The following is a 57,671-nucleotide window of genomic DNA, read 5'->3' as shown; positions in this document are numbered from 1 at the left end:
GGTGGCTTCGTAGAAGTTCTGCATGCGTTTTCGGGGATTCGTAACGGCGGAAAAACGGACGGCGCGCGTCGATCTTGCCTGAACGCGCGCGCCGCGTCGAATGGGGTTTTCAGTGCAACGGCCGCGGCGATCGGGCGGCGGCCGTTGCGCGTCAGGCGCCCGGCGTCGGGTTGGCCGGGGCGGCGACGTAGGCCGGATAGCCGGCATCGGCCTTTACCGTTGCCTCGGGCGTCGCGTTGCGCTCGATCCACGGCGCGATCTCCATGTCCTCGTAGCGGACGAGGCGGCATTTGCGCACCAGCGCGTAGCCGAGCCAGATCGCGAGGAAGAACGGCAGGCCGATGTAGGTCGCGGCGATGCCGGCCCAGTCGATCCTGTCGGCGAGGAACGCCTGGTAGTCCTGGCCGAGCGCGACGATGGCGCACAACACGAGTGCGAACAGCGGGCCGAGCGGAAACCACTTCGACCGGTATGGCAACTGGTCGAGCCGAAAGCCCTGCTTCAGGAAGCCCTTGCGGAACCGGTAATGGCTGACCGCGATGCCGAGCCACGTGATGAAACCGGCCATGCCCGATGTGTTCAGCAGCCACAGGTACACCGTCTTGTCGCCGTACAGCGACGTGAGGAAGCACAGCGCGCCGACGGCGGTCGTCGCGTACAGCGCATTGCGCGGCACGCCGCCGGCGGACAGCTTCGCGAACAGCTTCGGCGCGCGGCCTTCGACCGCGAGGTTGTAGAGCATCCGCGTCGACGCGTACATGCCGGAGTTGCCGGCCGACAGCACGGCCGTCAGGATCACCGCGTTCATCACGCCGGCCGCGAACGCGAGGCCCGCATGGCGGAACACGAGCGTGAACGGGCTCACACCGACGTCGGTCACGTCGCTCTTCAGCAGGCTCGGGTCCGTGTATGGAATCAGCACGCCGATCACGAAGATCGCGAACACGTAGAACAGCAGGATGCGCCAGAAGATCTGGCTGACCGCGCGTGGGATCGTCGTGCGCGGGTTCTCCGATTCGCCGGCCGCGACGCCGATCATTTCGGTGCCCTGGAACGAGAAGCCCGCGATCATCGCGACGCCGAGCATCGTTGCCCAACCGCCCGCGAAGGGCGCGTCGCCGATCGTGAAGTTGCCCCAGCCCGCGCTCGGGCCGCCTTGCATGATCCCGAAGATCATCAACAGGCCGATGCCGACGAACGCGACCACCGTCAGCACCTTGATCAGCGCGAACCAGTATTCGGCTTCGCCGAAACCGCGTACCGACAGCGCGTTGAGCGCGAAGATCAGCGTGAGGAAGATCGCGCTCCACCAGACGCCCGGCACGTGCGGAAACCAGTAGTGCATCACGAGCTGCGCGGCGACGAGTTCGACCGCAAGCGTCACCGCCCAGCTGTACCAGTAATTCCAGCCGAGCGCGAAACCGAAGCCCTCGTCGACGAATTTCGCGCCGTAAGTCGCGAACGACCCCGACACCGGCATGAACGCGGCCATTTCGCCGAGGCTCGTCATCAGGAAGTAGACCATCAGGCCGATCAGCATGTACGCGAGCATCGCGCCGCCGGGGCCGGCTTGCGAGATCGACGCGCCGGACGCGACGAACAGGCCCGTGCCGATCGAGCCGCCGATCGCGATCATCCGCAGATGGCGCGCCTGCAGCGCGCGGTGGAGGGACGGCTTCGCGGGCGGCGAGCCGGACGGACGGGGCGAGTCGGGGCGGGCATCTGAATGCATGGCGGGTGCTGGGCGCTGTCTCCGGGATTGTTTTTTGGTGACGAAGGGCGACGCGCCGGCGGCCGGCCGGCGGTCGGCGGCACTGCTTCGCGGGCTTGATCCGGATCCACCGGATCGACCGGATTTACCGGTGCCGCGGTGCGCGACGCGTGTCGTCTTCGTCTGTCGTCCGGCTGCCGCTGGGCGGCCGTCGGCGCGCCGGGTGCCGTGCACCTCGTCGACGCCGCCCCGATTGTGTGTGCCGGCCGCATGCGCGGCAAACGATATTTCCGCACAGGGTAATGCGGCTTTGTCATCAACTTGTGGCGCGGCGCAATCGGGTCGGGCGGCCCGGCCATCGGCCCTGGACACGTCACATGCCGGCGTCGAAACGGGCGGATCAGTCCTGCCGAGGTGTTGCGTTTTGGGAATGAAGTCGTGAGTTAATATCAATAGCGGCCCGACTTGTGGCCATCGACAATGTGTCTCATGGATCGTGCCTCGCGAGGCCGGGGCGTGCCGTCAGGCCGGGTTTCCGGCGGCGGCGCCGCGCGATGCGCCAGGCGGCGCACCGGGCCCGCCGAGCTGCGCATCCGCTTGCACAGGGCGCGCGAACGCGCTCCAATCGAATCACGCGGGCGGCGTCGCCGCCGCACCGATCAATCTGTCCCTGAAGAGGAAGTGATGCAATTCAACGACATTCTTGCTGCGCTCGACATCGATCTCGCCCAGTGGAAAGGCAATGCGCTGACCGCGCGTTCGCCGCTCGACGGCGCGACGCTCGCGACGCTGGCGGTCGACTCGCCCGCCGACGCCGAGCGCAAGATCGACGCCGCGCACGACGCATTCCTCAAGTGGCGCACGGTGCCGGCGCCGGTGCGCGGCGAGCTCGTGCGCGTGTTCGGCAACGTGCTGCGCGAGCACAAGGCCGAGCTCGGCCGCCTCGTTACGCTCGAAGCCGGCAAGATCACGTCGGAAGGGCTCGGCGAAGTGCAGGAAATGATCGACATCTGCGACTTCGCGGTCGGCCTGTCGCGTCAGCTTTACGGCCTGACCATCGCGTCCGAGCGCCCCGGTCACCGGATGATGGAGACGTGGCACCCGATCGGCGTGTGCGGCGTGATCTCTGCGTTCAACTTCCCGGTCGCGGTGTGGGCGTGGAATGCCGCGCTCGCGTTCGTGTGCGGCGATCCGGTCGTGTGGAAGCCGTCGGAAAAGACGCCGCTCACCGCGATCGCATGTCACCAGCTGCTCGCCAAGGCGCTGCGCGAATTCGACAAGACGCATCCGGGCGTCGCGCCGGAAGGCCTGAGCCAGCTCGTGCTCGGCATGCGCGACGTCGGCGAGGTGCTGACGTCGTCGAAGAAGGTGCCGGTCATCAGCGCGACCGGCAGCGTGCGGATGGGCACGGAAGTCGCGAAGGTGCTGAGCCAGCGTCTCGCGCGCGGCATCCTCGAACTTGGCGGCAACAACGGGATGATCGTCGCGCCGAGCGCCGACCTCGACCTCGTGGTGCGCGCAGTCACGTTCGCGGCGGTCGGCACGGCCGGCCAGCGTTGCACGACGCTGCGCCGCCTGATCGTGCATCGCAGCGTCGTCGACCAGTTGCTGCCGCGTATCGAGAAGGCCTATGCGTCGGTGAAGGTCGGCAACCCGCTCGAGGAAGGCACGCTGGTCGGCCCGCTGGTCGACCGTGCGTCGTTCGACGCGATGCAGAAGGCGCTGGCCGACGCACGCGAGCAGGGCGGCGAAGTGAAGGGCGGCGAGCGCATCGATGTCGGTCACGCGGATGCGTACTACGTGCGTCCGGCCATCGTACGGATGCCGAAGCAATCGGCGGTGGTCGAGCGCGAGACGTTCGCGCCGATTCTCTACGTGATGGTCTACGACAACTTCGAAGACGCGATCGACGTGCACAACGCGGTGCCGCAGGGCCTGTCGTCGGCGATCTTCACGAACGACATGCGCGAGGCCGAGCAGTTCATGTCGGCGGCGGGCAGCGATTGCGGGATCGTCAACGTGAACATCGGCACGAGCGGCGCTGAGATCGGCGGCGCGTTCGGCGGCGAGAAGGAAACGGGCGGCGGCCGCGAGTCGGGTTCGGATGCGTGGAAGGCGTACATGCGCCGTGCGACGAACACGATCAACTACAGCCGTCAGCTGCCGTTGGCGCAGGGCGTGAAGTTCGACGTGTGACGCAGCGGCCCGTCAGGGCGCGTTGACGTTCGAATGAAAAGGGCCGATTGCCGCGAAAGCGGCAACCGGCCCTTGTCGTTTTCGGCGATGCCCGATCCGCGCCCGCCCGATCACGTATTCATTCGTGCCGGGTGGATCCGTCGACTGCCGGCATGTTCTGCACGACCAGCATCTGCGGTGTCGACAGCGTGATCTGCGAAGCCCGCAACTGCTTCAGGATCTCGAACAGCAGGTCGCTCTTCGTCGCGCTCGCGATCCGCGGGCTCGCCACGTAGCCCGTGACGCTCAGCGTGATCCCGTCCGGCGCCAGCTGGCTGAACGTGACCGACGGCGCCGGCTTGTCGAGAATCGCCGGATGCTCGCGATATGCGTCGAGCAGCAGGTCGCGCACCTGCTCGGGGTCGGTGTTCAGCGGGAACGTCAGCATCAGCGTCGCGACGCCCTGCGTGCTGTTGCCCATCGTCACGTTGCGCACGTTCTGCGAGATCAGCTGCGAGTTCGGCACGATCACGGTCGAGCGGTCGCTGAGCTGGATCTCGGTCGCGCGCACGTTGATGCGGCGGATGTCGCCTTCGACGCCCGCGATGCTGACCATGTCGCCCACCTTCACCGGCCGCTCGGTCAGCAGGATCAGTCCCGACACGAAGTTCTTCACGATCTCCTGCAGGCCGAAACCGATACCGACCGACAGCGCGCTGACGATCCACGCGAGGTTGCTCCACCTGACGCCGAGCAGCCCCAGCGTCATCAGCACGAGCAGCACATAGCCGACGTTGGTGAACAACGTGATCAGCGACACGCGCATTCCCGCATCCATGCCGAGTGCCGGCATGAACTCGCTGTCGAGCCAGCGCCGCACCGAGCGCAGCAGGTAGAAGCCGATCGCGAACCCGATCACCGCGTTCATGATCCGGTCGGGCATGATGTTCAGGCTCTGCAGCCGCTGGCCGCCGATCATTGCGACCGCGCTGTCGAGCAGGTCGCTCGGCGTCGTGCCGAAACCGCCCGTCAGCAACGCGATCGCCGCGACCAGCATCAGCAGGCTCGTGCCGAGACCGGACACGACGGTGTGGGCCTGGTCGAGATGCCGGTCGTCGAGCGCGAACAGGTGCTTGATCTGCTTGCCGGTCGACAGGTTCGCGGAGAACAGGCTTTCGCTTGCGTCGCGCGTCAGCTGCGTCATGATGTAGACGCTGCACAGCACGATCTCGAACCACACGAGCTCGTACGTGATGAAGCGTGCGACCGTGATGTAGCCGATCAGCAGCGCGCCGAGCGACACGACGATCGCCAGCGTGACGCCCGCATGGATCAGCCCCGCGAGCGTCGAGCGATCCTCGGGCGCCTCGCCGGATGCCGCAAGCGCGCTGCGGACGCGATTCGCGCGAAGGATCGACGCGCCGACGGTCAGCGCGACGACGAGCGAGACGATGCCGCGGCCGAACAGCGTGACGGACAGGCTGGTATCGACGATCCGGTTGATCGATTCGAGCGTGCCCGACATCAGCAGCAGCGCGGCCAGCACACCGGGGAACGGCTTCATCGCGAGCGCGACGGGATCGGCGAGCGCGGGCAGCCGCCACGACGGATGCTTCGTGCAGAGCAGCGCACGGCCGAGGCCGGCGATCAGCGCGCAGGTCACGGCGAGCTTCGCGAACTGGTCCCACAGATCGGTCATCGACGGCGTGAGCTCGGCGTGGCGGGCGAGCGCGAGATAGAGGATCTGGACGGCGACCGCGGTCGCGAGCAGCGTCGAGAACGCCGTTGCCAGCGCCAGCGCACTGCGGCGCAGCCGCGTGGGCGGCAGGCGGTTCAGGCAGAACCACGCAAGCCCGCGTTCGACGATGCGGCGGCCGCCGAGCCAGACCGCGAGCGCGGCGATCACCAGCAGCGTGGTGAGCGCGCGCTGGCCGGGTGTCCAGGACGAACGCAGCATGTCGCGCAGTTCGTCGTTGAAATCGTCGAGCCGCTGGACGTCGTCCGGCGACAGATGGAACAACGGCAGCCAGAACTGCGCGCCGAAGATGCTGCCGGAACGGAACGCAAGCTGGTTCTTCAGCAAGCTGCGGTGCAGCTTCGAGAACTGGTCGTTCAGGTTCGCGAGGTTGGTCTTCTGGTCGGCGGCCTGCTTCAGCGCCGCGTCGATCTGCGCCTTGCGCGCGTTCAGCGCCGCCCGCTGCTGTGCGACGGCGGGCGTTTCGGGCGATGCGCCCGGGGCCGGCGGCGGGCCGAGCACGTCGAGCTGCGCCTGGACCTGCGTGCGCTGTGGCGCGAGCTGGCTCTGCAGCTTGTCGACGTCGGCGCTCAGTTCCTGGGTCGCGTCGCCGAGTTCGTCGAGCTCCTTGCTGTTGGTCGCGTTCGACGTCTGCTGCTTGATGCGGTCCTGCTGCACCTGCATCTGCTTGAGCTGCGCAACGGCGTCGCCGAGCGAAATCGTCGGCACGGGGACGCCGACGCCGCTCGCGCCCGGTGCGGACGCGGCCGTCGGAAATGCCGACGCGGTCGCGATCACCGCGAACTGCAGCAGTGCGAACAGCGCGATCCGGCGTGCGTACGTGGATAGTCGTTGTATGGACATGGAATGCTTACGTTTTGCCGACAATGGCGGGCGCCGCAAGGCGCCCGGAAGCCGGGAGTTGGCCCGGTAGCATGTTACCGGGGCATGGCGGCCGCGGCGCTGCCGATCGTGCATCTTGCCTGGCGCGTACCGTGATGCCCGCGCGGGCATGCGATGGCCCCGCGAGCCCTTGCCGGCGGGGCCGTGACGGGTTGCGTTCGCAGTCCGGCAGCGAAACGTCGCGACACCGGCGAACCTTACAGATCCGACAGACGGTTACGCAATTTACACAATACCCGGCGCGAAAGTGGGGTGTCCGAACCGGTTCGCCACGCCGCGCGGCCCGCGCGGCGTGCCGGTACAATGCAGCGAATCGCCCGACGGCAGCCCGCTGGCCGCCGGACAACAAAACACACGACACGATCAGGAGACACGACCAAGATGGTCTCAACGGACAGCTTTCCGCAGGCAGCCGCCTCGTCCTCTTCCATCGACGCCGGCTCGATTTCGGCCCGCCTCGATCGCCTGCCGCCGACCCGCAGCGTCTGGAAGCTCGTCGTGCTGCTGAGCCTCGGCTTCTTCTTCGAACTCTATGATCTGCTGTACAGCGGCTACGTCGCGCCGGGCCTCGTGAAAAGCGGGATCCTGTCCGCGACGACGCACGGCCTGTTCGGCACCACGGGCGTCGCGAGCTTCATCGCCGCGCTGTTCTCCGGCCTCTTCATCGGCACGATCGCATGCGGCTTCCTCGCGGACCGCTTCGGCCGCCGCGCGATCTTCACGTGGTCGCTGTTGTGGTACACGGCCGCCAACGTCGTGATGGCGTTCCAGGACACAGCAGGCGGATTGAATTTCTGGCGCTTCGTCGTCGGTCTCGGCCTCGGCGTCGAGATGGTGACGATCGGCACGTACATCTCCGAACTCGTGCCGAAGCAGATCCGCGGCCGCGCGTTCGCGTGCGAGCAGGCGGTCGGGTTCGTCGCGGTGCCGGTGGTCGCGTTCCTCGCGTATCTGCTCGTGCCGCACGCACCGCTCGGCCTCGACGGCTGGCGCTGGGTCGTGCTGATCGGCGCGCACGGCGCGCTGTTCGTGTGGTGGATTCGCCGCGAGTTGCCCGAGAGCCCGCGCTGGCTCGCGCAGCAGGGGCGCGTCGACGAAGCCGATCGCATCATGCGCGCGCTCGAGGCGAAGGTCGAAGCCGAATATGGCCGGCCGCTGCCGCCGCCCGCGCCGGCCGAGCCGGTGCCGCCTCGCGGCAGCTTCCGCGACATGTGGGTGCCGCCGTATCGCAGCCGCACGATCATGATGACGATCTTCAACGTGTTCCAGACGGTCGGTTTCTACGGCTTCGCGAACTGGGTGCCGACGCTGCTGATCAAGCAGGGCATCACGATCACGTCGAGTCTCATGTATTCCAGCGTGATCGCGCTCGCGGCGCCGCTCGGCCCGCTGATCGGCCTCGTGATCGCCGACCGCTTCGAGCGCAAGTCGGTGATCGTCGCGATGGCGGCGGCGATCGTCGTCTGCGGGCTGCTGTTCAGCCAGACGACGGCGGGCGCATTCCTGATCGTGCTCGGCATCGGCCTCACGCTCGCGAGCAACATCATGTCGTACAGCTTCCACGCATATCAGGCCGAGCTGTTCCCGACGTCGATCCGCGCGCGCGCGGTGGGCTTCGTCTACTCATGGAGCCGCTTCTCGGCGATCTTCTCGTCGTTCGTGATCGCGGCCGTGCTGAAGGGCTTCGGCACGTTCGGCGTGTTCGCGTTCATTGCCGGCGCGATGGTGATCGTGATGGCCGCGATCGGGTTCATGGGGCCGCGTACCAAAGGCATCGCGCTCGAAACCATTTCGAAGTAGACGCCGGCTGCGCACTCGCGTGTCGCGTGCGGCACGCGGGTGACAAGCACGCGGCAACGAGTTGAAACAAAGCGTGACGAAGCGCAACACCGCCGCGAAACCGGGGGTTCGGCCCTGCCGATTCGTGTCCGCGCGGGTAGAATGAAAGACCTGACGACTCATTAGCCGCCATTGGACCGAACGCGTTGTACTGCGAACGACTTCACCGCGAAGAGGCGTCGGCGCCGGGGCACATGCGTGCCGCAGGCGTGTCGATGGCTCGCGCGGGAGATGCGCCGTTCGCAACGTGCGACGGCCGGATCGGCCGATGGCTTCGATCGCATGATGCTCTCCGACCTGACGCGGCGGTTATCCAGGCCGCGTTGCCGTACCCTCGCGGTTGCCACGTATGTGTGGCTCGTGGCCGCAGTTCCGATCTCCGTTCTTGTCGCGCGGCCGGCCTTTGCCGCGTCCGACGTACCGTCGGCCACTGCTACGTCTTCCTCATCAACTGCTTCGGCCGCGCATCCGGCTTCGCCGGCACATGTGTCGTCGGAGGCAGCGCCGGCATCCGCGGCGTCCGCCGCGTCCGCGGCCTCTCCGGCATCGGCAGCATCCGCCACACCGGCAAGCGAAGCCGAAGCACCCGCACCGACGCCGCCGCGCCGGCACCCGCCGCTGTCGGCCGAGGAGGCGAGGAACGCAACCGCGCGCGCGATCGACATGCGCAAGCGCTTCACGCAGGAAGTCACGCGGCGCCTGAACGTGCCCGCGAGCGAGCAGCGCGCGTATGGCGATCGCCTTCAGAATGCGCTCGCCGATGCGGATCTCGGCGATCTGGCCGGTGAATACGTTGCGCTCGTCGACCGTGCGCCGAACGTTCAGGCGCTGTTCATCTACTTCCGCGCGACACCGTCCAATGCGTGGTTGATGATCGGTGCGTCGCCGGTCGGCACCGGCTGGCCCGGCAAATACGATCACTTCCTGACGCCGCTCGGCGTGTTCCACCACTCGCCCGACAACATGGATTTCCGCGCGGAAGGCACGACGAACGACAACGGCATTCGCGGCTACGGCAAGCGCGACATGCGCATCTATGACTTCGGCTGGGTGGACGGCGAGCGCGGCTGGGGCAAGGGCGGCAAGTCGCCGATGCGCTTCCAGATGCACGCGACCGACCCCGATCGCCTCGAACCGCTGCTCGGCATCCGGCATTCGAAAGGCTGCGTGCGGATTCCTGCGTCGCTGAATACGTTTCTCGACACGCACGGCATCCTCGACGACGACTATCAGGCGCGCGTCGAGGCGGGTAAGTCGTTGTGGGTGTTGCGCCGCGATCGCGACATCACGCCGATCGCCGGCCGCTACCTGGCCGTGATCGACAGCGCGCGCAAGACGCGTCCGGCATGGTCGCCGGCGCCGGGGCGCAACGCATGGTCGAAGCTGCCGAAGAACGGCGACACGGCGGACTGACGACAGCCGGCCCGACGAAGGCGATACGGCGGGTGCGCCCGTTCGATGCACTGGCCGCGACGTTCGCGGCGGCCTGAGCGCGTTGTCGGCCGTATCCGCCGGCCCGCGCATCGCTCGGGGCCTGACGCAGGTCGCCCGCGAAATCGTACGGCGTGCAGTCGCGGAACGCGAAACGACGTGCGCCGGCGACGCGCTCGAACGCGTCGATGATGCGCGGTGCGTGCCGGGATCGCTTCCTCAAGGATGACGAAGCGTCATTGTCGAGCAGTGCTCAGCGGAAGATTTTCAGCCAGTCGAACAGGCCGGGGTGCGGATGTCGCTTCGGCACGGGTGCCGGCGCACTGCGCGGCCGAAAATCGGGCGAGAACTGCGCACGCGGATCGATCGCGCGCGCACGCAATGCCGCATCGTAGAACGAGCCGACGATCGGCAGCGCGCTGTGTGCGCCCGCGCCCCAGTAGTCGCTGCGCAGCGTCACACTACCGTCGTCGAAGCCGACCCATGCACCGGCCACCAGTTGCGGATGCATCAGGATGAACCAGCCGTCCGTGTTGTCCTGCGTCGTGCCGGTCTTGCCCGCGACGTCGACGCGAATCCCGTAGCGCGAGCGGATGTCGGCGCCGGTCCCGTAATCGACGACGCCGCGCATCACGTCGACCAGCGTCTGTGCCGCGGCCACCGGCAGCGCGCGTTCGGGCGGCGCGCTGCCGAACGCGGCGAGCACCTTGCCGTCGCGGTCCTCGATGCGCGTGATCATCTGCGGCGCGACGTACACGCCGCGGTTCGCGATCGTCCCGTACGCGGACACCATTTCCTTCAGCGTGACAGGGCTCGTGCCGAGCGCGAGCGACGGCACCGCGTCGAGCGCGCTGTCGCGCACGCCCATCGCGCGCGCGAGCTGCGCAACCCTGGCCGCGCCTTCGCGCTGCATCACCTGCGCGGTGATGCGATTGCGCGATAGCGCAAGCGCGTCGCGCAACGTCATCGGCGCGTCCGTCGGCGGCTCGGCATCGGTCGGGTGCCACACCGCGTGCGCGCCGATCGGGATCGCGACGGGGCGATCGACGAACGTATCGCCCGGCCGCATGCCGTCCGCGAACGCGGCGCCATAGACGAACGGCTTGAACGTCGAGCCCGGCTGGCGCCGCGCCTGCACGACGTGATCGAACGGCTCGCTGCCGAAATCGGGGCTGCCGACCCACGCGCGAATCGCGCCGTTGCGCGGATCGATCGCGACGAAGCCAGCCTGCACCTGTGTCTTGCGCTCGCACAACGCGCGGATGAACGCGTGATTCGCGCCGAGCTGCTTCAGCGCCGCCGCATCGGCGAGCCCCGCGTCGCGTGCGGCGCGATAGTCGGGCGTCTGCCGGATGAAGCCGCGGAACAGGTCGTTGCGCAGCCCGCAGCCGGACAGGTTGTGCCACGCGCTATCGGCGATCGCCTGCAGGCGATCGGTCTGCTGCGTCAGCGCTTGCGTCGCCATGTCCTGCAGTTGCGCATCGAGCGTCGTGCGCACGACGAGGCCGTCGGCGTAGAGGTCGTAGTTGTTGCGGTCGGCCCATGCGATCAGCCACTTGCGCAGCTGAACCGCGAAGTGCGGGGCGGGGCCGGGCTGCGCGGTCTGCGGCTCGAAGTCGACGCGCAGCGGCCGGCGCTGCAACTGCGCGAGCTGCCGGGGCGAAAGCATGCCCATCGCCGCCATCCGGGCGAGCACGATGTTGCGGCGCTGTTCCGCGCGCTCGGGGTTCAGCACCGGGTTGTAGTAGCTGTTGCCCTTGAGCATCCCGACGAGCGTCGCGCTTTCGACGATGTCGAGCTGGTCCGCCGACTTGCCGAAATAGGTGCGCGCGGCCATCTCGACGCCGTACGCGTTGTACAGGAACGGAACTGTGTTCAGGTAAGTCTCGAGAATCTCGTCCTTGCTGTACACCGTCTCGATCTTGAACGCGGTGATCAGCTCCTTCACCTTGCGCGTGAGCGTCGGCGCGCGGCCGACTTCGTCCGGATACAGGTTACGCGCGAGCTGCTGCGTGATCGTCGAGCCGCCCTGGCGGCTGCCCGAGAACGTGTGCAGCCCGGCCGCGAGCGTGCGGCGCCAGTCGATGCCGTGATGCGCGTAGAAGCGGTGGTCTTCGGTCGCGATCAGCGCGTCGACCATGTGCGGCGAGATCTGCTTGAGCGGCACCCATTCGCGATTGACGGGCCGGAATTCGGCGATCAGCTGACCGTCGGCCGACAGCACGCGCGCGGGGCGGTCGATGCGCGCCTTGCGGATGTCGCCGATGCTCGGCGTAAACGGGACGAACGCGAGCAGGACCAGCAGGCCGAGCACCGGTATCGCGGCGAGCGTCAGCGCGACACCGCGGCGCGTCGGATGGCGCAGGCGATGCCAAGCGCCGGCGCCCAGCACACGGGCGCCGGTGCGGCAGCGAAGCCACAGGTCACGAAGAAACGGCACGAAGCGATTCACGACGGCAGGAGCGCGAGCGGAAAAGGCGCGATCCTAGCAAACCGCGCACCGTTGCCGGCGGCCAAACAGCCCGTTTTCTTGCAGGATTTACAGACGATTACGTTTGTTTCCCGCGGACAACCTTTGGTCGTGTGCGCCGCCTCGATTCTTCCGATGAAACGGTGCCGGCCGATTCGCCGACCACATCCGCGAGCCGCTGCGCGGCCGCTTCCATCCGCGCGCGATCGAACCCGCCGAAGCCGAGCACGAGGCCCGGACGCGCGGTGCCCGGCGCGAACATCGGCGACACCGCGCGCACTGCGACGCCCGCCTTCGCGGCACGCGCCACCACGTCGAGATCGTCGATCCCTTGCGCGAGCCACAGCACGACGTGCATCCCCTGATCGCCCGGCTGCACCCACGCGCGCTCGCGCGGCAGCCGCGCGCCGAGCGTGTCGATCAGCAACGCGCGCTGTTCCGCGTAGACGCCGCGCACCCGGCGAATGTGGCGGTCGAGATGCCCTTCCGCGATGAAGGCGGCGAGCACGTGCTGATCGGCGGTCGGCGCGTGCCGATCCATCAGCGCGCGCGCACCGCAGAACGCGGGCACGAGGTCGTCGGGCGCGATCACGTAGCCGAGCCGCAGCGACGGGAACAGGATCTTGCTGAACGTGCCGAGATAGATCACGTGTTCCGGATCCAGACCTTGCAGCGACGGAAACGGATAGCCTTCGTAGCGCAGCTCGCTGTCGTAATCGTCCTCGACCACCCACGCGCGATGCGCGCGCGCCCAGCCGAGCAGCGCGTTGCGTCGCGCCATGCTCATCGGCATCCCGAGCGGGTACTGATGCGACGGCGTGACGAACGCCGCGCGTGCGTTCGGCGCGAGACGGATGCCGGCGTCGACGTCGATGCCGTCTGCGTCCACCGGCACGCGGACCATCGCGTCGCTCCGGCCGGTGCTTTCGAGCAGCGCGGTGATGCCGCGATAAGCGGGATTCTCGACCCACGCGCGATCGTTCGAGCTGAGCAGGACCTGGCTCGCGAGGTGCAGCCCCTGTTGCGTGCCGCTCGTGATCACGACCTGATCGGCGCTGCAGCGCACCGAGCGCGAGCGGCGCACGTAATCGGCGATCGCTTCGCGCAGTGGCCGCGCGCCTTGCGGATCCGCGTAACCGGACGGCGCACCGGCGCCGCGGGCGCGCAGGCGGTTACCGAGCCGGCGCCAGATGTCGTCGGGCGCGGTGAGCCCGACCGGCACCGAGATCGCGAACGGCACGGCCGGCAACGGCCGGAATTCGCGGGCGATCCGCGCGAACGTCGCGGCCGGTTCGGGCAGCCCGGCATGTGCGGCACGCCGCCGGGCGACGGGCGGTTCACCGGCCGGCGGAGCGGGCTCGGCCAGCGCGTTCGCGACCCGCGTGCCGGCGCCGCCGCGCGACTCCAGGAAGCCTTCGGCGACGAGCTGCGCATACGCGTCGACGACGGTGCCCCGCGCGACCTGGAGCGACGTCGCGAGCAGCCGCGTGGACGGCAGCGTGTCGCCGGGCCGCATGTCGCCGCGCCGCACCGCGTCCCGCAACGCCTGCGCGAGCTGGCGGCTCAGGTCGCCGGCCGCGCGGTCGAGCACGCCGAGCGACGGGATTTCGACGATCCGGGCGGTTCTGGCCATGATTCTGGTCTGCTGAAATCGTTCTAAACCGGCTCTACAGCATAAACCAGTTAGCGATCACAATCTGCGCATGACGGGCCGGTTGCGCCGGTTCCGTCCGAACCCTTTTCGACCGTGGAGCCGCCATGTATGTCCCTGCCGATTTCGCCGAATCCCGCCCCGACGCGCTGCGCGAACTGATCGTCGATCATCCGTTCGGCAGCCTGGTCACGCACGGGAAGGGCGGGCTCGACGCGAACCACCTCCCGTTCGAATTGCTGCCGGGCGACGGCGGCCTCGGCGAGCTGCATGCGCACGTCGCGCGCGCGAATCCGGTCTGGCAGGAGGTCGCGAACGGGGACGAGGTGCTCGTGATCTTCCGCGCCGGCGACGCGTACATCTCGCCGAACTGGTACCCGAGCAAGCACGCGGCGCATCGACAGGTGCCGACGTGGAACTACGTGGTCGTGCATGCATACGGCCGCATCACGGTGCGCGACGACGAGAAGTTCGTGCGCGGCGTGGTCGCGCGGCTGACGCGCACGCACGAGGCGTCGCAGCCGGCGCCGTGGAAGATGACCGACGCGCCGAAGGACTATCTCGACACGATGCTGCAGTCGATCGTCGGGCTGCAGATCGAGATCACGCGGCTCGTCGGCAAGCGCAAGCTCGGGCAGAACAAGGCGGTCGACGATATCCGCGGCGCGGGCGACGCGCTGATCGCGGACGGGAATCTCGCGATCGGGGAGGCGATGCTGGCGGAGGCGGATGCGAAGCGGAAGTAAGTCGCGGTGAATCGCACGGGGGCGCATGCCGCGCCCCGGCCGGCGCACGCTACTGCGTACGCGTCGCACCCTTCGCCGATTCCCCCGCCTGCGCCAGCGCCCCCCGAATCGCCGCTTCCGTCTTGTCATACCCGCCCTCGCCGTACCGCGTATAGACGACCTTCCCGTTCGCGTCGATCAGGTACAGCGCGGGCCAGTACTGGTTCCCGTACGCACGCCACGTGTCGTAGCGGTTGTCCTGCGCGACCGGATACTGGATGCCGAAGCGCTTGACCGCGTCGGCGACGTTCTTCGCGTCGCGTTCGAACGGATACTCGGGCGTATGCACGCCGACCACGACGAGCCCCTGGTCGCGATACTTCCGGTACCAGTCGTTCACGTACGGAATCGTATGGATGCAGTTGATGCACGAGTACGTCCAGAAGTCGACCAGCACGACCTTGCCGCGCAATTGGTCGAGCTTGAGCGGCGCGCTGTTGTGCCAGCGCTCGATGCCGGTGAAGTCGGGCGCCGGCGTGCCGGCCAGCGAGGCGGTCATGCCCGCGTCGTCGCGGGTGCCGGCGAACGCGGCGAGTCCGGCCGTGGCGGCGAGGGCGATCACGAGGGCGGCGGTCTTGAATCTGGGCAGCATGGCGGTTCTCCGGTTCGGCCGGCCGCCGCGCGAGTGCGCGGGCCGGACAGGTTTCGACAGCCGTCATTGGGCCGCGCCGACGTATCTGCGGTGTGTCCGGCAAGCCGCGCGTGTGCAATGTTGTGTGTCGTCACGGCGGCGCGATACATTGGGATACAAACGCGCGTCCGCGGTGCGGTATAAAAGCGGACATCACCAGCCGGAACATCACGCCAACGACATCGACTCATGGACAAGATCGACCACGTACTGATCGTCGACGACGATCGCGCGATCCGCGAACTGATCGCGGACTATCTGGAGAAGAACGGCATGCGCGTGTCGCTCGCCGCGAACGGCCGCGAGATGCGCAACGCGCTCGACGACGGCGCGCCCGACCTGATCGTGCTCGATCTGATGATGCCCGGCGAGGACGGCCTCACGCTGTGTCGCGACCTGCGCGCGGGCAAGTTCCGGACGGTGCCGGTGCTGATGCTGACCGCGCGCGGCGAGGAAACCGACCGCATCATCGGCCTCGAGATGGGCGCCGACGACTATCTCGCGAAGCCGTTCGCGGTGCGCGAACTGCTCGCGCGGATCCGCTCCGTGCTGCGCCGCGCGCGCATGCTGCCGCCCGGCATGCAGGTGACGGAGACGGCCGCGATGCTCGCGTTCGGCGAATGGCGGCTCGATACGACGGGGCGTCACCTGCTCGACACCGAAGGCACGCTGGTCGCGTTGAGCGGCGCCGAGTACCGGCTGCTGCGGGTGTTCCTCGACAATCCGCAGCGCGTGCTGACGCGCGACCAGTTGCTCAACCTCACGCAGGGCCGGCAGTCCGATCCGTTCGACCGGTCGATCGACCTGCTCGTGAGCCGGCTGCGGCAGCGTCTGCGCGACGGCGCGCGCGAGCCGCGCTACATCAAGACGCTGCGCAACGAGGGCTACGTATTCTCGTCGGCGGTGACCGCGGTCGAAGGCGACGCATGAACACGCGCACCCTGTGGCACTGGCCGCGCTCGCTGTTCGCGCGGCTCGCGCTGATCCTGTGCGTGGGCCTCGCGCTCGCGCAGACGCTGTCGTTCTGGCTCACCGTGACCGAGCGCGACCAGGCGACCACCAACCTGATGATGGGCTACATCGAGCGCGAGGTCGCGAGCTCGGTCGCGCTGCTCGACCACCTGCCGCCCGATCAGCGCGCCGCGTGGCTGCCGCGTCTCGCGCGGCGCAGCTACGCGTTCATCCTCGGGCCGGGCGAGACGGGCACGCCGCCGGAGGCGCGGCTCTCGGCGCGCGTCGAGCGTTCGATCTCGGACGGCATCGGCGGCGATTACCCGCTGACCGCGAACGCGCTCCCCGGCGATCGCGAGCATCTGCAAGTGCATCTGCGCCTGACCGACGGCTCGCCGCTGACGATCGACATCCATCCGATGTCGACGGTGCCCCTGTCGGGCTGGCTGCCGGTCGTGCTCGCGCTGCAGCTCGCGGTGCTCGCCGCATGCTGCTGGCTCGCGGTGCGGCTCGCGACGCGGCCGCTGAAGCAGCTCGCGCAGGCGGCCGACGCGCTCGGCCCCGACCTGAAGGGCGAACGCTTGAACGAGGACGGCCCGTCCGAAGTCGCGCGCGCGGCCCGCGCGTTCAACGCGATGCAGGACCGCATCGCGCAGTACATGGCCGAGCGTATGCAGATCCTCGCGTCGATCTCGCACGATTTGCAGACGCCGATCACGCGGATGCGGCTGCGCGTCGACGTGATGGACGACGACGCGCAGGGCGCGAAGCTGCGCCAGGACCTGCTCGAGATGGAGCATCTGGTGAAGGAAGGCGTCGCGTATGCGCGCACGCTGCACGGCACGGAAGAGGCCGCGCGCCGCATCGATCTCGACGCACTGCTCGACAGCATCGTGTGCGACTACACGGATGCGGGGCAGGACGTCGCGCTGCACAGCGGCGGGCCGCTCGCGCTCGTCACGCGGCCGAAGGCGCTGCGCCGGATCGTCGGCAACCTCGTCGACAACGCGCTGAAGTTCGCGGGCACGGCCGAGATCGACGTGCAGGCGGCACCGGGCGGCGGCGCGGTCATTGCGGTGCTCGATCGCGGGCCCGGCATTCCGGACGATCAGCTCGACGCGGTGTTCGAACCGTTCCGGCGCGTGGAGACGTCGCGCAACCGCGAGACGGGCGGCACGGGGCTCGGCCTCGCGATCGCACGTCAGCTCGCGCTCGCGATGGGCGGCACGCTGACGTTGCGCAACCGGCCGGACGGCGGCGGGCTCGAAGCGCGGTTGACGCTGGCGAACGCTGCGTAATGGAACGCCGCGTGATGCGGCGTCAAGGGCATTGCGGGCTGCGAGTCGAAGCGGCCCGCGTCACACGCGCTGCAAATGCGCGTCGACAAGCGGTGCAAGCGTATCCGCATGCACCGCCGCGAGATCGTGGCGGCCGCCCGGCACCACATGCAGCTGCGCATCGGGCAGCCGTTCGAGCAGGCGCCGCCCGGCCGCGACCGGACTGATCGGATCGTCGTCACCCCACAGCAGGAGCGTCGGCTGCGCGATGCGGCCGAGGTCATGCGACAGGTCCGCGCGAAACGTCAGGAACCAGTCGGGCAACAGCGGGTTCGCTTCCGCGAAGCCGGCGCGCCAGTCGTGCGCGCCGAGCCCCTGCATGTCGAGGCCGCCGGACGTGACCGTCAGCACCAGATGCGTGACGAGCGGCGCACGTTCGAGCGCCGCGCGCATCGCGATCACGCCGCCCATCGATTGCGCGATCACGGCGGTCGGCCGGTCGATCGCGGTTAGCACATGGCGCACGAGGCCGTCGAAGTCGTCGATGGTCGGATCGCGCGGCGTGTCGCCGAAGCCCGGATAGGCGACGATCCGTCGCGCGGCCGGATGTGCGAGGCGGCTCGCGAGCGGTTGCCAGAACGCGGTGCTGCCCGACGCACCGGGCAGGAAAAGCAGTTGCGATGGAACGGGCATGACGGGCTGGTTTTCCGGGGAGCGAAGCGGGTTGAACGAGGCGTGACGCTGCGTCAGCACCGGCCGGTGCGCAGCGCGACGGTCCAGTCGTCGCGGCCGCGCGATGCCGCGGTGGCGGCGGCCGTATGCCAGTCGTATTCGACCGCATGGAACTCGGCGTGCCAGCCGGCCGGCGAGCGCGACACCATCGCATAGCGCGCATGTGGCGAACCGGTTTCGATCCGGTGCGGATGCGGAAGATCGTCCATGTAAGCCTGCAGCCCGACGCTGCCCGGGTTGACGATCACACGGCCGTCGTCGAGCTTCGCGATGCGCGGCACATGCGTGTGGCCGCACAGGATCAGCGACGCCGGCGCGTCGCCCGCGCGCTGCGCGATTTCATCGGGCGTCGCCGCGCGGCAGCCGTCGGGCGTTACCGTTTCGAGGAAATAGACGAGGTCGCTGGCGGGCGTGCCGTGCACCATCAGCACGTCGTCGCCGAGCGTCAGGCGCTCGGGCAGCGCGGCGATCCACGCGCGATGGTCGTCGCGCAGCGTGTCGTGCGCCCAGCGGTCGGACAGCCGCATCGCGTCGCGATCGCCGGTGAGCAGTTGCCGTTCGTGGTTGCCCTTGATGGTCGGCAGGTCGAGCGCGATCAGGCGGTCGGCCGTGTCGGCGGGATGGAGTGCGCCCGACACGATGTCGCCGAGGTTGACGATCACGTCGGCGCCGCGGCGGCGCACGTCGTCGAGCACCGCGTCGAGCGCGGCGAGGTTGCCGTGGATGTCGGACAGCGCGGCGATTTTCATGATGAGCAAGTCGAGGCGAGGAACGGCGATTGTCGCGAATTCGACGCGGATCGTCCAATTGCATCGATGGCGGGACACGCGCGACGCGCGGCGAGTGTCAGTCGGTCGCGATGCGCGCGTACATCGCGAAATCGCCCGGCACGCCGCGCACCATCCGGAACGCGCGCAACAACCCTTCGTAGCGGTAGCCACATTTCTGCAGGACGCGCGCGGAGCCGGCGTTGCTGGACAGCACGACGCCCTGGATGCGCATGAAGCCACCTTCGGCGAACGCCCACGCGGTGACGCTCGCGCACAGCGCGCTCGCGATGCCGCGCCCCCAGTGCGACGGCGCGAGGTCGTACGCGATCTCGGCCGAGCGGTTCGCGGTGGATACCGTATGCAGTCCGATCGTCCCTGTGAGCGCGCCCGACGCGTCGTCGACGATCGCGAGACGGCGGATCGAATCCGGATGAGTCGACTCGATGCCGTCGAACAGCGGCAGCAGATCGTCGCGCGCATGCAGGTTCCAGCTCGTGTGGCGGACGACGTCGTGTTTCGACAGGTACGCGTACCACGCGTCGAGATCCGCGCGGTCGAGCTGCCGGAGCGACAGGCCGGGGAAACCGGAGCGGGGCGGCGCGGCGATCCTCATCGCGCACCCGCCACGCACGATGCGGCGTGCATGCCGACGCGCCTACGCGGCATGACGCCGGTACAGCGCGAGCGAACCGGCCAGGGCGAGCAGCATCGCGCCGCACGTGCGTTCGAGCCAAAGCGCGCCCGAGCGCTTCAGCAGCCGCACCGCGCGAGCGCCGAGCAGCGCGTAGCCGAACATCACTGCCCCATCGAGCAGCGCGAACGTGACCGCGAGCGCGACGTATTGCGGCGCGAGCGGCGCGGACGGATCGAGGAACTGCGGCAGGAATGCGGAGAAGAACAGATAGCCCTTGGGATTGGTCACCGCAGTCAGGAAGCTCTTCGCGAAGATCGACGCGTTGCGTCCGTGCGCCGCGCCGCCATGCGCGACGGCGACGTCGAGCGAGCCCTTCGACGTGAGCAGCCGGATGCCGACATACGCGAGATAGGCGGCGCCCAGCCATTTCACCACCGAGAACCAGAATGCCGACGCCATCAGCAGCGCGCCGAGGCCGAGCGCGACCGCGACGATCAGCGCGAAGTCGGACAGCATCGCGCCGGCGAAACCGTAGGCCGCGCGGCGCACGCCGTAGCGCGAGCCGTTGGTCAGTGCGAGCAGCACGGTCGGGCCGGGCGTCGCGATTCCGACGAACGCGACGGCGGCGAAGATCAGCAAGGTCGTTTGATGCATGCCGAAGGCTCCCTGTGCAAGGCGGGTGCTCGATTATCGGGCGCACGTCGTCGCGCTGTACAGCGGCGTTCGATGCGCCAGCGATTATCTCGATTCTCGCAAGAAATTGTTTTCATCATTGCGCTGTCGACGGGAACCGGTTCCAACTACCATGGCGGCCGTGGCGGGCATGCTCGCCGCGACGTCGCGCGCGCGTATCGCACGCGTGCGTTCCCGTATGCGGCCGCGGCCGGCCTCGCATGCCGGCGGATCTCCCGACCGCATACGCTACTCGCATAGAACAACGGGTTCACCGCCCGGAGACGCTAATAATCATGAACAAGCAACTGATGGCAGCCCCGCTGCTGCTCTCGCTCGCGGGCATCGCATCCGCGCAAAGCTCCGTCACGCTGTACGGCATCGTCGACGCGGGCGTTACGTATCGCAGCAACGACCGGGTCGGCTCGCCGGGCGCCTATACCGGGCATTCGAACGTCGGCCTGACCACCGGCAACCTGTCCGGCAGCCGCTGGGGCATCAAGGGTTCCGAGGATCTCGGCGGCGGGATGCGCGCGCTGTTCGTGCTCGAGAACGGCTTCGACATCACCAACGGCACATCGGGCCAGGGCGGTCGCCAGTTCGGCCGGCAGGCCTTCGTCGGCGTCGGCAGCACCCGTTACGGCACGGTCACGCTCGGCCGCCAGTACACGTCGCTCGACGACTTCGTGAGCCCGGTCGGCCCGTCGTCGTTCATCGGCGGCTTCGGCGCGCACCCGGGCGACATCGACGATCTCGACCAGACCGCGCGCGTCGACAGTTCGATCAAGTACACGAGCGCGAACTACTCGGGCTTCACGTTCGGCGCGCTGTACGGCTTCGGCAGCCAGCCGGGCAGCATGAAGCAGCGCAACACGTGGAGCGTCGGCGCGGCATATGCGGCAGGGCCGCTGCGCGTGGGCGTCGGCTACGAGCGTTCGGACAACAGCAAGACGGGCGCGACCGACCCGACGGCCGGCAAGTGGCGAAGCACCGACGACGGCCTGTTCAACTCGTCGATCAACGAAGGCTATGCGAGCGCGCAGTCGCAGCAGATCATCGCGACCGGCGCGACGTACGACTTCGGCCCGGCCGTGGTCGGCGTGAACTACAGCAACGTGCAGTACCGCAGCGGTGCTCAGTCGCTGTTCAACGGCCACGCGACCTTCAACGTCGCGGGCGTGTTCACGCGCTGGAACGTGCAGCCGCAGACGCAACTGTTCGCGGGCTACAGCTACACGCGCGGCAGTGACGTCGACGGCATCGACAACCGCGCGCAGTATCACAACGTCACGCTCGGCGCGGTCTACGACCTGTCGAAGCGCACCAGCGTGTACCTGCTCGGCGCGTACCAGCATGCGTCCGGCACGACGCTCGACGCGCTCGGCCGGCCGGTGGCCGCGACCGCGTCGGTGTCGGACAAGGCGAACGGCCACTCGTCCGACTCGCGGTCGCAGGCGATCGTCAGCCTCGGCCTGCGCCAGAAGTTCTGACGTCACGCGCATGACCGGCGGCCCGCGTTCAATGCGGGGCCGCCGGTTGCGTGGCCCGTTGCTCATCGATGTCTGTTCCGCCGGCAGCGTGTGATCGCCATCGTCGATGCGCTGCCATCGCTGCGCGCATCGCTCGTCGCCGCACTCGCGGGACATCTTTCCCCTCATCCGCATCTTCATCGGCAACGGCACTCCGCCGCACATCGCCTTATTTCATATATTCACGACTTTTCCGGCAATACAGCGTGCGCCGGATAATATTTTTTCTCTTTCATTTTAATTTCGATTTGTAATCATTGAATCGCTTTGCCGGAAATGGGAATTCAATGCATGTAAATCAGAAAAAATGACGCGTCCGTATTGGGCGATTCGGAATTAAGTGCCGGAAAGCGCGAATCGCGAGAGCGCCGCCGGGGCGTAGATTTGCGATACGACACCCGGAGCGGCGAGTCTTCAGTCAGCCGGTGTCGCGCGGTCAAAGAACGTAATGAATCATTCGCGGCGCAATTGAACCGGTTTTTGAAAAAATCACCAATATTTCATACGCGGCGAATTAGAGTGTCGAAAAACGATCGTCCGGGAGCATCATTCATGTTATCGAAACAAATTCGCGCGGCATTGCTTGGATTGTGCATGGCAATGCTGGCGCCGGTCGGTCACGCACAAGCGCAATACACGACGGACTGGCTTGCGAACACGTTCGGCACGCTCGCCGCGCACGTCGGCAACGGTGCGCGCTCGCTGTGGGTCGCGCCCGAGGGCGTGATCTATACGGCGTCGCGCTGGGACGAGAACGCGGGCGGCGTCGCGATCTACCAGAATGGGCAGACGCTCGGCACGATCGGCATCCATGACGAATTCCAGGGTGGTGCGATCACCGGCAACGCGAACTCGCTGTTCGTCGCGCTCGGCTACAACCGCACGTTCGGCAGCGGCTCGGTCGGCCGCTACAACCGCAGCACGAACCAGCGCGATCTGCGCATTCCCGTCAGCACGTGGACGGGCATCCAGTACGCGGACGTGATCACGGGCCTCGCGACGACCGGCAACCTGCTGTACGTGAGCGACTTCTACGGCAACCGCGTGCGCGTCTATACGACGGACGGCGTGTGGCAGCGCGACATCGGCGTGTCGGGCCCCGGCGCGCTGGCGCTCGATGCGGCCGGCAACCTGTGGGTCGCGCGCAAGAGCGCGGGCGTCGTCGCGCAGTTCAGCCCGACGGGCACGGCGATGAGCACGATCCAGATGGCGGCCCGTGCGCGGCCGGCGTCGCTGTATTTCGATGCGCCGAGCGGGCAGTTGCTGGTGGGCGACGAAGGCCCCGACATGAACATCAAGATCTACGCGCTCGTGGGCCAGCCCGTGCAGCTCGGCACGTTCGGCGTGCAGGGCGGCTACCTCGACACGATCTCGGGCATCAAGGGGCAGGTCGGCGACAAGCGCTTCACGCGCGTCGCCGGCATCGGCAAGGATGCGGCCGGCAACCTGTACGTGCTGAACAACGCGTGGGGCGGCGGCTGGGATCTCGGGCGTAACGGCAGCACCGACCTTCATTCGTACGGCCCGACGGGCGCGCTGCAATGGAAACTGCAGGCGCTGAACTTCGAGGGCGCCGCCGCGCCCGATCCGGCGACCGACGGCGCATTCTTCTACAGCGGCAACAACGTATACACCGGCACCGCGGGCGGCACGTTCGTCGCGAACACGGTTGATCCGTTCAGCTATCCGAAGGACCCGCGCCTCGACATGAACGACTACCAGCGCGGCCAGCATTTCGGCCAGCTCGCGCTGGTGAACGGCACCCGGATGCTCGTCGCAACCGGGCAGAACCCAGGCAACTACAACATCTATCACTTCAACGGCGCGAACGGCTACATCGCGATTCCGGACGGCTCGATTCCCGGCAAGCCGTTCAACACGACGCTGCAGGTCACGGCCGGTTTCGCGCTCGACGACAACGGCGACGTGTGGGCCGGGCTCGATCGCACCAACAACATTTCGCACTATCCGATGACGGGTTTCGACGCGACCGGCAAACCGACGTGGGGCAAGCCGGTGCAGATCCCGATTCCGCGCACCGTGCTGCCGCTCACGCGAATCATCTACCAGGCCGACAGCGACACGATGATCCTCGCGCAAGGCATCGCGGGCACCTGGGACTGGACCGCGATGAACGGGCACATCGAGGTCTATCGCGGCTGGAAGGCCGGTAACACGAGCACGCCGAACGTCGCGATCAACCTGACGAGCGCGAATCCGAAATCGATGGCGGCGGCCGGCCACTACCTGTTCGTCGGCTACGTGCACACGGTGCCGAACGTCGACGTGTTCGACCTCAACACCGGCAGCCTCGTGACCACGCTGACGAACTCGAACACGTCGGCGATGGACGTCGGCAATGACGTCGACTCGATGTACGGCATTCGCGCTTACTTGCGCTCGACCGGCGAGTATGTGATCACGAAGGACAACTACAACGGGTCGAGCGTCGTCGTGTATCGCTGGCATCCGTGATCTTGCATGCCGCGCCGTTCGGGCTGGCCGGGTCTCATGGCGTGCCGAGCACGCGGCCGTTCACCCTCGCGCCCGTACATCGAGTCGGGCGTGTCGTGGAATTTCGCGTGGGTGTCCTGGACAGAGCCGGTGAAACGCGGGTCCTGCGGGCGCTCGTGACTGTCCATGAAGGTCGCGACGTCCCACGCTTCCTGATCGGTCAGCGTGCCGCCGAGCCCGAGCGGCATGTTGGCCTTCACGAAGCCGGCGCGTTGCGGATGTCGCCCATCCCCGCGCCCCAGTTGAACGAGCGCGCGCCCCAGAGCGCCGGAAAGACCGGCTTGCCGCCGCTCGATTGCCCCTGGTCGTCCGCGCCCGTCGTCGTGCCCTGGGTGGCGATGGTCTTGCCGAGTGCGATGTCGTCCGCGTGGGCATTGCCGGCGAGCAGTGCCGCGCATCCCGGTCGGACATCGAACTCTCCCATATCGTTTTTGTGGGGGCGTGGTGCATCGCCGTGTCGCGGCGATGCGTCGCCATCGCGTAGCCAGTCTAGAGGCGCGCGATCGACAGCGGAAATCGCGATATCGGATGGGAGATATTCGAGGGTCCGATGATTGGCGGAAACGACGAGGCCGCGCGGCGCCGACGTGTGCGGCACTGCGCGGCCTTCGTCAGCCTGCTGCGAAGGTGCGTCAGAACGACACGGTCGTCGTCAGCGTGACGAGCCGCGGCTCGCCGACGGCGACGATCAGATTGCTGTTGCTCGACGGATAGTAGGTCTTGTCGAGCAGATTCTTCACATTGAGCTGGATGCGTGTCGGGAACTTGCCGATCGTCGTTTCATAGGCCGCGAATGCGTCGACGGTCACGTAGCCGGGCAGCGTGAAGCTGTTCGCGGTGTCGCCGGGCCGCGCGCCGACGAGCCGCGCGCCGCCGCCGAAGCGCCAGCGTCCGGGCAGGTTCGCGATCGCCGTGTCGTACACCGCGAACAGGCTGCCGGTGTGGCGCGCGACGTTGACGAGCGGTGTGTTGCTGTCGCGGTCGTTCGCGTTCGTGTACGCGTAGCTGCCGATCAGGCTCAGATGGCGCGTGAGCTGCCCCGCGACGTCGAGTTCGATCCCGCGCGAGCGCGCGGTGCCGATCGTCGACGTGATGTCGCCGACCGTGACCGCGACGTTGCGCTTGTCGATCTGGTAGGCCGCGAGCGTGCCGGTGATGCCGGGTTTCAGGCTGAACTTCAGGCCGGCTTCCAGCACGCGGCCGAATTCCGGCGCGAGCGGCGCAGCCACGTTCGACGCGACGTTCGGCTTGAACGAGCGGCTCACGTTCGCATAGGCGGTCAGCGACGGCGTGAGCGCATAGGCGAGCCCGAACTGCGGCAGCCACACGTTGCCGTGCGAGCGGTCGGCGAACACGAACGGCCGCCCCATCCCCGATTCTTGCTGCCAGTCCTCCCAGCGCAGCCCGCCGACCGCGGTAAGCCGGTCGGTGATCTTCACGGAGTCCTGCACGATCATCGAGTACGTGTGCACCTTCGAAAGCGAATCGCTCTGCTTCGTGCTGACCGCGCCGCCGGGCGCGAGCAGGCCGTAGACGGGATCGTAGAGATTGAAGCCCTTGGTCGCGGCGCCGCGGATCGTGTCGCCGCGGAAGCTGCGCTGGCGCTCGTATTCGCCGCCGATGTAAAGCGCGTGGTTCATCCCCGCGAGCGTCAGGTTGCCGAGCAGGCCGAGCGTCGCGATCTGGTCGGAGTCGTTGCGCCCGAGGTTCGCGTCGGACGTGCGCGACAGCGCGCCGGTCGTGGCGTTGAAGGCGGTCGCGCGGGTGATGTATTGATCGTAGCGGTCGCGGCCCCAGCCGTAGGTCGCGCGCACGCGCCATGCGTCGGAGAGGCGGTGCTCGATGCGCGCGCGCAGCGTTTCCTGGATCCCGCCGCTTTGCGCCCACGCTTCCTCGTAGCGGCGATAGCGCAGCGCATCGTCGGGGCGGCCGTTCACGAGCACGGTGCCGCGATCGAACGGCATCGTGTAGTCGACATACTGGTAGCTGACGTCGATCGACGTGTTCGCGTCGTGCCATGAAAGCGCGGGCGCGATCAGCGCGTTGCGTTCGCGGCCGAAGCTGCGCCAGTAGCGGCTCGTATCGTATTCGCCGGTGAGCCGGAACGCGAGCGTGCCGCCCGCGACCTGGCCTGGCTTGCCGAGCGGACCGGTCAGGTCGAACTGCGCGCTGCTGCCGCCGTGGCTCGTGCGCGAGGCCGAGATCGAGCCGCCGAACGTTTCTTCCGGCTTGCGCGTGACGAGGTTGATCACGCCGCCCGGGTCCTGCATCCCATACAGCAGCGAAGCGGGGCCCTTCAGCACTTCGACGCGGTCGATCGTCGCGAGATAGCTGTGCAGCACCGGTGTGCGCACGCCGTCGACGAGCACGGAGCCGTCGTTGTTCGAGCCGAAGCCGCGCTTGATGAACGCGTCGCGCGTGCCGCCGAGCGTGTTGGTCTGCGTCACGCCGCTGATGTTGCCGAGCACGTCGTCGAGCGAGCGCGCCTGCTGATCCTGCATCACGCTGCTGCTGACCACGGCGACCGATTGCGGAATCTCCTTGAGCGGACGATCGTCGCCGCCGGCGACGCTGCTGGTGCGCGGCTGGTAGCCGACGGTCGGATCGGCGGCCGCCGATGCGCTGACGCTGATCGTCGGCAGTTCGCGTTCGGGCGGCGCGGGCGTCGACGACGGCGAGGACGTGGCCGGCGAAGCCGTGGCGGCAGGTTCAGCATCCGCATGCGCGCCGCTTGCGACGCAAAGAGTGATCAGGGCAGGCAGGCTCGCGCGCCACGGACGCAAGGTCCGCGCGCGGCGGGGCAGTCGACGGGATGGCATGAATCGATGAATGGACGGCGTGCTAAGGATGAAGGCGCGGGCCGCGGCGCTTCACTGATTCGCCGCGGCAGGACGCGCATAATATACGTAATGAGAATCGTTTGCAATTGCAATGAGGCCGATGCGGACCGGCCATCGCGATTACCGGGCCGCAGGCCGTCTGCTGCCGTAGCGGCCAAAATTCCTGTCACGTCGCGTGCAGCGCGACGTCGCGCTCGACGAGCGGTGTCCGGCAATCAGAACTTCTGCTGGATGCCGGCCATCACGCCGAGCTGATTCATCCCGGTGCCGACCGTCCCGCCCGCGGCGACCGCGTTCGCGGCCAGCGTGCTGTTGAACATGTAGCCCACCGACGTATAGACGGTCGTCCGCTTCGACAGGAAATAGTTCGCTCGGCCGACGAAGAGCGTGGCGTTCGTGCCGCCTTCGCCGTTTTCTCGGCGTTGCAGGTAGCGCACGCCCTGCAGGTCGAGCGCGAGGTAGGGTGTCGCGTAGTACGTGCCGCCGGCGAACACGATGTCGGCCTGCAGGTGTGCGGCCGCCGCGAGATTGCGGCGGATCCAGCCCGCGCCGAGTTTCGCGGGGCCGATCTTCACGTAGCCGGCGACGATGTCGCGCGTGTCGGTGTACGCCGGATTGTTCAGCGGCGCGAGCGCGCCGCCGCCGCCGCGCATCACGTCGTGCGATGCGGCGAGCCCGAAATTGCTCGCGTCATAGGCGAGCATCGCCGTGTATTGGCGGCAGGCGACGATGTCGCCGGGCACTTGTCCCGCGCAGCCCGTCGCGGACGGTCCCGCCGGCCCGGCCGCGTCGCGGCCGAAGCTGTAGGTCGCGCCGAGCGTCACGCCGTGGAACGTGCCCTTGTAGCCGATCGCGTTGTCGCTGCGCGCGTTCGGCAGATACGAGTCGAAATCGGCCATCGAATGAATCGACGGACCGATCACGTCGGCATTGGTCAGCACGATCATCGACATGTTCATCTGTCGGCCGAGGGTCAGCGTGCCGAAGGGGCTGTTCACGCCCACGTTCGCTTGCCGCCCGAACAGACGCCCGCCGTAGTTCAGCGCACCGGTGCCGGGCTGGAAGCCGTTTTCGAGCACGAAGAAGGCCTGATAGCCGCCGCCGAGATCCTCCGTGCCGCGCAGGCCCCAGCGTGACGGCACCTCGCCGGTCAGCGTCGGCATGCCGGTGAACGATCCGCCGCGCGCGGCGTTGTTGTAGTAGGACACGCCGGTATCGATGATCCCGTACAGCGTGACGCTGCTTTGCGCACAGGCCGGTCCGGCCAGCGCCATCGCCGTCGCGAATGCGACGCCCAATTTCGTTTTCATGGCTGTCTCCAAACAGTATGTAGATATACTTATCGATTTTTCTAATGCCCCGGACATGTCCGGGATGCCGACGGGTATCGGCAGGGCCGCGTGCGGCGCGCGTTACGAGATCGCCGGATCGTGCTGCCGCTTCGGTGCCGCGGCGCGCGCGCCCGCCACTGCGACGGCGATCGCCGCGCCAGCCATCGGCACGAGGAACGCCAGATAGAGATGGGGCACGGACCAGCCGTCGTCGAGTAGCGCACCGACCGTCATCGGCGACAGGATCGCACCGAGGCGACCGATGCCGACCGCGAGGCCGATGCCGGTCGTGCGGATCTCGGCGGGGTAGGGTGTCGGCGACAACGCATACATGCCGGCCACGCACGCATTGATCACGGCACCGAGGAACACCGCGACGGTCATCCCGATGCCGAGCGAGCCGGTGTTCGCGCCGAACAGTACCATCAGCGCGCCGCCAAGCAGCAGCGTCGCGCCCAGCAGGTTGCGCAGGCCGAACCGGGTCGACAGCAGGCTGAAGAGCGACGCGCCCGCGATGCCGCCGAGGTTGAGCAGCACGCCACCGGTCACGCCCTGCGATGCCGACAGGCCGGCCTGGACCAGCAGCTTCGGCGTCCAGCTCACGACGAAATAAAAGCTGCCCATCACGAGAAAGAACGCGATCCACAGTGCGATCGTGCGGCGCGCGAGCGGTGCGCGCAGCACGGCCGTCCAGCTCGACGCGGGACGCGTCGTGTCGATGGACGCCGTCACGGCCGGCAGCGCGTCGATGGGCGCGCGCTTCATTCTCGCGAGGATGCGGTTGATTTTCTGCAGCGCGTCGTCCGGCCGCCGTGCCAGCAGAAAGTCGAGCGATTCCGGCAGCAGTGCGAGCACCATCGGGATTGCCATCAAGGTCAGGATGCCGCCGAACGCGAACACGCTGCGCCATCCCCACGTCGACAGCAGGTAGCCGGCGATGACCCCACCGGCGGTGGCGCCGATCGCGTAGCCGGTCGACTGCATGCCGATCGCAGCGCTGCGCCATTTGTTCGATGCGTATTCGCCGCTGATGACGGTCAGGCTCGCGAGCATGCCGCCGATGCCGAGCCCCGTGTAGGCCCGCGCGATCGCGAGTTGCAGCGTGCTGTGCGTGGCCGCGCAGGCGAGCATCCCGGTCGAGATCACGGCGAGGCAGAGCAGGATGATGCGGCGGCGGCCGACGCGGTCGGCCAGCGGCGCGATCAACACCGAGCCGATGCCCATGCCGGCGAGCCCCGCGCTCAGCAGCAGGCCGATTTCCTTGCCGCTCAGTTTCCACTCCGCGGCCAGGTGCGGCGCGGCAAATGCGATGGCCAGCACGTCGAAGCCGTCGAGCATGTTCAGCACGACGCAGGCCGTGACCGCCATCGTCTGGAACGCGCTCATCGGGGATGCGTCGATCGTATTGCGGATATTTGCACTCACGTCAAAGACCCTTCATAAAAATAGTATGACTAATCGAATGGGAAAAACAGAAGCCGGCGGACAACCGCGGGGGATGCTTGCAGCCACAAGCAGGCGTCGTTCGCGCACCGGCGCGACGGTTACACGGGTTCGGGTTGTTGCAGCAATCGCTCGATCACGCGCCGCGCGCGATTGGGGCCCGCGTCGACGTGAATGTCGATCTGGCGGCCGTCCGGAAACCGCAGTTGGTTCCGGTATTGCGCTTCGATCACGGTCTTGTCCTCGTCGAACGTCGCCGCCGATTGCTCGATGACCGTTTGCGCGACGCGTTCGACGTCGTGTTGCGGATTGGTCGCGATCGTCCAGAAATAGTGCGTCGTGGTGTCCGTCTCCGGCGTGATGCCGTGGAAGCCGCGCATGTGAAAGCCGCCGCGCGCGGGATCGAGCAGGTCGCCGGTGCCGGCGTCCATCGCGCCGGTCCAGATCCGGATATGCGACACGTGGAATTCGATTTCCTGCCAGCGATCGACCCGGCCCGCGAACGGCCACGCGGCCGTGTACGTCGGCGGCGGGTCGGAATCCGGCATCCGGCGCACCAGCGTCACCGTGTCGCCGTCACTGCTGACGCGGGTTTCCGCGCCCATGTGCAGCGGCGCGTTCCCGCCGATCGTTTTCAGGTGGACATAGCCGAGGTGGCTCAGGTCCATGAGGTTGTCGTGAATCAGCTGATACGGCGCGTCGTAATGGTAGTTGCCGCCGCCGAACCGATATCGCGGATCCGTGTGGAACGCATAGCGCGGCGGCGCGCAGGTCGGTTGAGCATGCGCGTCGGCGCCGATCCAGATCCACACGATCGCATCCTGTTCCCACACCGGATACGACGACACACACGCCTTTGCCGGAATCCGGTCCTGCCCGGGAATCTCCACGCAGGTGCCGTCGCGGTCGAACAGCAGGCCGTGATAGCCGCAGCGCAGGCCGCGCGCTTCGAGCGAGCCGCACGACAGCGGCAGCGACTTGTGGCAGCAGCGATCCTCCAGCGCGCCGACTTCCCCGGACGGCATCCGGAACAGCACGACCGGGCGGCCGAGCAGCGTGCGGGCGACGGGTTTGTCCGTCAGTTCGGACGACAGCGCGGCGACCCACCATCGGTCGACCGGGAACTTAGTAGTATTGATCGGTGGCCGGACATGTTGCGCCATTGATCGTCTCCAGTATTGTGATTGGCCGCCGCGTGTCGGGCGGTCCGTCTACAGCTCTACAGGTCGAGTACCAGCAGATCGCTTCGCGATCGCGAGCAGCACGGCATGAACTGGTCGCCGGCCGCCTGTTCCGCCTCCGTCAGATACGAATCGCGATGATCAGGCTCGCCTTCGAGCACGCGCGTCAAGCAGGTGCCGCAGACGCCTTGCTCGCACGACGTGAGCACGTCGATGCCGTTGGCCGCGAGCGCGGCGATGACCGTGCATTCGGCCGGCACGTCGATCACCTTGCCGCTGCTCGCGATGCGGACCTGGAACGCGCGATCCGCGCCGGACGATGCAACCGCGCCGCCGAAAAACTCGTAATGCAGCCGCTCGTCGGCCCAGTTGCGCTGGCGTGCGGCGTTCAGCACCGCGTCCATGAAGCCGCGCGGGCCGCATACGTAGAGGTGGGTGCCGTCAGGCGCCGCGGCGAGCACGGCGGGCAGGTCGAGGCGTTGCGCGGGGTCGCCGTCGTCGACGTGGAAGCGGGCGCGGTCGCGGAACCCGGCCGCGTCGATCCGCTCGACGAAGGCCATGCGATCGGTCGAACGCGCGCAGTAGTGCATGTCGAACGGCGTGCCGGACGAGAACAGCCGTTCCGCCATGCAGAGAATCGGCGTGACGCCGATCCCGCCCGCGATCAACAGGTGGTGCGGGGCGTCGGGCGCGAGCGGAAATTGATTGCGCGGCATGCCGATCCGTACGGTATCGCCTTGCCGGACTTCGTCGTGAATCGCGCGCGACCCGCCGCGGCCCTCGGCATCGCGCAGCACCGCGATCTGGTAGCGATCGCCGTGTTCGGGGTGGTTGCACAGCGAGTACTGGCGCACGAGCCCGCCCGGCAAATACACGTCGATATGCGCGCCGGCGTCGAAGCGCGGCAAGGGCGCCCCGTCATCGCTGACGAATTCGAAGCCGCAGATGTCGCGCGCTTCCTGCCACTTGCGGGCCACCCGGACCGTCAGCGTCGCGGCGCTCATGACGCCTCCTTGATCTGCGCGACCGGAATCACGGGCCGCTGCGGGCTCGACGCGTTTTCGTCGGCGAGCAGCCGCTCGATCACCTTGCGCGACAGCACGCCGCCGGCGTCGATGTTGAGCTTGAGCAGCTTGCGGTCCGGCCACTGCTCGAGGTTGAGTTGCTGGCGCTCGAGCATGTCGAGATCCTCGGCGAAGATCTTGCCCTGGCCTTCGCGGATCTCGGCGGTCAACGCGTGGTCGTCGGGCCGGAAGTTGCGCGCCATCCCCCAGAAATACCAGATCGAGGTGTCCGTCTCCGGCGTGATGAAGTCGACCACGATCGACGACGCCTTCAGCTCGGCCGGCGCGTCGTAACCGCCGTGGCCCGCATGCGCGACGCCCACTTCGATCATCACGTGGCTCGGCGGCGTGAAGCGGCAGATCTGCCAGCGGTCGACCGGCACGTCGTCGGCCAGCCCGTTGCCGCGCAGCGCCATCCGCCAGAACGGCGGCGGCATCACGTTCTCCATGAAGCGGCTCGTGACGACTTCGTCACCGTTGGCGGTCGTCTTCGGCGGTGCTTCGTCGATTTCCTTCTGGCCGATGCTCGTCGCATGCACGTAGGTCTCGTGCGTGAGGTCCATCAGGTTGTCGATCATCAGCCGGTAGTCGCAACGGATGTGATACAGGCCGCCGCCGTGTGCCCAGGCCGGATCTTCGGCCCACTGGAGCGCGGGCAGCTTGTCGGGATCGGCTGCGGACGCGTCGCCGGGCCACACCCAGACGAATCCATACCGCTCGACCGTCGGAAAGCTGCGGATCGGCGGAAAGCCGCCGACGCGCTGGCCCGGCATGCCGGCCGTCTTGCCGTTGCAGCCCATTTCCAGCCCGTGATAGCCGCACACGAGCACGCCGTCGCGCACGAATCCCAGCGACAGCGGCGCGCCGCGGTGCGGGCAGAAGTCCTCGAGCGCGGCGACCCGGCCGTCCGCCGCGCGGTAGAACACCATCGACTCGTTGCAGATCTTGCGGCCGAGCGGCTTGCCGTCGATTTCATCGGGCGTGCACGCCACATACCAAGCGTTCTTGAGAAACACGTTCTTCGTCTCCTTCAGGGCGGTGCCGCCGGTGCGCGGCAATTCTTCATTCCGTGTACTGAATGAGATTCAGTGTACTCATCGAGATTGGCCAGGGCAAGGCGAGCGGTATACTGGTTTTCCCGGGAAATGGCGCGACGCAGCGCCATGCCGTCGGCGCACGCAACGGCGTGCGCCGCCTATGTCATCGACTCATTCATGGAAAAAACGAATCCCGCCGACGCGCCGTCTTTCCCGCTCGACCTGTACGACGAACCCGGGCATCTGATCCGGCGCGCGCACCAGATCGCGGTTGCGATGTTCTACGAGAAGCTGGGCCGGGACGTGACGCCGGTGCAGTACGCGGTCCTGCGGATGCTCTATGAGTGTCCGGGGCTCGATCAGGTGACGCTCGCGCAGCGGGTGGCGCTCGACACGTCGACGACCGCGGACCTAGCGGTCCGGCTCGAAGCAAAAGGATTGATCGTCCGCGAAGTATTGCCGCGGCGTCAGCGGCGCTTGCTGCTGACGCCGGCGGGCGTCGAGCTGCTCACGCACCTGATTCCGTCGGTGAAGGAGCTGCGCGCCGGCCTGTTCGACGGCATGGGGGAGGACGATTCGCGGGAACTGATGCGCCTGTTGCGCAAGTTCGTTCACTTGAACAACGAGCAGAGCCGTGCGCCGCTGCGGGTCGGCGAGGAGTCGTAGCGTCCGAATTCCCCGCGACGGGGGGAACGATGCGGCAACGCGGCGGCAGGCGCTCAGCGTCGCCCCTCGGCGTCACGGGCGTGACGCTTCCCCTTCCAGCCGCCGGACCGCTTCCGCGACTTCGTTCCTGAAGCGCACCAGCGCCGCCTGCTCCGGCGCGGGCGGTTGCACGGCCGCCCACAGCATGTCGATGAGCTGCGTGGCCGTCGTTTCCGTATCGAGCTTGCGGTGCCCGAGGATCGCATCCCACAGCACGTGCTCGATCGGCCCGAACACCATCGAGCGCAGCAGGCTCAGCGGCATGTCGCTGCGCACCTGCCCGGCCGCCTGGCCGCGCGCGAGCACGTCCATCAGCGGCGCCGTGTAGCGGCGCTGCAGCGCGGTGAGCTCGTCGCTCAACGCATGCTGCTTCGCCCGCCCCTCCGACAGCACCAGCGCGCACAGCCCCGTGCCGTTCACCAGCATCAGCCGCAGGTGCGTGCGCACGATGAACGCGAACTGCTGCTGCACCGACGCTTCCTGCGGCATCCCGACTTCGAACGCGGCAATGATTTCGTCATACCAGTCGGCGATCACGCGCGCGCACAGCTCGCGCTTGCCGCGGAAGTAGCTGAACACCGTTGCCTCCGATACGCCGACGCGCTGCGCGATCTCGGCGGCCGTCGCATGCTCGTAACCCTTTTCGGCGAACACTTCACGACCGGCGCGCAGGATGTCCTGCACGCGCTGCTGGGACTTGCGCCCGGCGGGTGCGCGCGACGGCTCGGGGCGGTCGGCTTTGGCGGTGGTGGTCATGGTGTCGGCGGTAGCGGCTGTCATGCCGCCATGATATCTGAGTGTCACTCAAAAAACTATTGACGACGAGCCGGACAAGGCGCGAAACTGTGCAAAATTTACGCTGTATTGGCTTAATGAATCGACGCATTGATCCGATTTGAGCGAAACTCAGAAATCGGTGCATGCGACCCACTTTCTGGAGACGGAGGAGACATGATCAACCTGCCCGGTGTGCAATTCATGCTCGGTGAAGACATCGAGATGCTGCGCGACGCCGTCGCGACGTTCGCGGCCAAGGAAATCACGCCGCGCGCGGCGGAAGTCGACCGCACCGACCAGTTTCCGATGGATCTGTGGAAGAAGTTCGGCGATCTCGGCGTGCTCGGCATGACGGTGGCCGAGGAATACGGCGGCGCGAACATGGGCTACACCGCGCACATGGTCGCGATGGAAGAAATCTCGCGCGCATCGGCGTCGATCGGCCTGTCGTACGGCGCGCACTCGAACCTGTGCGTGAACCAGATCCACCGCAACGGCACCGATGCGCAGAAGCAGAAATATCTGCCGAAGCTCGTGTCGGGCGAACACATCGGCGCGCTCGCGATGAGCGAGCCGAACGCGGGCTCCGACGTCGTCAGCATGAAGCTGCGCGCGGACAAGCGCGGCGACCGCTACGTGCTCAACGGCACGAAGATGTGGATCACCAACGGCCCCGACTGCGACACGCTCGTCGTCTACGCGAAGACGGACATCGACGCCGGCCCGCGCGGCATCACCGCGTTCATCGTCGAGAAGGGGATGAAGGGCTTCTCGGTCGCGCAGAAGCTCGACAAGCTCGGCATGCGCGGGTCGCACACGGGCGAGCTCGTGTTCCAGGACGTCGAGGTGCCGGAAGAGAACATCCTCGGCCAGCTTAACGGCGGCGTGAAGGTGCTGATGAGCGGCCTCGACTACGAACGCGCGGTGCTGTCGGGTGGCCCGACGGGCATCATGGCCGCGTGTCTCGACGCGGTGGTGCCGTATATCCACGACCGCAAGCAGTTCGGCCAGTCGATCGGCGAATTCCAGCTGATCCAGGGCAAGGTCGCCGACATGTACACCACGTTCCAGGCGTGCCGTGCGTACCTGTACGCGGTCGGCCGCCATCTCGATTCGGCCGGCAGCGACCACATTCGCCAGGTGCGCAAGGACTGCGCGGGCGTGATCCTCTACACGGCCGAGAAGGCGACGTGGATGGCCGGCGAGGCGATCCAGATCCTCGGTGGCAACGGCTACATCAACGAATACCCGGTCGGCCGTCTGTGGCGCGATGCGAAGCTGTACGAGATCGGCGCCGGCACGAGCGAGATCCGCCGCATGTTGATCGGCCGCGAGCTGTTCGCGGAAACGATGTAACGCCCCACGTCACGCGAACGGAGCCCCGTCGATGCCGATCATCGAATCGAAACTGAACCCGCGTTCGGAAGACTTCCGCGCGAACGCCGCGGCGCTGGAGGCGGTCGTCGCCGACCTGCGCGCGAAGATCGAACAGCTCGCGCAAGGCGGCGGCCAGGCCGCGCGCGACAAGCACCTGTCGCGCGGCAAGCTGCTGCCGCGCGATCGCATCGCGCAGTTGCTCGATCCGGGTGCGCCGTTCCTCGAGCTGTCGCAGCTCGCGGCGAACGGCATGTACAACGACGACGCGCCGGGCGCGGGCGTGATCACCGGGATCGGACGGATCGCGGGCCGCGAGTGCGTGATCGTATGCAACGACGCAACGGTCAAGGGCGGCACCTACTATCCGATGACCGTGAAGAAACACGTGCGCGCGCAGGAAATCGCCGCGGAAAACCGGCTGCCGTGCGTGTACCTCGTCGATTCGGGCGGCGCGAACCTGCCGAACCAGGACGACGTGTTTCCCGATCGCGATCACTTCGGCCGCATCTTCTTCAACCAGGCGACGATGTCCGCCGCGGGAATCGCGCAGATCGCGGTCGTGATGGGCTCGTGCACGGCGGGCGGCGCGTATGTGCCGGCGATGAGCGACGAGTCGATCATCGTGAAGAACCAGGGCACGATTTTCCTCGGCGGCCCGCCGCTCGTGAAGGCCGCGACCGGCGAGGAAGTGAGCGCCGAGGATCTCGGCGGCGGCGACGTGCACACGCGCCTGTCGGGCGTGGCCGACCATCTCGCGCAGAACGACGCGCATGCGCTGTCGATCGCGCGCAACATCGTCGGTCATCTCGCGCCGAAGATCGCGTCGCCGGTGACGGTGCGCGAGCCGAAGCCGCCGCGCTACGACGCGAAGAGCCTGTACGGCGTAATTCCGGTCGACACGCGCAAGCCGTTCGACGTGCGCGAGGTGATCGCGCGCATCGTCGACGATTCGGAGTTCGATGAATTCAAGGCGCGCTTCGGCACGACGCTCGTCACGGGCTTCGCGCACATCTGGGGCCATCCGGTCGGGATCGTCGCGAACAACGGCATCCTGTTCTCCGAATCGGCCGTGAAGGGCGCGCATTTCATCGAGCTGTGCTGCCAGCGCAAGATTCCGCTCGTGTTCCTGCAGAACATCACGGGCTTCATGGTCGGCCGCAAGTACGAGAACGAAGGCATCGCGCGCCATGGCGCGAAGATGGTGACGGCCGTGTCAAACGCGAAGGTGCCGAAGTTCACGGTGATCATCGGCGGCTCATTCGGTGCGGGCAACTACGGAATGTGCGGCCGCGCGTTCGGTCCGCGTTTCCTGTGGATGTGGCCGAACGCGCGGATCTCGGTGATGGGCGGCGAGCAGGCCGCTTCGGTGCTCGCGACCGTGCGCCGAGACGGCATCGAGGCGAAGGGCGGCACGTGGTCGGCCGAGGACGAGGATGCCTTCAAGCAGCCGATCCGCGACCAATACGAGCGTCAGGGGCATCCGTATTACGCGAGCGCGCGGCTGTGGGACGACGGCGTGATCGACCCCGCGCAGACGCGCGACGTGCTGGGTCTCGGCCTCGCCGCGTCGATGAACGCGCCGATCGACGACACGCGCTTCGGCGTGTTCCGCATGTAACGGCCGGGAGGGCTGACCGATGCGATACGAAACGATCAAGGTAAGCGAAGCCGGCCGCGTGGCGACCGTCACGCTCGCGCGGCCCGACGTGCGCAACGCGTTCAACGAGACGACGATCGCCGAGCTGACCACCGCGTTCGAGTGGCTCGATGCGCACGCCGGCGTACGCGCGGTCGTGCTCGCGGCGGAAGGCGCCGCGTTCTGCGCGGGCGCGGACCTGAACTGGATGAAGAAGATGGCCGGTTACTCGGACGACGAGAACCGCGCCGACGCGCGCAAGCTCGCGCGGATGCTCGAGGCGATCCATCGCTGCGGCAAGCCGGTGATCGCGCGCGTGCACGGCGATGCGTATGCGGGCGGCGTGGGCCTCGTCGCGGCGGCCGACATCGCGATCGCCGCCGACGGCGCGAAGTTCTGCCTGTCCGAAGCGCGGCTCGGGCTGATTCCGGCGACGATCGCGCCGTACGTCGTGCGTGCGATGGGCGAGCGCGCGGCGCGTCGCTACTTCACGACGGCCGAAGTGTTCGACAGCGCGCGCGCCGCGTCGCTCGGCTTCATTCACGATGCCGTGCCGGCCGAGGCGCTCGACGAAACGGTCGCGAAGCTGGCCGCGACGCTCGTCGCGAACGGCCCCGACGCGGTGCGGGCATGCAAGCGGCTCGTCGCCGACGTGGCCGGCCGGCCGCTCGACGCGACGCTGATCGAGCAGACCGCCGACTGGATCGCGCGGACCCGCGCCGGCGCGGAAGCGCGCGAAGGGATCGCGTCCTTCCTCGAGAAACGCACGCCTTCGTGGCGTGAATGACGGCGTGCCCCTAACTTTCCGGACGACACCGAAGCCATGTTCGACAAGATTCTGATCGCCAACCGCGGCGAAATCGCCTGCCGCGTCGCCGCGACGTGCAAACGTCTCGGGATCGCGAGCGTCGCCGTCTATTCCGACGCGGACGCGAACGCGAAGCACGTCGCCGCGTGCGACGAGGCCGTGCACATCGGCGGCTCCGCGGCCGCGGACAGCTACCTGCGCATCGAGCGCATCATCGAGGCCGCGCGCGCGACCGGCGCGCAGGCCATCCACCCGGGCTACGGTTTCCTGTCCGAGAACGAGGATTTCGCGCATGCGTGCGAAGCGGCCGGCATCGCGTTCATCGGGCCGCCGGTCGACGCGATCGCGGCGATGGGCTCGAAGGCCGCCGCGAAGGCGCTGATGCACGCGGCCGCGGTGCCGCTCGTGCCCGGCTACCACGGAGACGACCAGGACGCCGCCAACCTGCATCGCGAAGCCGACGAGATCGGCTACCCGGTGCTGCTGAAGGCGAGCGCGGGCGGCGGCGGCAAGGGCATGCGCGTGGTCGAGCGCTCCGAGGACTTTCCGGCGGCGCTCGCGTCGTGCCAGCGCGAGGCCGCGAGCAGCTTCGGCAACGATCGCGTGCTGATCGAGAAATACCTGACGCGCCCGCGTCACGTCGAAGTGCAGGTGTTCGGCGACACGCACGGCAACACCGTCTATCTGTTCGACCGCGACTGCTCGGTGCAGCGCCGTCACCAGAAGGTACTCGAAGAAGCGCCGGCGCCGGGGCTGCATGAAGACGTGCGCCAGGCGATGGGCGAGGCGGCGGTCGCGGCCGCGCGTGCGGTGAATTACGTCGGCGCGGGCACCGTCGAATTCATCATGACGGGCGATGCGTTCTACTTCATGGAAATGAACACGCGCCTGCAGGTCGAGCATCCGGTCACCGAGATGGTCACGGGGCTCGATCTCGTCGAATGGCAACTGCGCGTCGCAGCGGGCGAGCCGCTGCCGCTGCAGCAGGACGAGCTGCGCGTGCAGGGCCACGCGATCGAGGCGCGTCTCTACGCGGAGAATCCGGCGCGCGGCTTCCTGCCGTCTACCGGCACGTTGAAGCACTTGCGGCTGCCGGAAGGCGTCGAATTCGCGATCGGCGCGGCGGTGCGCGTCGACAGCGGCGTGCGCGAAGGCGATGCGATCACGCCGTTCTACGATCCGATGATCGCGAAGCTGATCGTGCACGGCGCTGACCGCGAAGAAGCGCTGGGCCGGATGCTGCGCGCGCTGCGGGCATGCGAGGTGGTCGGCCTGCACACGAACGCCGCGTTCCTGCAGCGGATCGTCACCTGCGCGCCGTTCGCGATCGCCGACCTCGACACGGGCCTGATCGAGCGCAACCACGCTGCGCTGTTCGCGCCGCAACAGCCGCCGCGCGCGACGCTCGCGCTGGCCTGCGCGGCGCTGCTCGCGCGCGAGCGCGATGCGGCCGCACGGGACGGCGCGTCGCCGTGGCGCGCGCTGCCGGACTGGCGGCTGAACGGCGGCTATCGCCGCACGCTCGAATGGCATGCGCCTGAACGCGAAGCGGACGTGACGGTCACCTACCTGGACGACGGCGGCAGCACGCGCATCGCGACCGGCGACGCGGCCGCGCAGCCGTTCGCGTGGGCACGCGGCGCAACGCCGCTCGACTTCGACGTAACGCTCGACGGCGTGCGCAGCAGCGGCCGCGTGTATGCGGACGGCGACAGTTTTCACGTGTTCACGCAGGGTGTCGCCGAGACGTTCGAATGGCGCAACGTGCTCGCGCACGCCGGCGATGCCGAGCATGGCGGCGGCCGCCTGACCGCGCCGATGCCCGGCAAGGTGATCGCGGTGCTGGTCGAGCCGGGCCAGAAGGTCGAGGCCGGCACGCCGCTGATCGTGATGGAAGCGATGAAGATGGAGCACACGATCGGCGCGCCGGGCGCGGGCGTCGTCGCCGAAGTGCTGTATGGCGTCGGCGACCAGGTCGCGGACGGCGCGCAGTTGCTGATGATGGCGGAAGGCTGACCGGGGCGTGCGTCGCGCATGGGCCGGCGTGGCGCCTCGCGGCGCGACGCCGGCCTTGTCGCATCTGGCGCCGGCGGCGCGCATGTCGTGCGGTGCGGTGCGTCCGGTCGCCAACCGGCGCCGTTGGCAGCGCGTATGACCATGCATGACAGTCTGGCGGCCGGCGCTCCGCTAGACTGGCGGATTGCTCGCGCGGCCGCGTGCCGCGCGCTACACTGCGTCCATTCAACCTCCCATCCCGCCGACGATGACGTCTCCTGTCCTGAACGGCCTGCGCATCGGTATCACAATCGGTCTGCGCGCCCCCGACGAAAGCCTGTGGATCAACGGTATCAAGCAGAACGCGCTGTTTCTTGCGAAGCTGCTGATGGCATCGCCGCACGGCTACCGCGTGACGCTGGTCAACACGACCGACGTGCCGCTGACCGACGCGCTGCCGTGGGATCGCACCGTGTACGACACGCGCGCGTTCGCGGACATGAAGGACGCGCTCGACGTGGTGATCGAGCTCGGCGGGCAGATCGACGCCGCGCAGACGGCCTACCTGAAGGCGCGCGGCGCGAAGATCGTCAGCTACTGCTGCGGCGTCGAGTACATCAACGCGATGGAATCGATGCTGTTCGGCCGCCGGCTGTGGGATTCGCTGTTCATCAACCGCGGCTACGACGAGGTGTGGGCGATTCCGCAGATCGCGCCGTCGTCGCTGCCGTTCCTGCAGTCGCTGCGCCGCTGCCCGGGGCGCGTCGTGCCGTTCGTGTGGGATCCGATGTTCCTCGACGCGCGAGCGGCATCGTTGCCCGGGCACGGCGAGTACCGCCCGCGCAGCGAGCCGGGCAAGCGCCTCACGGTGATGGAGCCGAACCACAACGTCGTGAAGTTCTGCGTGTACCCGATGCTGATCATCGACGAAGCGTATCGCCGCGACCCCGATGCGATCTGCTTCGCGCACGTGACGAACGCCGACCGTCTCGCGCACGACAGCCCCGAGTTCGTGATGCTGATGAACTACCTGGACATCGTGCGCGCCGGCAAGGCGAGCTTCGTCGGTCGCTTCGACACGCCGCTGTTCCTGGCCGACCTGACCGACATCGTGGTGTCGCATCAATGGTCGAACCCGCTCAACTACTTCTATTTCGACGTGTGCTGGCAGGGCTATCCGCTCGTGCACAACGCGAGCCTCGCGCCCGACCTCGGCTACTACTACCCGGACAATGACGTGCAGAAGGGCGCGGAGGCGTTGCTGCACGCGCTGCACACGCACGACGACGACTGGGAGGGGTACACGCGGCGCCAGCGCGAGATCCTTGGCCGCTATACGTCGGCGAACCCCGCGCTCGTCGCCGAATACGATGCGCTGCTCGCGAACCTGATCGGCGCGACGGCGGCGTGAGTTGCGCGTGCCGCAAGCCGTCGTGCGGATTGTCTCCGGTTAATGTCTGAAGAAATGGTGCCATTAAAAAAGAAACCGTCGAACCGGGGAAGATTCGACGGTTTTGAAGGCACGAATTTGACGGCTCCGAGGGAAGTCCGTCAGAAATTATTTTAGAGGTTAACGAGTCGGAAAGATTGTTAAACATCTTTCAATCGACGGCGGTCATATAATTCGGGCGGATATTATCGCCTCTGACTTGTATGATTAATATTCGGTCATTATCAATATCGTTTGAAACGACGGAATTCAATTCTGCGGAGACCGAATGTGCCCTGTCGAGTCATCGGCGGCACAATGTACGGGCGGCTGCGGCGAAATCCGCCGTCGCGCCCGGGTAGTTTTCGCTGGCGGTTATTTGTCATACAAAAATATCGAACATCCGATTTTTGAAACGAGTCACGCAGTAAATCGATTCGCCGAGTGATGTTCGAGTGGATCAAAATAAACGATATCGATTGGCGCTTTGCAGATGATTTTGTGTAATCTGCCGCACTGTTGTCGACGTTGCCCGCGTGGTGTATTTTCTGTATTTGAATATCGTTGACAATATCGGGTTTGACGGCGCGCTGAAATAAAAAGTACGCTCCCGGAAAAGATCAAAAGAAGAGGATGGGCCGGGTAGGCGGTGGCGCGTGTCGTGGTCGGCTCGCGCCATATGTATCGAGAGCGCGGGCCGTCATCGGCGGTCCGACATTTGCCGGAGCGCCGGATGAATGCGGTCGAACCTCGCCTGGAGGCGAACAGCGTTGCGAATCGGGACGAGATCGATCTCGTGTTCGGCGCGCATGACGATCACCCCGACCTTGCGTCGGTACGCAGTTTCGTCGAAAGCCGGCTCGGATTCGCGCGCGAGCCGGTCTGCCGCGCCGACCTGTCGGGCGGCGTGCTGTATCACGAATGCCTCGCGCGGCTGCGCTGGGGATCGCGCGATGCATTGCCGCCGCTCGCGTTCCTGCCGCGCCTCGAATCGCTCGGGCTGATGCGCTGGTTCGACCGCCTCGTGGTGGGCCGGACGATCGACGCGCTGCGCGCCGATCCGAACGCCGTGTACGGCTGCAACGTCGCGGCGATGAGTGCGGTGGTGGACGACGCGTGGCTGGCCATTTTCAGGCGGCTCGAGCGCGAGCCGTCGGTCGCGGCGCGGCTGGTCGTCGAGATTACCGAGACGGGGCCGCTGAATCCCGTCGCGGGCCGGTCGTTCGTGAACCGGTTTCGCCAGGCCGGGTGCCGCGTCGCGATCGACGACTTCGGCGTCGGCTTCAGCGCGCTGAACAACCTGGTGGTCGGCAACCCCGATATCGTGAAGCTCGACAGGTCCGTCCTGTCGCTGATCAAGCGCAACGCGATCGGGCGCTACCAGTTTCGCCGGCTGATCGCGTTCGCGCATGAAAGCGCGCGGCACGTCGTCGTCGAAGGCGTGGAGAACGAGATCGACCGGCAGATCATCCTGGATTCCGGCGTCGCCTGGGCGCAGGGCATCCGCTTTACATGGCGGTCGCCGGCCGCCGCATGACGCCGCGGCGCGGGCGCGGCGCGCCGGCATCGGGCAACGAAGGATTGCAAAGGGGCGTGGGTATGGCGGCGACGAAGAAGGCCGGGCACGGAACGGGCACGCAGGCGGTCGATGCGCGCGAACTCGTCGCGATCGCCGAACTGGCCGACATGCTGTGGCAGCTCGGCGCCGAATCGAACGACGCGCCGCTCGACGTCGCACCGTATCTCGATGGCCTGAAGGCCGTTGCGCATCGTATTCGCCGGATGAAGCCGCTCGACGCCGACGGCTGCGAACTCGCGGCGCGGCACTACTATGCCGGCGTGTTTGCGGGCGCCTGCGGCGACGATTCGGCGATTGCGTGCGGCGTATCCGGCAGCCTCGCGCGGCACGCCGGCCAGGTGAGCCGTGCCGCGCTCCGCTGTTTCGCGGGGCTGGCGCGGATCGGCCGCCGGCACGGCCGCTTGTTCGCCACGCACGGCGGCGACCGGGTGCCGCCCTGGCGCCCGCTCGCGCACCGCGCCTGACGTTCGCCGATCGCGCGCGTGCGGCGCCCGGCAAGCGCCCCGTCAGTCTTTTCCGAATCCGCCGAGCACGAGCGCCAGCGCGCGATCGACCGCATCGTCCCATTGACCCGGACGCGCGGCGCGCACGATCCGGATGCCCGGATACAGCGCGGTACGCGAGCCGGTTTCCCAGCGCGCGTCGGCTTTCGGGCTCAGCAGCAGGACCGCCGGCACGCCCAACGCGCCGGCCAGATGGATGTGCGCGGTGCAGGTGGTGACCACGGCATCCATCGCGAGCATCAGCGCGGCCAGATCGCTGAAATCGCCGATCGCGTGATGCGGGAACGTGACAGGCAGATCCGACGGCTCGGACTGCGCGGCGATGTCGCGGTTGATGCAATACGCGGCATGGCCATGCAATTGCGCGAGCGGCGCAAGGTCGCGCAGGCTGGCCGCGCGCAGGAAGCGTGCATCGCTTTCGTCGCGGCCGCGCCAGTTGAGGCCGATGCGGCGCGTGCCCGGTGCGCTGCCGTCGCGCGCGACGCGTTCGCGCCAGGCGGCCGCCCGTTCGGGCGGGCACGACAGGTACGCGGCCGGCGCGCCGGCCGGTGCCGGCGCATAGCCGAACTGCGCGGCCAGCACGAGGAACGAACACCAGTAGTCGTGGGCGAGCTGCGACGTGTCGGCCCATGCGCCGTGCGCGCCGACGAATTCGATGCGCGGGAACGTGTGGCGCATCAGGCCGGCCAGCGCGACCGGGACGATGACCGTCACCGCCGCGCAGCCGAGCGCGTCGAGCGCATGCAGGTAGCGTGCGTACTGGAGCTGGTCGCCGACACCGCCGTAACTGATCACGAGCAGCCGCTTGCCGTGCAGCGGCTGGCCGTCGTAGTGCCGTTCCATCGGGAGCCCGAACTGCGCGGCGGTCAGCACGTTCTCGCTGGCGAGGGTCGCGCGCGCGGCTTCGTCGCGCCGGCCGGCACGCAGCAGCAGCGCCGAGCGCGCGAGTTCGACACGGCCACGCAGCGCGTCGGGCAGCGTGGCCGGATCGCCGATGCGTTCGAGTGCCGCGAGCCCGGCGTCGGGCGCGCCGGCGAAGCCGTAGCACGACGCGAGCTGGAATGCGATCGCATCGTCGTCGAGGCCTCGGCCGCGCGCGCGCAGCCAGCGGCCGATCGCGTGGCCCCATTCGCAGCGCGCCTCGTGTTCGAGCGCGCGGTTCCAGTGCACTTCGGGCGGGTCGGTCTCGGGGGCTTCGCCCGCATGCGCGTCGTCATGTGCGCGAGCGGATGCGCCGCCGACCGGCTCGCCCGAGATGAACAGGCGCTGCCGGTCCCAGCGCGGGTTCGGCACGCACAGCAGATTCGGCCCGTCGAGCCGGTAGAACGTGTAATCGAGGCCGGCGAACGTATCGATGACGCGTGCGTCATCCGCGTCCCGATATGCGATCCAGCACCACGGCAGATGCGTTTCGATCGACTGGCGTGCACCGCGCAGCGCGTCGATTTCCATTCCATCGATGTCGAGCTTCAGGAAATCGACGCGCGGCAGGCCGAGCGAATCGAGCCTGACCGTCTGGGCGGGCGTGCCGTCGGCGGCGGGCGCGTCGACATGTGCGGTCGGTGCGGCCGGTTCGGCATCGGCGGGCCGTCCGTCGTCGACGTCGGGCATCGTCATCGTGCCGTTGCGGCTCGCGAGCCCCATGTTCCGCAGATGAAGGTTGTCGAGCTGATTGAGCGCGACGGTGCCGCCGAGCGCATGGAACAGCATGCGCCGCGGCTCGAACGCATGGACGTGACCGCCGCGTTCGCGCAAGCGCCGCGCGATCGGCACGCAGACGAGTCCCGCATTCGCCCCGCCGTCCACCGCGATCGCGCCGTCGGGCAACTGGTCGATCACCTGCATGATTGCGTCGAGCTCGCCCTGGTTGTGCGGCCGGCCGGTCTTGATCAGCGCGTCGGCCTGCCGCGTGCTGTGCCGGTCGATGACGAACGGGCCGTGGATCGAATCGACCACGACGAAGTTGCGGGCGGTGTGCTTCATGAACGGATGGCGGACGGATGCGCTCAGCCGAGCGCGCGCCCGGCGAACAGGCGCTGGATCTGCTCGGAATACGCGCGAACGTTGTGGTCGGCGAGCGTGTCGACCTGCTGCAGACAGCGGCGGGCCGCCGCGGCGTAATCGTCGAGCCGCGCGTCGTGCATTTGCGCGGCGGTCGCGATCGCGCGCGCCGCGTCGAAGATCTCGAAGTCCGGGTAGTAATAGCCGACGTCGCGCAGGAACGGCGAGTTGTGCACGAGCGGGTAGTTGCCGTACAGCGCGTCGTACAGCAGGTAGTTCAGGCCGTTTTCCCAGTGGTGCGACACGACGATGTCGGTGTGATGCGCGGCCCACGCGACGAACGGCGCGCGCACGTCGGCCGTCGCCTTGCCGTCGCGCACCATCTCGAGCCCGAGCGCGAGATGCTTGAAGGCGACGTTTTCCTTCTTGTCGAACGTGTTGGTCATGTACACGTGCTCGACGAGTTCCGGGTGCTCGACGTAGCACGCATTCGCGGCCAGCATCGGCACGATCGAACTCTTCACGACGTTCAGGTTCGGTTCGAAGAATGCGATGCGCTTGGCCGGACCGTGATTGCGATAGCCGAAGCGCGCCTTCAGTTCGGGATCGGCGTCGAGGCTGCGTTCGATGAAGTACGGCGACCAGATGTGCGGCAGCTCGATCACCGGCGCGCGATACACGGCCTGGAAGTAGGCCGCGCACGTGTGCATGTGCTGCGGGTTGGTCCAGATCTCGTCGAATTGCACGCGGTTCGGGTTCGGCCGCCAGGTGTTCTTCTCGAAGTTGATCGTCTCGACCGCGATCACGTAGTCGTTGCCGAAGCGGTACGACACGCACTTGCCGCCGCGCTGGCGCACCGCGTCCGTGTGCGACGGATCGATGAACGCGTTCATCTCGATCAGCAGGTCGGTCTGGTGGACGATCGACGACAGCGGCCGCAGCGCGTCGCCGAACGCGTCCATCATCAGCGCCTGCGGGTAGTCGGTAATGCCGTCGTCGTGCGCGAGCCACACTTCGCCGATCAGCGGCGAGCGTTTCAGCAGCATGTACAGGTACACGCAATGCTGGTTCGCGCCGTTGTACCAGATCGACTGCGTCGCGTCGCGCTGAACGTTCATCGTAATCGCGACATTGATTTTCATCGGCGGCTCCGGGTGGACGGTTCGCGGTTCAAGGCGTGTCGTTCTGCGACTGGCGCGGCACGTAGCCGGTCAGGTGCCAGCGGCCGTCGTCGAGACGAAAGCTCAGCTTTTCGTACACAGTCGTCCCGGTCTTGAGCGTCGTCGTAAAGTCGACATTCGCATAAAGCCCGTCGGGCATCGACGATGAATTCGTGTAGCGAATGCGCGTGATCTGCGCCCAGCCGCGATGGCTGACCATGCCGACCGACTGGCGCGCGCGCTGCATGTCCAGAGCGAACTGGTCCTGCTTGATGCGCGCCTTCACGAACGCGGCGGAGTCGTTCCACACCATGCCGTACTGGCCGGCGTCGAGTTGTTTGAAGACCGCATCGGCATCGCGCAGCAGCGCGTCGGCCGATTCGCCGCCGGCTTGCGCGTGCGCACCGATCGCGATCGACGCGATGGCGCAGCCGATCAGCCATTTCGTGCGGGCGAGGGGCGGGTGCGCGTTCATGTTGAGGCCCGGAGCAGGCGGCGCGTCATGCGTCGCGATAGAGCGACGCGATCGCGTCGGAATATGCGGCGACATTGTCGGGGTTGTAGATGCTGACCGAGTCGAGCACGTGCTTCGATTGCTCGCGGTACGCGTCGAGGTTCGCATCGTGCTCGGCGAACGCCTGCAACAGCGCGCGGCCGCCGGCCTGGCAATCGAAGTCCGGATAGAAATACCCGGCCTTGCCGAGGAACGGCGAGTTGTGGATCAACGGATAGTCGCCGTACAGCAGTTCGTAGTACAGGTAGTTCTGCGCGTTTTCCCACGTGTGCGACACCACCGCGTCGCCGTAGGCGGCCATGAACTCGTACACCGCATAGCGGCTTTCGAACGTCGTGATGCCGTGGTTGACGATGTCGAGGCTCTTCGCGAAGTGAACGAAGGTCGCATGGTCCTTCAGGTGCAGCGTATTGCACACGCGCACGAACTCGAGGAACTTCGGATTCGTGCGGTACGCCTCTTCCGTGACCAGCATCGGGATGATGCTCGTCTTCACCATGCAGATGTTCGGCTCGAACATCGTCACGCGCCAGCGCGGCTTGCCGGGCTGATAGCCGAACGACAAACCGGCGCCGAGCGTTGCACGCGCCTTGTCGAACAGCATTGGATGCCAGATGTGCGGGACGATCGTGACGGGCGCGCGCAGGCCCGTCTGGTAGTAGTGCAGGCACGAGCGCTCGAATTCCGGAATCGTCCACACCGCGTCGTACGGCGCGCCCGAGAACAGGAAGCCCGACGGCTTGTCGAACATCGCCCGCTCGATGTCGATCACGTAGTCGTTGCCGACCCGCATCGTGACGACCTTGCCGCCGCGGTCGCGGAACGCGCGCAGGTAGTCGGCGCCGAACTGCGCGCTCATTTCGATCAGCACGTCGCAGCGCTCGAGCGCTTCGTCCATCGACAGGAGCGGCACGTCCCATTCGCCGAGCATCATCTGCGGATCGGCGACCTGTTCGCCGCCGTTCACCATCACGGCTTCGGCGACGAGCGGCGACTGGCGCAGCAGCAGGATCAGCAGCAGGCAGTTCTGGAAGATGCCGTTTTCCCACAGCGACTGGCCGGCGCCGCGTACGAACAACGACACGCCGACGACGAGACGCTTGCCCTCGCCGGGCGCTTGACGGGCTTTGGAGTCCGACATGCGTATGCTCCGGTTCAGGCGACCAGGCGCGCGACGAACGCGTCCAGGTTCGCGGGGTTGTCGATCGAGACCGACTGCAGCAGCCGGCCGGCTTTCGCACGATAGTCGTCGAGCCGCTCGTCATGATGCAGCCATGCATCGCGCAGCGCCTGGCCACCGCCGGCGGAATCGAAATCCGGGTAGTAGTAGCCGGCGTCGCCGAGCAGCGTCGAGTTGTGGATCAGCGGATAGCCGCCATACAGCACGTCGTAGTACAGATAGTTCTGCGCGTTTTCCCAGTGGTGGGACACGACGGCGTCCGCGTGGCGCGCCATGAAGCCCGGCAGGTCGATGCGCGGCTCGAACGTCGCCTTTTGCTGGCGCACGAGGTCGAGGCTGTTCGCGAAGTGCACGAACGTCGGATGCGCCTTCATCTGCATCGAGTTGACGACGAACAGATGCTGCACCGCGTCCGGTTGTGCGCGGTAGAACTCGTCGCACGCGAGCATCGGGTAGTGGCAGGACTTCACGACCGAGATGTTCGGCTCGAGCGTGGCGAGATTCCAGGGACGGCGGCCCGGCCGATAGCCGAACGTCAGGCCTTCACTCGCCAGCGCGGCGATGCGGCGATCGAGGAAGTACGGCGACCAGATGTGCGGCATCAGGTGCACCGGCGCGCGCAACAGGGTTTGCAGCATCGGCGCGCCGGTCTTCGCGTATTGCGGCAACAGCCACGCCTCGTCGAACGGCGCACCGTTGTAAACGTGTCCCGACGGCTTGCCGAAGATCGGCGTTTCGCACAGGCCGGCGTATACATGTCCGCAAAAGAACGCGGCAATTTTCTTGCCGAGCGCCTTCATGTGCCTGAGCCATTCGACCGGCAGTTGCGCGCCCATCTCGATCACGACGTCGAGTTCGTGCGTGACGTCGGAAGGCTTCACGAGCGGCACGTCGAGGCCGTCGAGGTCGAGGCCGGTCGGCAGTGCGTTGGCGTCGCCGCCGTTCAGGAAATAGACGGGGCCGACGCGATCGGAGCGCTTGAGCATCATCGCGAGGAACGCGATGTTCTGGTGAATCCCGTTTTCCCAGATCGCCTGGCCGTCCCGCGCAAACAGCGAGATGCCGACGGCCGGCCGTTGCTTGCGGGTGCCGCCCGAGGCGGCTTGATTGATGTCCGTCACCGGTTGGTTTCCTCTGCGGCGTCGTGCGTTCGGCCGTGGCCGCGAAACGGCGCGCCGTGGATTGTCGTGGTCGCGTTCGCGCCGGCACGCACTGGAATGTGCGTCGAGCGGTGCGGATCGCGAGGCGGCCGCAGGATTCCGGGGTGTCGTCGGGCGAGTCTGGCACGGCGCGCGACGCGGTCGGAACGCTCCGGCAGCTGTCTGCGGCGATTGTGGCACGGAAGGCGCCGCTTTGTGGAGGGGGCTGACGAACTTTGACATAGCCGCCGGCACGGGAGCCGGGGCCCCGGCGAAGCGTGGGCGACGGGCTCGGCAGGGTGCCGGCGGGGCAACCGCGCCCTGCCGGCGAGGGCCGTCGCGCGCAGGCGCGGGGGCGCCCGGGCCGCGACGGCCGGCTGCTCAGCGCTGCAGCGAGATCTCGACGCGGCGGTTGCTCGCGCGGCCTTCGGCCGTCGCGTTGGACGCGACCGGATCGGTGCTGCCGCGGCCCGTGACCGAGACGGACTGCGCTTTCAGCCCGTGCGCCTTCAGGTAGCTTGCGACGGTTTCCGCGCGGCGCTTCGACAGCGCGAGATTGGCGGCGTTGCTGCCGACCGAATCCGTATGGCCGGTGACCGTCACCTGCGTGTACGTGCGGTCTTCGCGTTCGCTCAGCAGCTTGTCGAGTGATGCGCGCGCGGCCGGCGTGAGCGTGGCCAGGCCCGTCGCGAACAGCGCGTCGCCCGCGAGGTTCACATGTTCGACCGCCGCGGGCGCGGGGGCGGGCGCCGGCTCGGCGGCCGACGCTGCGGCGGCCGGCGCGGCACCGCACTGGAATACGAGCGTCGCGGGATCCGAGCCGTCGCGCAGCGCGCGGGCCGAGTCGACGGTGCGCACCGGCTGGTCGCCGCAGATCTTGCGGGCGGCCTTCATGCAGGTCTGCGGGCCCGACAGCAGGCCGTGGCAATCCACCTGGAAGGTGCGCACGCCGTCGCGCGGCTGCAGTTCGGATGCGCTGAAGGTCGGGCCGGATGCGGTCGAGCACGCGGCGAGGGCCGTCGCGGAAAGTGCGAGCGCAAGAGCGAGTTTGTTCACGATTACGTCCTCAATGCTTGGGTTGACTGAAGCCCGCCACGCGTTGCGCGGCGGGCTCGTCCTGCCGTCGGGGCCGCCCGCCGCCGTCCGGCTCGTGAGCCGGCGGCGTGGCGGCGCGACGCGTTACTTCCACTGGTACAGCATGCCGGCGCCGATCACTTTCTGACCGCCGCTGAAGCCGCCGTTGATCGACGCCTTCAGGTTCTCCGTGATGCGCGCCTGCATGTTGACCGCCATCGCCTTCTGACCCAGGAACGATGCGGTGCCGACACCCATCCCGAAGTTGGCGTCGCGATCGAGCTGCGGGATCGACGCCATCGCGCCGACGGCCGCGATACCCTGCTTCGCCATCTGGTCGGTCTGCTGCAGTTGCGAACCCAGCGAGTTGATCTGCGCCTGCTGGCCCGACAGTGCCGTCGACAGCGTCGTCTGCACCTGCGTCAGCTGGTTCACGTTCACCGCGTCCGTGCCTTGCGTACCCGGCGCGACGTTCGTGATCTGGCGCTGCTGCGTGTCGCTGCCGACCGACACCACGTTCGAACGGCCGCCATCGTTCGAATTCGCGCCGATCGCCACCGAGTTCGAGCCGGCGGTGACCGTCGGCCGGTCGGAGCCGGTGCCGGTCATGTCGGCCGCGACGGCGGTGCTGTTCAACGTGCGCGTCGTGTTGTTGTTGATCGTGTTCGACAACTGGTTCACCTGATCGCCGAGGTTCGTCACGCCGGTCGACAGCGAGGCCACCGTGCTGTTCGTCGTGCTCAGGCCGGTCGACAGCGAGCCGATGCCGGTCGACGTCGACGTGGACAGCGACGTGAGGTTGCTGTTCGTCGAGCTGAGGCCCGTCGACAGCGAGCTGATCGCCGTCGAGGTCGACGTGGACAGCGACGTGAGGTTGCTGTTGGTCGAGCTCAGACCGGTAGACAGCGAACCGATGCCGGTCGACAGCGACGAGATGTTCGACGCGGTCGACGTCGACAGGCTGTTGACCGCCTGGTTCGTCGCGTTGAGCTGGCTGCCGTTGATCGCGTCCGTGCTGGTGGCCGATACCTGGCCTGCCGCGACGTTCGTGATCTGGCGTTCCGCACCGGGGGCGCCGACGCTGAAGACGCCCACCGGCGAGGTGCCGTAGACCGGGTACGTGATGCCGCCGACCGTGACGCTCGACACGCCGACGGCGTTGCCCGTGGTCGAGTTCGCACCCATGGCGATCGAGTTCGCGACATTGGCCTGTGCGTTCGTACCGAAGGCGAGTGCATCCGCGGCGGTGGCCGACGCACCCGAGCCGTAGGCCTGGGCGCCGGTCGCACTCGCGACGGCCTTGTTGCCGAGCGCGATCGTGTTGTCCGCGGTGGCCTGGTTCGAGCTGCCGAGGGCGAGCGCGCTGTTGCCGGTTGCCGTGTTCGCGTTGCCGAGCGCCACCGCGCCGGTGCCGGTTGCCGTGTCGTTCGCGCCCATCGCCACCGCGCCGGTGCCCGTTGCGATGCTCGGGTCGCCGATCGCGACCGCGCCGTCGCCGCTCGCCGTGTTGCCGGAGCCGATCGACACCGCCTTGCCGCCGGTGGCCGATGCGTTCTGGCCGATGGCGACCGCGCCGGTCGACTGTGCGTTCGAGCCGTCGCCGACCGCGACGCTGCTGGCGCCCGCCGCGCTGGCGTTCACGCCGGCTGCCAGCGAGTTGACGCCCGTCGCGCCGTTGTTGGCGTAGTTGCCTTGCTGCGTGCCGTTGTCGTTGACGCTGTAGTAGTGCGTCTTCGCGGCTTCGATCGCGGTCGACGTAGAAGTGGACAGCGACGTGATCGAGCTGGTTGCCGAGCTGAGGCCGGTCGAAGTCGAGGTCGACAGCGACAGCACCGTGCTGTTGGTCGAGCTCAGGCTGGTCGACAGCGAGCTGAGGCCGGTCGAGGTCGAAGTCGACAGTGACGTGACCGTGCTGTCGGTCGAGCTCAGGCCGGTGGACAGCGAGCTGATGCCGGTCGAAGTCGACGTGGACAGCGACGTGATCGTGCTGTTGGTCGAGCTGAGGCCGGTGGACAGCGAGCTGATGCCGGTCGAGGCCGAGGTGGACAACGACGTGATCGTGCTGTTGGTCGAGCTGAGGCCGGTGGACAGCGAGTTGATGCCGGTCGAGGTCGACGTCGAGAGCGAGCTGATCGAGCTGGTTGCCGACGAGAGGCCGGTCGACGTAGAGGTCGACAGCGAAGCCACCGTGCTATCGGTCGAGCTGAGGCCGGTGGACAGCGAGTTGATGCCGGTCGAGGTCGACGTCGAGAGCGAGCTGATCGAGCTATTCGCCGACGAGAGGCCGGTCGAAGTCGAGGTGGACAGCGAGCTGATCGAGCTGGTTGCCGACGAGAGGCCCGTCGACGTGGAGGTCGAGAGCGACGCCACCGTGCTATCGGTCGAGCTGAGGCCCGTGGACAGCGAGCTGATGCCGGTCGAGGTCGATGTGGACAGCGAGCTGATCGAGCTGGTTGCCGACGACAGGCCGGTCGACGTGGAGGTCGACAGCGAAGCCACTGTGCTATCGGTCGAGCTGAGGCCCGTGGACAACGAGTTGATACCGGTCGAGGTCGACGTGGACAGCGAGCTGATCGAGCTGGTTGCTGACGACAGGCCCGTCGACGTGGAGGTCGACAGCGAAGCAACCGAGCTGTCGGTCGAGCTGAGGCCCGTGGACAGCGAGTTGATACCGGTCGAGGTCGACGTGGACAGCGAGCTGATCGAGCTGGTTGCCGAGGACAGGCCGGTCGACGTGGAGGTCGACAGCGAAGCGACCGAGCTATCGGTCGAGCTGAGGCCCGTGGACAGCGAGTTGATACCGGTCGAAGTCGACGTGGACAGCGAGCTGATCGAGCTGGTTGCCGACGAGAGGCCGGTCGAAGTCGAGGTGGACAGGGAGCTGATCGAGCTGGCTGCCGACGACAGACCGGTCGACGTCGAAGTCGAGAGCGAAGCGACCGAGCTATCGGTCGAGCTGAGGCCGGTCGACAGCGAGTTGATGCCGGTCGAGGTCGAGGTGGACAACGAGCTGATCGAGCTGGCTGCCGACGACAGACCGGTCGACGTCGAAGTCGACAGCGAAGCCACCGTGCTATCGGTTGAGCTGAGGCCCGTGGACAGCGAATTGATGCCGGTCGAGGTCGACGTGGACAGCGACGAGATCGAGCTGTTCGCCGACGAGAGGCCGGTCGACGTGGAAGTCGAGAGCGAAGCGACCGAGCTATCGGTCGAGCTGAGGCCGGTCGACAGCGAGTTGATACCGGTCGAGGTCGAAGTGGACAACGACGAGATCGAGCTGTTCGCCGACGAGAGGCCGGTCGACGTGGAGGTCGACAGCGAAGCGACCGAGCTATCGGTCGAGCTGAGGCCCGTGGACAGCGAGTTGATACCGGTCGAAGTCGACGTGGACAGCGAGCTGATCGAGCTGGTCGCCGAGGAGAGGCCGGTCGACGTGGAAGTCGAGAGCGAAGCGACCGAGCTATCGGTCGAGCTCAAGCCCGTGGACAGCGAGTTGATGCCGGTCGAGGTCGACGTGGACAGGGAGCTGATCGAGCTGTTCGCCGACGACAGGCCGGTCGACGTGGAAGTCGACAGCGAAGTCACCGAGCTGTTGGTCGAGCTGAGGCCGGTCGACAGCGAGTTGATGCCGGTCGAGGTCGACGTGGACAGCGAGTTGATCGAGCTGTTCGCCGACGAGAGGCCGGTTGACGTGGACGAAGACAGCGAGGTCACCGAGCTGTTGGTCGAGCTGAGGCCCGTGGACAGCGAGTTGATGCCGGTCGAGGTCGACGTCGAGAGCGAGCTGATCGAGCTGTTCGCCGATGAGAGGCCGGTCGACGTGGAGGTCGACAGCGAAGCGACCGAGCTATCGGTCGAGCTCAAGCCCGTGGACAGCGAGTTGATACCCGTCGAGGTCGAGGTCGAGAGCGAGGCCACCGAACTGTTGGTCGAGCTCAAGCCCGTGGACAACGAGTTGATGCCGGTCGAAGTCGAGGTGGACAGGGAGCTGATCGAGCTGGTTGCCGACGAGAGACCGGTCGACGTGGAAGTCGAGAGCGAGGCGACCGAGCTGTTGGTCGAGCTGAGGCCGGTCGACAGCGAATTGATGCCCGTCGAAGTCGAGGTGGACAGCGAGCTGATCGAGCTGGTTGCCGACGAGAGACCGGTCGACGTGGAAGTCGAGAGCGAGGCGACCGAGCTATTGGTCGAGCTCAAGCCCGTGGACAACGAGTTGATACCGGTCGAGGTCGACGTCGAGAGCGAGCTGATCGAGCTGTTCGCCGATGAGAGGCCGGTCGACGTGGAGGTCGACAGCGAAGCGACCGAGCTATTGGTCGAGCTGAGGCCGGTCGACAGCGAGTTGATGCCGGTCGAGGTCGAAGTCGAGAGCGATGCAATCGAGCTATTCGCCGACGACAGACCCGTCGACGTGGAAGTCGACAGCGAAGCGACCGAGCTATTGGTCGAGCTCAAGCCCGTGGACAACGAGTTGATGCCGGTCGAGGTCGAGGTCGAGAGTGAGCTGATCGAGCTGTTCGCCGACGACAGGCCGGTCGACGTGGAAGTCGAGAGCGACGCAATCGAGCTATTCGCCGACGAGAGACCGGTCGACGTGGAAGTCGAGAGCGACGCCACCGAGCTGTTGGTCGAGCTGAGGCCGGTCGACAGCGAATTGATGCCGGTCGAGGTCGACGTGGACAGCGAAGCGATCGAGCTGTTCGCCGACGACAGACCCGTCGACGTGGAAGTCGACAGCGAGGCGACCGAGCTATTGGTCGAGCTCAAGCCCGTGGACAACGAGTTGATGCCGGTCGAGGTCGACGTCGAGAGCGAGCTGATCGAGCTAGTTGCAGACGACAGACCCGTCGACGTGGAAGTCGACAGCGAAGCGACCGAGCTATTGGTCGAGCTGAGGCCGGTCGACAGCGAATTGATGCCCGTCGAAGTCGACGTGGACAGCGACGCAATCGAGCTATTCGCCGACGAGAGACCGGTCGACGTGGAGGTCGAAAGCGAAGCGACTGAGCTGTTGGTCGAGCTGAGACCCGTGGACAGCGAATTGATGCCCGTCGAAGTCGACGTGGACAGCGATGCAATCGAGCTGTTAGCCGACGACAGACCCGTCGACGTGGAAGTCGACAGCGAAGCGACCGAGCTATTGGTCGAGCTGAGCCCCGTCGACAGCGAAGTGATGCCGGTCGACAGCGACGAGATCGCGCTGCTGGACGACGACACCGTCGTCGACAGCGAATCCACGATGGAATTGGTCGCGAAGAGTTGGGAGCCGTTGATCGCGTCGGTGCTGGTCGGCGCGATTTGGCCTGCCGCGACATTGGTGATTTGACGCGTGGTGCCCGTGCTCGCATTGCCGACGCTTACCACGCTGCTCGGATTGCCGCCCGCGAACGTGGTGGTCACGCCGCCGACGGTACCCGTCGGCGTCGGGTTGGGCGCTTGGGTGACGGAGCCGCTGCCGAGTGCGACGTCGCCGGCGTTGTTGGCGATGGCATTCGGGCCAATCGCGACCGAGTCGGTGCCGAGCGCCTGGCTGTCGGCTGCCGTCGACTTCGCGTGGAAGTACTTGATGCCCTGGCTGTTGATGCTGTCGATCGCCGAGCCGACGCTGTTGGCGGTCGACGTCGTGCCGTTCGCGTTGTACGTCGTGTACGACGGAGCGGAAACCGTGCCGGTTGCGGGGTTGTAGCTCGCGCCGCCGCCGAGGGCTGCGGCGGTGCTGTTGCCGAGATTGTCGGTCTTGGTCGTGACCGTGCTGAGGCCGGTGGACAGCGAGCTGATACCGGTCGAGGTCGAGGTGGACAGCGACGAGATCGAGCTATTCGCCGACGAGAGGCCCGTCGACGAGGAGGTCGAGAGCGAAGCGACCGAGCTGTTGGTCGAACTGAGGCCGGTCGACAGCGAGTTGATGCCGGTCGAGGTCGAGGTGGACAGCGAGCTGATCGAGCTGTTCGCCGACGAGAGGCCGGTTGACGTGGAGGTCGAGAGCGAAGCGACCGAGCTGTTGGTCGAACTGAGGCCGGTCGACAGCGAGTTGATGCCGGTCGAGGTCGAGGTGGACAGCGATGCAATCGAGCTATTCGCCGACGACAGACCCGTCGACGTGGAGGTCGACAGCGAAGCGACCGAGCTGTTGGTCGAGCTCAGGCCCGTGGACAGCGAATTGATGCCGGTCGAGGTCGAGGTGGACAGCGAGCTGATCGAGCTATTCGCCGACGACAGACCCGTCGACGTGGAAGTCGAGAGCGAGGCGACCGAGCTATTGGTCGAGCTGAGGCCGGTCGACAGCGAATTGATGCCGGTCGAGGTCGAGGTGGACAGCGAGCTGATCGAGCTGTTCGCCGACGAGAGACCCGTCGACGTGGACGACGACAGCGAAGCCACCGAACTATTGGTCGAGCTGAGACCCGTGGACAGCGAGTTGATGCCCGTCGAGGTCGAAGTGGACAGCGACGAGATCGAGCTGTTCGCCGACGACAGACCGGTCGACG

41 protein-coding genes and 1 pseudogene (2 of these 42 cut by a window edge) are annotated in these 57,671 nt (G+C 67.3%); 17 read left to right on the top strand and 25 right to left on the bottom strand.

Annotated elements, in window-relative coordinates; genetic code table 11:
* A protein-coding gene (locus WS87_RS27085; protein ID WP_059818540.1) for an NAD(P)/FAD-dependent oxidoreductase crosses the window boundary here: on the bottom strand, positions 1-24 show its 5' portion. It extends 1,245 nt beyond the left edge of the window; 24 of the gene's 1,269 nt are visible here — the first part of the coding sequence; it begins with the start codon at positions 22-24; the stop codon falls past the left edge of the window.
* Between the two features lie 127 nt (positions 25-151).
* Positions 152-1,732 carry an amino acid permease gene (locus tag WS87_RS27080; protein ID WP_059818541.1) on the bottom strand — a complete coding sequence of 527 codons (1,581 nt, stop codon included), beginning with the start codon at positions 1,730-1,732 and terminating at the stop codon, positions 152-154.
* 663 nt (positions 1,733-2,395) lie between these two features.
* Here WS87_RS27080 and amaB point away from each other — a divergent pair.
* Positions 2,396-3,907: an L-piperidine-6-carboxylate dehydrogenase gene (gene amaB, locus WS87_RS27075; RefSeq protein WP_059697572.1), complete on the top strand. Its 1,512-nt coding sequence runs from the start codon at positions 2,396-2,398 to the stop codon at positions 3,905-3,907.
* 118 nt (positions 3,908-4,025) lie between these two features.
* On the opposite strand, the gene WS87_RS27070 is transcribed toward amaB, so the two are convergent.
* Positions 4,026-6,485 (bottom strand): DUF3772 domain-containing protein, encoded by a 2,460-nt coding sequence (locus WS87_RS27070; RefSeq protein WP_059818542.1) that lies wholly within the window; start codon positions 6,483-6,485, stop codon positions 4,026-4,028.
* A 420-nt stretch (positions 6,486-6,905) separates the two neighbouring features.
* Here WS87_RS27070 and WS87_RS27065 point away from each other — a divergent pair, with 420 nt between their 5' ends.
* Positions 6,906-8,324: an MFS transporter gene (locus WS87_RS27065; RefSeq protein ID WP_059818543.1), complete on the top strand. Its 1,419-nt coding sequence runs from the start codon at positions 6,906-6,908 to the stop codon at positions 8,322-8,324.
* Positions 8,325-8,594: 270 nt separating this feature from the next.
* Positions 8,595-9,776 (top strand): hypothetical protein, encoded by a 1,182-nt coding sequence (locus tag WS87_RS27060; protein WP_179952356.1) that lies wholly within the window; start codon positions 8,595-8,597, stop codon positions 9,774-9,776.
* 271 nt (positions 9,777-10,047) lie between these two features.
* Here the strand turns inward: WS87_RS27060 and WS87_RS27055 are convergent, their stop codons facing one another.
* Both WS87_RS27055 and pdxR read right to left on the bottom strand, forming a co-directional pair.
* Positions 10,048-12,246, bottom strand: coding sequence for a penicillin-binding protein 1A (locus WS87_RS27055; RefSeq protein ID WP_059818545.1), 2,199 nt, complete (start codon positions 12,244-12,246; stop codon positions 10,048-10,050).
* Between the two features lie 97 nt (positions 12,247-12,343).
* Entirely contained in the window at positions 12,344-13,897 is a 1,554-nt protein-coding gene (gene pdxR, locus WS87_RS27050; RefSeq protein WP_059818546.1) for a MocR-like pyridoxine biosynthesis transcription factor PdxR, read from the bottom strand.
* Positions 13,898-14,022: 125 nt separating this feature from the next.
* On the opposite strand from pdxR, the gene WS87_RS27045 reads away from it, so the two are divergent.
* Positions 14,023-14,661, top strand: coding sequence for an FMN-binding negative transcriptional regulator (locus WS87_RS27045; RefSeq protein WP_059691626.1), 639 nt, complete (start codon positions 14,023-14,025; stop codon positions 14,659-14,661).
* 49 nt (positions 14,662-14,710) lie between these two features.
* On the opposite strand, the gene WS87_RS27040 is transcribed toward WS87_RS27045, so the two are convergent.
* Positions 14,711-15,292, bottom strand: a complete 582-nt coding sequence (locus tag WS87_RS27040; RefSeq protein ID WP_059818547.1) for a thioredoxin family protein — start codon at positions 15,290-15,292, stop codon at positions 14,711-14,713.
* Between the two features lie 228 nt (positions 15,293-15,520).
* On the opposite strand from WS87_RS27040, the gene WS87_RS27030 reads away from it, so the two are divergent.
* A complete protein-coding gene (locus WS87_RS27030) occupies positions 15,521-16,261 on the top strand; it encodes a response regulator (RefSeq protein ID WP_059532572.1) in 741 nt (246 codons plus the stop codon).
* A complete protein-coding gene (locus WS87_RS27025) occupies positions 16,258-17,580 on the top strand; it encodes an ATP-binding protein (RefSeq protein ID WP_059818548.1) in 1,323 nt (440 codons plus the stop codon). Before WS87_RS27030 ends, WS87_RS27025 begins: the two co-directional genes overlap by 4 nt.
* Positions 17,581-17,640: 60 nt before the next feature.
* Here the strand turns inward: WS87_RS27025 and WS87_RS27020 are convergent, their stop codons facing one another.
* From WS87_RS27020 to WS87_RS27005, 4 genes are all read right to left on the bottom strand, one after another.
* Positions 17,641-18,252 (bottom strand): alpha/beta fold hydrolase, encoded by a 612-nt coding sequence (locus tag WS87_RS27020; RefSeq protein ID WP_059818549.1) that lies wholly within the window; start codon positions 18,250-18,252, stop codon positions 17,641-17,643.
* A gap of 53 nt (positions 18,253-18,305) precedes the next feature.
* A complete protein-coding gene (locus tag WS87_RS27015; RefSeq protein ID WP_059818569.1) occupies positions 18,306-19,040 on the bottom strand; it encodes a metallophosphoesterase family protein in 735 nt (244 codons plus the stop codon).
* Positions 19,041-19,137: 97 nt separating this feature from the next.
* A complete protein-coding gene (locus WS87_RS27010; RefSeq protein WP_059818550.1) occupies positions 19,138-19,674 on the bottom strand; it encodes a GNAT family N-acetyltransferase in 537 nt (178 codons plus the stop codon).
* A gap of 42 nt (positions 19,675-19,716) precedes the next feature.
* Entirely contained in the window at positions 19,717-20,349 is a 633-nt protein-coding gene (locus WS87_RS27005; RefSeq protein WP_059532553.1) for a LysE family translocator, read from the bottom strand.
* Between the two features lie 314 nt (positions 20,350-20,663).
* Here WS87_RS27005 and WS87_RS26995 point away from each other — a divergent pair, with 314 nt between their 5' ends.
* A complete protein-coding gene (locus tag WS87_RS26995; protein ID WP_059818551.1) occupies positions 20,664-21,857 on the top strand; it encodes a porin in 1,194 nt (397 codons plus the stop codon).
* A gap of 591 nt (positions 21,858-22,448) precedes the next feature.
* Entirely contained in the window at positions 22,449-24,371 is a 1,923-nt protein-coding gene (locus WS87_RS26990) for an SMP-30/gluconolactonase/LRE family protein (protein WP_059818552.1), read from the top strand.
* Between the two features lie 34 nt (positions 24,372-24,405).
* On the opposite strand, the pseudogene WS87_RS26985 reads toward WS87_RS26990, so the two are convergent.
* From WS87_RS26985 to WS87_RS26955, 7 genes and pseudogenes are all read right to left on the bottom strand, one after another.
* Positions 24,406-24,729, bottom strand: a pseudogene (locus WS87_RS26985) (c-type cytochrome); the annotation flags it as partial.
* A gap of 313 nt (positions 24,730-25,042) precedes the next feature.
* Positions 25,043-27,229 (bottom strand): TonB-dependent siderophore receptor, encoded by a 2,187-nt coding sequence (locus WS87_RS26980; RefSeq protein WP_059818553.1) that lies wholly within the window; start codon positions 27,227-27,229, stop codon positions 25,043-25,045.
* A gap of 236 nt (positions 27,230-27,465) precedes the next feature.
* Entirely contained in the window at positions 27,466-28,560 is a 1,095-nt protein-coding gene (locus tag WS87_RS26975) for a porin (protein ID WP_059818554.1), read from the bottom strand.
* 102 nt (positions 28,561-28,662) lie between these two features.
* Positions 28,663-30,006 (bottom strand): MFS transporter, encoded by a 1,344-nt coding sequence (locus WS87_RS26970; protein ID WP_059818555.1) that lies wholly within the window; start codon positions 30,004-30,006, stop codon positions 28,663-28,665.
* Positions 30,007-30,125: 119 nt separating this feature from the next.
* Positions 30,126-31,187 carry an aromatic ring-hydroxylating dioxygenase subunit alpha gene (locus WS87_RS26965; protein WP_059818556.1) on the bottom strand — a complete coding sequence of 354 codons (1,062 nt, stop codon included), beginning with the start codon at positions 31,185-31,187 and terminating at the stop codon, positions 30,126-30,128.
* Positions 31,188-31,243: 56 nt separating this feature from the next.
* Complete coding sequence (locus WS87_RS26960) at positions 31,244-32,209, bottom strand: PDR/VanB family oxidoreductase (protein WP_059818557.1); 966 nt, start codon at positions 32,207-32,209, stop codon at positions 31,244-31,246.
* Entirely contained in the window at positions 32,206-33,285 is a 1,080-nt protein-coding gene (locus WS87_RS26955) for an aromatic ring-hydroxylating oxygenase subunit alpha (protein WP_059818570.1), read from the bottom strand. Before WS87_RS26955 ends, WS87_RS26960 begins: the two co-directional genes overlap by 4 nt.
* A gap of 198 nt (positions 33,286-33,483) precedes the next feature.
* Here WS87_RS26955 and WS87_RS26950 point away from each other — a divergent pair, with 198 nt between their 5' ends.
* Positions 33,484-33,972, top strand: coding sequence for a MarR family winged helix-turn-helix transcriptional regulator (locus tag WS87_RS26950; protein ID WP_059818571.1), 489 nt, complete (start codon positions 33,484-33,486; stop codon positions 33,970-33,972).
* Between the two features lie 72 nt (positions 33,973-34,044).
* Here WS87_RS26950 and WS87_RS26945 read toward each other — a convergent pair whose 3' ends face one another.
* Positions 34,045-34,791: a TetR/AcrR family transcriptional regulator gene (locus tag WS87_RS26945; RefSeq protein ID WP_059818558.1), complete on the bottom strand. Its 747-nt coding sequence runs from the start codon at positions 34,789-34,791 to the stop codon at positions 34,045-34,047.
* 171 nt (positions 34,792-34,962) lie between these two features.
* Between WS87_RS26945 and WS87_RS26940 the strand changes: the two genes are divergently transcribed.
* From WS87_RS26940 to WS87_RS26910, 7 genes are all read left to right on the top strand, one after another.
* Positions 34,963-36,144: an isovaleryl-CoA dehydrogenase gene (locus WS87_RS26940; protein ID WP_059532493.1), complete on the top strand. Its 1,182-nt coding sequence runs from the start codon at positions 34,963-34,965 to the stop codon at positions 36,142-36,144.
* A gap of 31 nt (positions 36,145-36,175) precedes the next feature.
* Positions 36,176-37,783 (top strand): carboxyl transferase domain-containing protein, encoded by a 1,608-nt coding sequence (locus WS87_RS26935; protein ID WP_059818559.1) that lies wholly within the window; start codon positions 36,176-36,178, stop codon positions 37,781-37,783.
* Between the two features lie 19 nt (positions 37,784-37,802).
* Entirely contained in the window at positions 37,803-38,588 is a 786-nt protein-coding gene (locus WS87_RS26930) for an enoyl-CoA hydratase/isomerase family protein (RefSeq protein ID WP_059532487.1), read from the top strand.
* Between the two features lie 36 nt (positions 38,589-38,624).
* Positions 38,625-40,625, top strand: a complete 2,001-nt coding sequence (locus WS87_RS26925) for an acetyl-CoA carboxylase biotin carboxylase subunit (protein ID WP_059818560.1) — start codon at positions 38,625-38,627, stop codon at positions 40,623-40,625.
* 247 nt (positions 40,626-40,872) lie between these two features.
* The gene (locus WS87_RS26920; protein WP_059697627.1) at positions 40,873-42,015 is read left to right on the top strand and encodes a DUF2827 domain-containing protein; all 1,143 of its coding nucleotides are present in this window, start codon (positions 40,873-40,875) and stop codon (positions 42,013-42,015) included.
* 751 nt (positions 42,016-42,766) lie between these two features.
* Entirely contained in the window at positions 42,767-43,570 is an 804-nt protein-coding gene (locus tag WS87_RS26915) for an EAL domain-containing protein (protein WP_059818561.1), read from the top strand.
* Positions 43,571-43,632: 62 nt separating this feature from the next.
* Positions 43,633-44,076: a hypothetical protein gene (locus tag WS87_RS26910; protein ID WP_059818572.1), complete on the top strand. Its 444-nt coding sequence runs from the start codon at positions 43,633-43,635 to the stop codon at positions 44,074-44,076.
* Positions 44,077-44,118: 42 nt separating this feature from the next.
* Here WS87_RS26910 and WS87_RS26905 read toward each other — a convergent pair whose 3' ends face one another.
* The 6 genes from WS87_RS26905 to WS87_RS26880 all read right to left on the bottom strand — a co-directional run bounded on the left by WS87_RS26905 (position 44,119) and on the right by WS87_RS26880 (position 51,165).
* A complete protein-coding gene (locus WS87_RS26905) occupies positions 44,119-46,098 on the bottom strand; it encodes an FkbM family methyltransferase (RefSeq protein WP_059818562.1) in 1,980 nt (659 codons plus the stop codon).
* 23 nt (positions 46,099-46,121) lie between these two features.
* On the bottom strand, positions 46,122-47,258 hold the full coding sequence (locus WS87_RS26900) for a DUF2827 family protein (protein ID WP_059818563.1): 1,137 nt from the start codon (positions 47,256-47,258) through the stop codon (positions 46,122-46,124).
* 28 nt (positions 47,259-47,286) lie between these two features.
* Entirely contained in the window at positions 47,287-47,751 is a 465-nt protein-coding gene (locus tag WS87_RS26895; RefSeq protein WP_059818564.1) for a DUF4019 domain-containing protein, read from the bottom strand.
* Positions 47,752-47,776: 25 nt separating this feature from the next.
* Positions 47,777-48,931 carry a DUF2827 domain-containing protein gene (locus WS87_RS26890; RefSeq protein WP_059818565.1) on the bottom strand — a complete coding sequence of 385 codons (1,155 nt, stop codon included), beginning with the start codon at positions 48,929-48,931 and terminating at the stop codon, positions 47,777-47,779.
* 14 nt (positions 48,932-48,945) lie between these two features.
* On the bottom strand, positions 48,946-50,091 hold the full coding sequence (locus tag WS87_RS26885) for a DUF2827 domain-containing protein (protein WP_059818566.1): 1,146 nt from the start codon (positions 50,089-50,091) through the stop codon (positions 48,946-48,948).
* 399 nt (positions 50,092-50,490) lie between these two features.
* Positions 50,491-51,165 (bottom strand): OmpA family protein, encoded by a 675-nt coding sequence (locus WS87_RS26880; protein ID WP_059818567.1) that lies wholly within the window; start codon positions 51,163-51,165, stop codon positions 50,491-50,493.
* Between the two features lie 13 nt (positions 51,166-51,178).
* On the opposite strand from WS87_RS26880, the gene WS87_RS33745 reads away from it, so the two are divergent.
* Complete coding sequence (locus WS87_RS33745) at positions 51,179-51,331, top strand: hypothetical protein (protein ID WP_159085710.1); 153 nt, start codon at positions 51,179-51,181, stop codon at positions 51,329-51,331.
* Here WS87_RS33745 and WS87_RS26875 read toward each other — a convergent pair.
* On the bottom strand, positions 51,289-57,671 hold the 3' portion of the coding sequence (locus tag WS87_RS26875; protein WP_107938224.1) for an ESPR-type extended signal peptide-containing protein. The gene runs 2,824 nt beyond the window's last position; only the last 6,383 of its 9,207 coding nucleotides appear in the window; its start codon lies off the right edge, out of view; the stop codon is at positions 51,289-51,291. The two genes, WS87_RS33745 and WS87_RS26875, sit on opposite strands and share 43 nt — an antisense overlap.

Source organism: Burkholderia sp. MSMB0856, assembly GCF_001524645.2.
Lineage (GTDB): Bacteria > Pseudomonadota > Gammaproteobacteria > Burkholderiales > Burkholderiaceae > Burkholderia > Burkholderia diffusa.
The sequence above is the reverse complement of the archived record's forward strand: the minus strand, read 5'-3'. Positions and strand labels throughout refer to the sequence as shown.

What these genes read in the sequence shown, in the direction of transcription:
- WS87_RS27080 (WP_059818541.1), bottom strand. Translation starts at nt 1,732, where the DNA reads ATGCATTCAGATGCCCGCCCCGACTCGCCCCGTCCGTCCGGCTCGCCG.
- amaB (WP_059697572.1), top strand. Translation starts at nt 2,396, where the DNA reads ATGCAATTCAACGACATTCTTGCTGCGCTCGACATCGATCTCGCCCAG.
- WS87_RS27070 (WP_059818542.1), bottom strand. Translation starts at nt 6,485, where the DNA reads ATGTCCATACAACGACTATCCACGTACGCACGCCGGATCGCGCTGTTC.
- WS87_RS27065 (WP_059818543.1), top strand. Translation starts at nt 6,906, where the DNA reads ATGGTCTCAACGGACAGCTTTCCGCAGGCAGCCGCCTCGTCCTCTTCC.
- WS87_RS27060 (WP_179952356.1), top strand. Translation starts at nt 8,595, where the DNA reads ATGCGCCGTTCGCAACGTGCGACGGCCGGATCGGCCGATGGCTTCGAT.
- pdxR (WP_059818546.1), bottom strand. Translation starts at nt 13,897, where the DNA reads ATGGCCAGAACCGCCCGGATCGTCGAAATCCCGTCGCTCGGCGTGCTC.
- WS87_RS27045 (WP_059691626.1), top strand. Translation starts at nt 14,023, where the DNA reads ATGTATGTCCCTGCCGATTTCGCCGAATCCCGCCCCGACGCGCTGCGC.
- WS87_RS27040 (WP_059818547.1), bottom strand. Translation starts at nt 15,292, where the DNA reads ATGCTGCCCAGATTCAAGACCGCCGCCCTCGTGATCGCCCTCGCCGCC.
- WS87_RS27030 (WP_059532572.1), top strand. Translation starts at nt 15,521, where the DNA reads ATGGACAAGATCGACCACGTACTGATCGTCGACGACGATCGCGCGATC.
- WS87_RS27025 (WP_059818548.1), top strand. Translation starts at nt 16,258, where the DNA reads ATGAACACGCGCACCCTGTGGCACTGGCCGCGCTCGCTGTTCGCGCGG.
- WS87_RS27020 (WP_059818549.1), bottom strand. Translation starts at nt 18,252, where the DNA reads ATGCCCGTTCCATCGCAACTGCTTTTCCTGCCCGGTGCGTCGGGCAGC.
- WS87_RS27015 (WP_059818569.1), bottom strand. Translation starts at nt 19,040, where the DNA reads ATGAAAATCGCCGCGCTGTCCGACATCCACGGCAACCTCGCCGCGCTC.
- WS87_RS27010 (WP_059818550.1), bottom strand. Translation starts at nt 19,674, where the DNA reads ATGAGGATCGCCGCGCCGCCCCGCTCCGGTTTCCCCGGCCTGTCGCTC.
- WS87_RS27005 (WP_059532553.1), bottom strand. Translation starts at nt 20,349, where the DNA reads ATGCATCAAACGACCTTGCTGATCTTCGCCGCCGTCGCGTTCGTCGGA.
- WS87_RS26995 (WP_059818551.1), top strand. Translation starts at nt 20,664, where the DNA reads ATGAACAAGCAACTGATGGCAGCCCCGCTGCTGCTCTCGCTCGCGGGC.
- WS87_RS26990 (WP_059818552.1), top strand. Translation starts at nt 22,449, where the DNA reads ATGTTATCGAAACAAATTCGCGCGGCATTGCTTGGATTGTGCATGGCA.
- WS87_RS26980 (WP_059818553.1), bottom strand. Translation starts at nt 27,229, where the DNA reads ATGCCATCCCGTCGACTGCCCCGCCGCGCGCGGACCTTGCGTCCGTGG.
- WS87_RS26975 (WP_059818554.1), bottom strand. Translation starts at nt 28,560, where the DNA reads ATGAAAACGAAATTGGGCGTCGCATTCGCGACGGCGATGGCGCTGGCC.
- WS87_RS26965 (WP_059818556.1), bottom strand. Translation starts at nt 31,187, where the DNA reads ATGGCGCAACATGTCCGGCCACCGATCAATACTACTAAGTTCCCGGTC.
- WS87_RS26960 (WP_059818557.1), bottom strand. Translation starts at nt 32,209, where the DNA reads ATGAGCGCCGCGACGCTGACGGTCCGGGTGGCCCGCAAGTGGCAGGAA.
- WS87_RS26950 (WP_059818571.1), top strand. Translation starts at nt 33,484, where the DNA reads ATGGAAAAAACGAATCCCGCCGACGCGCCGTCTTTCCCGCTCGACCTG.
- WS87_RS26945 (WP_059818558.1), bottom strand. Translation starts at nt 34,791, where the DNA reads ATGACAGCCGCTACCGCCGACACCATGACCACCACCGCCAAAGCCGAC.
- WS87_RS26940 (WP_059532493.1), top strand. Translation starts at nt 34,963, where the DNA reads ATGATCAACCTGCCCGGTGTGCAATTCATGCTCGGTGAAGACATCGAG.
- WS87_RS26935 (WP_059818559.1), top strand. Translation starts at nt 36,176, where the DNA reads ATGCCGATCATCGAATCGAAACTGAACCCGCGTTCGGAAGACTTCCGC.
- WS87_RS26930 (WP_059532487.1), top strand. Translation starts at nt 37,803, where the DNA reads ATGCGATACGAAACGATCAAGGTAAGCGAAGCCGGCCGCGTGGCGACC.
- WS87_RS26925 (WP_059818560.1), top strand. Translation starts at nt 38,625, where the DNA reads ATGTTCGACAAGATTCTGATCGCCAACCGCGGCGAAATCGCCTGCCGC.
- WS87_RS26920 (WP_059697627.1), top strand. Translation starts at nt 40,873, where the DNA reads ATGACGTCTCCTGTCCTGAACGGCCTGCGCATCGGTATCACAATCGGT.
- WS87_RS26915 (WP_059818561.1), top strand. Translation starts at nt 42,767, where the DNA reads ATGAATGCGGTCGAACCTCGCCTGGAGGCGAACAGCGTTGCGAATCGG.
- WS87_RS26910 (WP_059818572.1), top strand. Translation starts at nt 43,633, where the DNA reads ATGGCGGCGACGAAGAAGGCCGGGCACGGAACGGGCACGCAGGCGGTC.
- WS87_RS26905 (WP_059818562.1), bottom strand. Translation starts at nt 46,098, where the DNA reads ATGAAGCACACCGCCCGCAACTTCGTCGTGGTCGATTCGATCCACGGC.
- WS87_RS26900 (WP_059818563.1), bottom strand. Translation starts at nt 47,258, where the DNA reads ATGAAAATCAATGTCGCGATTACGATGAACGTTCAGCGCGACGCGACG.
- WS87_RS26895 (WP_059818564.1), bottom strand. Translation starts at nt 47,751, where the DNA reads ATGAACGCGCACCCGCCCCTCGCCCGCACGAAATGGCTGATCGGCTGC.
- WS87_RS26890 (WP_059818565.1), bottom strand. Translation starts at nt 48,931, where the DNA reads ATGTCGGACTCCAAAGCCCGTCAAGCGCCCGGCGAGGGCAAGCGTCTC.
- WS87_RS33745 (WP_159085710.1), top strand. Translation starts at nt 51,179, where the DNA reads ATGCTTGGGTTGACTGAAGCCCGCCACGCGTTGCGCGGCGGGCTCGTC.